The organism is Anoxybacillus sp. TBDG-1 (assembly GCF_054815885.1).
The window spans coordinates 1-45142 of the sequence record NZ_JBTZSY010000019.1 but is presented as its reverse complement, the minus strand read 5'-3'; the positions used below and the strand labels follow the sequence as shown (position 1 = coordinate 45142).

Annotated in this window: 45 protein-coding genes and 2 tRNA genes; 36 read left to right on the top strand and 11 right to left on the bottom strand. The window is 39.2% G+C overall.

What is annotated here, in order from left to right:
* Positions 1-199: 199 nt before the first annotated feature.
* From ACYQY7_RS07610 to dnaA, 7 genes are all read right to left on the bottom strand, one after another.
* Positions 200-1285 carry an HD-GYP domain-containing protein gene (locus ACYQY7_RS07610; RefSeq protein ID WP_461201469.1) on the bottom strand — a complete coding sequence of 362 codons (1086 nt, stop codon included), beginning with the start codon at positions 1283-1285 and terminating at the stop codon, positions 200-202.
* A 46-nt stretch (positions 1286-1331) separates the two neighbouring features.
* A complete protein-coding gene (gene gyrA, locus ACYQY7_RS07605; RefSeq protein ID WP_461201468.1) occupies positions 1332-3782 on the bottom strand; it encodes a DNA gyrase subunit A in 2451 nt (816 codons plus the stop codon).
* Positions 3783-3854: 72 nt separating this feature from the next.
* Positions 3855-5771, bottom strand: coding sequence for a DNA topoisomerase (ATP-hydrolyzing) subunit B (gene gyrB / locus ACYQY7_RS07600; RefSeq protein WP_461201471.1), 1917 nt, complete (start codon positions 5769-5771; stop codon positions 3855-3857).
* Positions 5772-5831: 60 nt separating this feature from the next.
* The gene (gene recF, locus ACYQY7_RS07595; RefSeq protein ID WP_461201467.1) at positions 5832-6947 is read right to left on the bottom strand and encodes a DNA replication/repair protein RecF; all 1116 of its coding nucleotides are present in this window, start codon (positions 6945-6947) and stop codon (positions 5832-5834) included.
* 15 nt (positions 6948-6962) lie between these two features.
* On the bottom strand, positions 6963-7175 hold the full coding sequence (gene yaaA, locus ACYQY7_RS07590) for a S4 domain-containing protein YaaA (RefSeq protein ID WP_035048191.1): 213 nt from the start codon (positions 7173-7175) through the stop codon (positions 6963-6965).
* 98 nt (positions 7176-7273) lie between these two features.
* Positions 7274-8410 carry a DNA polymerase III subunit beta gene (gene dnaN, locus ACYQY7_RS07585; protein WP_461201466.1) on the bottom strand — a complete coding sequence of 379 codons (1137 nt, stop codon included), beginning with the start codon at positions 8408-8410 and terminating at the stop codon, positions 7274-7276.
* A 157-nt stretch (positions 8411-8567) separates the two neighbouring features.
* Positions 8568-9911, bottom strand: a complete 1344-nt coding sequence (dnaA, locus tag ACYQY7_RS07580) for a chromosomal replication initiator protein DnaA (RefSeq protein ID WP_461201465.1) — start codon at positions 9909-9911, stop codon at positions 8568-8570.
* Between the two features lie 471 nt (positions 9912-10382).
* Between dnaA and rpmH the strand changes: the two genes are divergently transcribed.
* The 11 genes from rpmH to ACYQY7_RS07525 all read left to right on the top strand — a co-directional run bounded on the left by rpmH (position 10383) and on the right by ACYQY7_RS07525 (position 19879).
* The gene (rpmH, locus tag ACYQY7_RS07575) at positions 10383-10517 is read left to right on the top strand and encodes a 50S ribosomal protein L34 (RefSeq protein ID WP_003397591.1); all 135 of its coding nucleotides are present in this window, start codon (positions 10383-10385) and stop codon (positions 10515-10517) included.
* Between the two features lie 63 nt (positions 10518-10580).
* Positions 10581-10919: a ribonuclease P protein component gene (gene rnpA / locus ACYQY7_RS07570; protein ID WP_461201464.1), complete on the top strand. Its 339-nt coding sequence runs from the start codon at positions 10581-10583 to the stop codon at positions 10917-10919.
* A 63-nt stretch (positions 10920-10982) separates the two neighbouring features.
* Positions 10983-11750, top strand: a complete 768-nt coding sequence (gene spoIIIJ, locus ACYQY7_RS07565; protein WP_461201463.1) for a YidC family membrane integrase SpoIIIJ — start codon at positions 10983-10985, stop codon at positions 11748-11750.
* A complete protein-coding gene (gene jag, locus ACYQY7_RS07560) occupies positions 11747-12364 on the top strand; it encodes an RNA-binding cell elongation regulator Jag/EloR (protein ID WP_461201462.1) in 618 nt (205 codons plus the stop codon). Before spoIIIJ ends, jag begins: the two co-directional genes overlap by 4 nt.
* 169 nt (positions 12365-12533) lie before the next feature.
* Positions 12534-13919: a tRNA uridine-5-carboxymethylaminomethyl(34) synthesis GTPase MnmE gene (gene mnmE / locus ACYQY7_RS07555; RefSeq protein WP_461201461.1), complete on the top strand. Its 1386-nt coding sequence runs from the start codon at positions 12534-12536 to the stop codon at positions 13917-13919.
* Positions 13920-13930: 11 nt separating this feature from the next.
* The gene (gene mnmG, locus ACYQY7_RS07550) at positions 13931-15820 is read left to right on the top strand and encodes a tRNA uridine-5-carboxymethylaminomethyl(34) synthesis enzyme MnmG (RefSeq protein WP_461201460.1); all 1890 of its coding nucleotides are present in this window, start codon (positions 13931-13933) and stop codon (positions 15818-15820) included.
* 13 nt (positions 15821-15833) lie between these two features.
* Complete coding sequence (rsmG, locus tag ACYQY7_RS07545) at positions 15834-16547, top strand: 16S rRNA (guanine(527)-N(7))-methyltransferase RsmG (RefSeq protein WP_461201459.1); 714 nt, start codon at positions 15834-15836, stop codon at positions 16545-16547.
* A 35-nt stretch (positions 16548-16582) separates the two neighbouring features.
* Positions 16583-17434, top strand: a complete 852-nt coding sequence (gene noc / locus ACYQY7_RS07540) for a nucleoid occlusion protein (RefSeq protein ID WP_461201458.1) — start codon at positions 16583-16585, stop codon at positions 17432-17434.
* 102 nt (positions 17435-17536) lie between these two features.
* A complete protein-coding gene (locus ACYQY7_RS07535; protein WP_055440870.1) occupies positions 17537-18298 on the top strand; it encodes a ParA family protein in 762 nt (253 codons plus the stop codon).
* Positions 18291-19154: a ParB/RepB/Spo0J family partition protein gene (locus tag ACYQY7_RS07530; protein ID WP_461201457.1), complete on the top strand. Its 864-nt coding sequence runs from the start codon at positions 18291-18293 to the stop codon at positions 19152-19154. The genes ACYQY7_RS07535 and ACYQY7_RS07530 overlap by 8 nt, the downstream gene beginning before the upstream one ends.
* A 17-nt stretch (positions 19155-19171) precedes the next feature.
* Positions 19172-19879, top strand: a complete 708-nt coding sequence (locus ACYQY7_RS07525; RefSeq protein WP_461201456.1) for a DUF554 domain-containing protein — start codon at positions 19172-19174, stop codon at positions 19877-19879.
* Here ACYQY7_RS07525 and yyaC read toward each other — a convergent pair.
* Entirely contained in the window at positions 19868-20458 is a 591-nt protein-coding gene (yyaC, locus tag ACYQY7_RS07520) for a spore protease YyaC (protein ID WP_461201455.1), read from the bottom strand. The two genes, ACYQY7_RS07525 and yyaC, sit on opposite strands and share 12 nt — an antisense overlap.
* A gap of 181 nt (positions 20459-20639) precedes the next feature.
* Between yyaC and ACYQY7_RS07515 the strand changes: the two genes are divergently transcribed.
* The 21 genes from ACYQY7_RS07515 (at position 20640) to rlmH (ending at position 38353) form a co-directional block, all read left to right on the top strand.
* Positions 20640-21515 (top strand): mechanosensitive ion channel family protein, encoded by an 876-nt coding sequence (locus ACYQY7_RS07515; RefSeq protein ID WP_461201454.1) that lies wholly within the window; start codon positions 20640-20642, stop codon positions 21513-21515.
* Between the two features lie 41 nt (positions 21516-21556).
* Positions 21557-21733, top strand: coding sequence for a DUF951 domain-containing protein (locus ACYQY7_RS07510; protein ID WP_461201470.1), 177 nt, complete (start codon positions 21557-21559; stop codon positions 21731-21733).
* Between the two features lie 20 nt (positions 21734-21753).
* A complete protein-coding gene (gene ychF, locus ACYQY7_RS07505; RefSeq protein ID WP_461201453.1) occupies positions 21754-22854 on the top strand; it encodes a redox-regulated ATPase YchF in 1101 nt (366 codons plus the stop codon).
* 104 nt (positions 22855-22958) lie between these two features.
* Positions 22959-23246, top strand: a complete 288-nt coding sequence (gene rpsF / locus ACYQY7_RS07500; protein ID WP_009361077.1) for a 30S ribosomal protein S6 — start codon at positions 22959-22961, stop codon at positions 23244-23246.
* 26 nt (positions 23247-23272) lie between these two features.
* A complete protein-coding gene (gene ssb, locus ACYQY7_RS07495; protein ID WP_429632735.1) occupies positions 23273-23764 on the top strand; it encodes a single-stranded DNA-binding protein in 492 nt (163 codons plus the stop codon).
* Between the two features lie 32 nt (positions 23765-23796).
* Positions 23797-24033, top strand: a complete 237-nt coding sequence (gene rpsR / locus ACYQY7_RS07490; RefSeq protein ID WP_003397568.1) for a 30S ribosomal protein S18 — start codon at positions 23797-23799, stop codon at positions 24031-24033.
* Positions 24034-24094: 61 nt separating this feature from the next.
* Complete coding sequence (locus ACYQY7_RS07485) at positions 24095-25024, top strand: YybS family protein (protein ID WP_461201452.1); 930 nt, start codon at positions 24095-24097, stop codon at positions 25022-25024.
* Positions 25025-25045: 21 nt separating this feature from the next.
* Entirely contained in the window at positions 25046-27019 is a 1974-nt protein-coding gene (locus ACYQY7_RS07480) for a DHH family phosphoesterase (protein WP_461201451.1), read from the top strand.
* Positions 27016-27465, top strand: coding sequence for a 50S ribosomal protein L9 (rplI, locus tag ACYQY7_RS07475; protein WP_055440862.1), 450 nt, complete (start codon positions 27016-27018; stop codon positions 27463-27465). The genes ACYQY7_RS07480 and rplI overlap by 4 nt, the downstream gene beginning before the upstream one ends.
* 76 nt (positions 27466-27541) lie before the next feature.
* Entirely contained in the window at positions 27542-28906 is a 1365-nt protein-coding gene (gene dnaB, locus ACYQY7_RS07470) for a replicative DNA helicase (RefSeq protein ID WP_461201450.1), read from the top strand.
* Between the two features lie 115 nt (positions 28907-29021).
* Positions 29022-30308, top strand: coding sequence for an adenylosuccinate synthase (locus ACYQY7_RS07465; RefSeq protein WP_461201449.1), 1287 nt, complete (start codon positions 29022-29024; stop codon positions 30306-30308).
* A 96-nt stretch (positions 30309-30404) separates the two neighbouring features.
* Positions 30405-30480 (top strand) — tRNA-Asp (locus ACYQY7_RS07460).
* 182 nt (positions 30481-30662) lie between these two features.
* Positions 30663-30735: transfer RNA gene (locus tag ACYQY7_RS07455), tRNA-Phe, on the top strand.
* A gap of 100 nt (positions 30736-30835) precedes the next feature.
* Positions 30836-31540 carry a response regulator YycF gene (gene yycF, locus ACYQY7_RS07450; protein ID WP_461201448.1) on the top strand — a complete coding sequence of 235 codons (705 nt, stop codon included), beginning with the start codon at positions 30836-30838 and terminating at the stop codon, positions 31538-31540.
* A 4-nt stretch (positions 31541-31544) separates the two neighbouring features.
* A complete protein-coding gene (walK, locus tag ACYQY7_RS07445; protein ID WP_461201447.1) occupies positions 31545-33359 on the top strand; it encodes a cell wall metabolism sensor histidine kinase WalK in 1815 nt (604 codons plus the stop codon).
* A gap of 5 nt (positions 33360-33364) precedes the next feature.
* A complete protein-coding gene (locus tag ACYQY7_RS07440; RefSeq protein WP_461201446.1) occupies positions 33365-34693 on the top strand; it encodes a YycH family regulatory protein in 1329 nt (442 codons plus the stop codon).
* Complete coding sequence (locus ACYQY7_RS07435; RefSeq protein ID WP_461201445.1) at positions 34680-35465, top strand: two-component system regulatory protein YycI; 786 nt, start codon at positions 34680-34682, stop codon at positions 35463-35465. The genes ACYQY7_RS07440 and ACYQY7_RS07435 overlap by 14 nt, the downstream gene beginning before the upstream one ends.
* A gap of 5 nt (positions 35466-35470) precedes the next feature.
* A complete protein-coding gene (locus ACYQY7_RS07430) occupies positions 35471-36259 on the top strand; it encodes an MBL fold metallo-hydrolase (protein WP_461201444.1) in 789 nt (262 codons plus the stop codon).
* Positions 36260-36371: 112 nt separating this feature from the next.
* On the top strand, positions 36372-37580 hold the full coding sequence (locus ACYQY7_RS07425; RefSeq protein WP_461201443.1) for a S1C family serine protease: 1209 nt from the start codon (positions 36372-36374) through the stop codon (positions 37578-37580).
* Between the two features lie 54 nt (positions 37581-37634).
* Positions 37635-37790, top strand: a complete 156-nt coding sequence (locus ACYQY7_RS07420) for a CxxH/CxxC protein (protein WP_461201442.1) — start codon at positions 37635-37637, stop codon at positions 37788-37790.
* An 83-nt stretch (positions 37791-37873) separates the two neighbouring features.
* Positions 37874-38353, top strand: a complete 480-nt coding sequence (gene rlmH, locus ACYQY7_RS07415) for a 23S rRNA (pseudouridine(1915)-N(3))-methyltransferase RlmH (protein ID WP_461201441.1) — start codon at positions 37874-37876, stop codon at positions 38351-38353.
* 409 nt (positions 38354-38762) lie between these two features.
* On the opposite strand, the gene ACYQY7_RS07410 is transcribed toward rlmH, so the two are convergent.
* Together ACYQY7_RS07410 and ACYQY7_RS07405 are read right to left on the bottom strand one after the other, a co-directional pair.
* Entirely contained in the window at positions 38763-39275 is a 513-nt protein-coding gene (locus ACYQY7_RS07410) for an IS630 family transposase (RefSeq protein ID WP_461201440.1), read from the bottom strand.
* Positions 39276-39292: 17 nt separating this feature from the next.
* On the bottom strand, positions 39293-39823 hold the full coding sequence (locus tag ACYQY7_RS07405) for a helix-turn-helix domain-containing protein (protein ID WP_461201439.1): 531 nt from the start codon (positions 39821-39823) through the stop codon (positions 39293-39295).
* 620 nt (positions 39824-40443) lie between these two features.
* Here ACYQY7_RS07405 and ACYQY7_RS07400 point away from each other — a divergent pair.
* The 4 genes from ACYQY7_RS07400 to ACYQY7_RS07385 all read left to right on the top strand — a co-directional run bounded on the left by ACYQY7_RS07400 (position 40444) and on the right by ACYQY7_RS07385 (position 43869).
* The gene (locus ACYQY7_RS07400) at positions 40444-40827 is read left to right on the top strand and encodes a hypothetical protein (RefSeq protein ID WP_461201438.1); all 384 of its coding nucleotides are present in this window, start codon (positions 40444-40446) and stop codon (positions 40825-40827) included.
* A 354-nt stretch (positions 40828-41181) separates the two neighbouring features.
* Positions 41182-42030 (top strand): hypothetical protein, encoded by an 849-nt coding sequence (locus ACYQY7_RS07395; RefSeq protein WP_461201437.1) that lies wholly within the window; start codon positions 41182-41184, stop codon positions 42028-42030.
* A gap of 17 nt (positions 42031-42047) precedes the next feature.
* Positions 42048-42653: an ATP-binding cassette domain-containing protein gene (locus ACYQY7_RS07390; protein ID WP_461201436.1), complete on the top strand. Its 606-nt coding sequence runs from the start codon at positions 42048-42050 to the stop codon at positions 42651-42653.
* A complete protein-coding gene (locus ACYQY7_RS07385; RefSeq protein WP_461201435.1) occupies positions 42646-43869 on the top strand; it encodes an ABC transporter permease family protein in 1224 nt (407 codons plus the stop codon). Before ACYQY7_RS07390 ends, ACYQY7_RS07385 begins: the two co-directional genes overlap by 8 nt.
* Before the next feature lie 119 nt (positions 43870-43988).
* Here ACYQY7_RS07385 and ACYQY7_RS07380 read toward each other — a convergent pair whose 3' ends face one another.
* Entirely contained in the window at positions 43989-45062 is a 1074-nt protein-coding gene (locus ACYQY7_RS07380) for an ABC transporter substrate-binding protein (protein ID WP_461201434.1), read from the bottom strand.
* Between the last annotated feature and the right edge of the window lie 80 nt (positions 45063-45142).

The following is a 45142-nucleotide window of genomic DNA, read 5'->3' as shown; positions in this document are numbered from 1 at the left end:
TATTAGGCACGCCGCCAGCGTTCGTCCTGAGCCAGGATCAAACTCTCCATAGAAAGTTTATATCTCTAGCTTTTACGCTGCTGTTTTGTTCAGTTTTCAAGGAACATCAAGCACAAGATATATCATACAAGAGCACTTTGTTATTGTCAACACTTTTTTATTATAAAATGAAATGACATGGACAATCGCCATTGTCATTTCATTTTATAATCTCTTCAATACACAAATCTTTTTCGTTCTTTAATGAAATGATTTGGTTTGTATCAATTACTTTAATCATTGGACAAGACGGTGAATCTTGTTCGAAAAAGATAATTTCCCCAACTTGTTCATTTGATAATTTTACTTTTGCTCCTAAAGAAAGGTTCATCAAAAGAGAGGCCAGCGCTTGAACAACGGAAAGATCGAATTTTCCAAAACAATCCTTATGAATTTGTTCAAACACTTTAAAAGGTGATTGCTTATTGCGATAAGGACGCTCAGAAATCATCGCATGATAAACGTCTGCGACAGCAACAATTTTACTATAAGGGTGTATTTTTTCTTCTTGAACACTAAGTAAGTATCCGCTACCATCATTTCGCTCATGATGTTGCAAAACAGCGAGCTTTACTCCTTCTTGTACCGCAGTAATTTTTTGAACCATTTTATACCCGTAGACGGTATGTTGACGCATATCTTTATATTCCATTGGAGTAAGAGCCGTACTTTTATTAAGTATTTTCGGGTCAACTTTTGACATACCGCAATCGCTTAATAGCCCAGCGATGGCGACTTGCGTGTAATCTCCTTTTGCATATTGTAATTTTTTCGCTAATACACCTGAAAGAAGGCCGACTGTTACTGCATGATGAAATAAGTACTCCGATTTTGTCGAGTAGTGATGAAAGAAGAGCAGCTCCTTTTCTGATTCCAATACTTTTTCAAACAAAGGCATAAACATTTTACGCACTTTGCCAATATCGACAGGTAACCCAGCCTGCCACCCTTGAAACATTTGTTTATATTGTTGAACAACTTCTAAATATAAGGTCAATATATCTTTGTTTTCCGCTATTTTTGGCTTCAGTACGTCTTCTTGAATGACTTCACTCGGTCGAAACGTGCTACCGTCAACAAGAACTGACTGTACACGTACTTGATCAACAAGAAACTTTTGCAATACAGTTAATAGTTTCGTATTTAACACCGTATTTTTTGGAACAATAACACGATGCGATTTTCCAATAATATCTTCGGCTAAAATGCACCCTTCTTGCAATTGAGCTGTTTTTACTAACAACATGTCTTTCTCCCCCCTTTTGTAAAGCATAGAGGGGAAAACTCCCCCTCTATGCTTCTTGCAGTTGTTCTTTTTCTTCTTTTGGCACCTTAGCTACGGTTGCGACATACTCCTGCTCGTTTTCTTCATCTAGTCGGATAAGCTTAACACCTTGTGTGTTTCGTCCCATGACGGAAATATCGCTCACGGCCATACGAATCATTACACCGCTTGCGGTCATTAACATTAAGTCTTCTTCACCTGTAACTGTTTTGACAGCAACAACATCGCCGTTCTTTTCAGTAATATTACATGTCTTAATTCCTTTTCCACCACGGCTTTGAATCCGATACTCTGAAGCTGGTGTTCGTTTTCCATAGCCATTTCGCGTTACAATTAAAATTTCCTCATCACCATTCAAACTTTCCATACCAACCACTTCGTCGCCTGGACATAACGTAATTGCTTTTACACCCGCAGCCGTCCGTCCCATTGAGCGAACATCTGTCTCAGGAAAACGAATTAACATTCCTTTTTTCGTCCCTACAATCATATGTTTATGACCATCTGTCAGTTTTACAGATATTAATTCATCACTTTCATGTAAATGAATAGCAATTAAACCATGGTTACGGATGTTAGCAAACGACGATAATGGGGATCTTTTAGCAATTCCTTTCTTTGTTGTAAAAAATAAAAATGCATCTTCATGGAATTGTTCGATTGCAATAACAGTGTTAATTACTTCATCTTTTTCAACGTTTAATAAGTTAACTATTGGAATACCTTTTGCTGTGCGACTGAACTCTGGAATTTCGTATCCTTTTGCTTTGTAGACTTTTCCTTTGTTTGTAAAAAACAAAACAATATCATGTGTCGATGTAACGACTAAATGCTCGACAAAATCGTCCTCATTTGTATTCATCCCTTGAATACCACGCCCCCCACGTCGTTGGCTTCGGTACGTTGAAACAGGGAGACGTTTTATATATCCTCTATGTGTTAATGTAACAACGATATTTTCACGAGTAATTAAATCTTCATCATCGATCGTCTCTAAACCGCCATTTACAATTTCTGTACGACGATAGTCATTGAACTTCTCTTTAATTTCAATCAATTCGTCACGAATGATTTGTAAAACTTTTTGTTCATCAGCTAAAATGGCTTTTAAATGCGCGATGAGCTTTACTAGCTCCTCATACTCTTGTTCAATTTTTTCACGCTCTAGTCCCGTTAAACGTTGTAGACGCATATCTAAAATAGCTTGCGCTTGCTTTTCACTCAACTGAAACTTTGTCATTAATCCTTCTTTCGCTATGTCTACGGTCGCAGACTGACGAATAAGCTCAATTACCTCGTCTAAGTGATCAAGGGCAATGCGCAAACCTTCTAAAATATGGGCACGTGCTTCTGCTTTGTTTAGTTCAAACTGAGTGCGACGGCGAATAACAATTTTTTGATGTTCTAAATAATGTTGTAAACATTGTTTTAAATTTAATACTTTCGGTTGTCCATTAACAAGCGCGAGCATATTGATCCCAAAACTCGTTTGTAAAGCCGTTTGTTTGTATAAATTGTTTAACAAAACATGAGCGCTTACATCTCTCCTCACTTCAATAACGATACGCATTCCGCTCCGATCAGATTCATCACGTAAGTCTGTAATGCCATCGATTTTCTTTTCACGTACAAGTTCAGCAATTTTTTCAATTAACTTCGCTTTATTGACTTGGTAAGGTAATTCACGGACGATAATCATTTCTTTTCCGTTCTCTTTTTGCTCAATTTCTGCTTTCGCACGTAATGTGATCGAACCGCGTCCTGTTTCATATGCTTTTCTTATGCCGCCTCTTCCAATAATTTGCGCACCTGTCGGAAAATCAGGACCTGGCAAATATTCCATCAATTCAGCAACCGTCATGTCGGGATCTTTCATCAGTTCCAATAAAGCGTCAATGACTTCCCCAAGTTGATGCGGTGGAATATTCGTTGCCATACCAACCGCGATCCCTGACGATCCGTTCACAAGTAAATTAGGAAAACGAGCGGGCAAAACGATAGGTTCACGTTCTGAACCGTCATAGTTATCTTGATAATCAATTGTATCTTTGTTAATATCGCGCAACAGCTCCATCGAAATTTTCGACATTCTCGCTTCTGTATAACGCATAGCCGCTGCGGCATCTCCGTCAATTGATCCAAAGTTTCCGTGTCCATCCACGAGCATATAGCGATAGTTAAAATCCTGCGCCATCCGTACCATCGTATCGTATACCGCTGCATCACCATGCGGATGGTACTTACCGATTACCTCACCGACAATACGTGCCGACTTTTTATAAGGCTTGTCTGCTGTCATCCCTAAATCGTGCATCGCATATAAAATACGGCGATGTACCGGCTTTAGTCCGTCACGCACATCAGGAAGTGCACGCGATACAATAACACTCATGGCATAATCGAGAAAAGACTCGCGCATTTCTTGACTAATACTTACTTCTTTTACCCGTTCAGACATACAGCAACGAACCTCCCTTACTTAACAAAATAATAAAACAAGGGGAGGGTGAACAAACACTCTCCGACATACTTAAATATCAAGATTTTTTACATACTTCGCGTTTTCTTCGATAAACTGTCTACGTGGTTCTACTTTATCTCCCATTAAAATCTCAAATGTTTCGTCTGCTTCCATCGCATCTTGCAAACTCACTTTTAGCAACGTTCTCGTCTCTGGATTCATCGTCGTTTCCCAAAGTTGCTCTGGATTCATCTCTCCAAGACCTTTATAACGTTGAATAATCGGTTTTGGTTGTTCAGGTAACCGTGCTAACATTTCTTCAAGTTGTCGATCACTATATGCATACTCAATTCGTTTCCCTTGCTGAATTTTATATAAAGGTGGCTGAGCGATGTAAACATAACCTTGTTCAATGACCTCGCGCATATAGCGGTAGAAAAATGTCAACAACAATGTACGAATATGTGCGCCATCGACATCCGCGTCTGTCATAATAATGATTTTATGGTAGCGAGCTTTTGTAATATCAAAATCTTCCCCAATTCCCGTACCAAGAGCCGTAATAATTGCACGAACTTCATTGTTTGATAAAATTTTATCTAATCTTGATTTTTCAACGTTAATAATTTTTCCACGCAACGGTAAAATCGCTTGGAAATGGCGGTCACGCCCTTGTTTTGCAGAACCACCAGCTGAATCTCCCTCCACGACATATAGTTCACATATTGCTGGATCTTTCGAGGAACAATCCGCTAATTTCCCAGGCAAACTTGATATTTCAAGAGCATTTTTTCTTCTCGTTAATTCCCTTGCTCGCTTCGCTGCGAGGCGCGCGCGAGAAGCTAAAACCCCTTTTTCAACAATTTTTTTAGCAACTGCTGGGTTTTCGAGCAAAAACTTCTCAAATTGTTCAGCAAAAAGAGACTCTGTCGCGGTGCGGGCATCGCTATTTCCAAGTTTTGTTTTCGTTTGTCCCTCAAACTGTGGAGACGGATGTTTTACGGAAATGATTGCTGTTAATCCTTCCCTCACATCTTCCCCTGTTAAATTGGCATCTTGTTCTTTAAACATATTGTTTTTTCGACCATAATCATTAATGATTCTCGTTAACGCCGTTTTAAAACCTAGTTCATGCGTACCGCCTTCATGCGTATGAATGTTATTAGCGAATGAGTATATATTACTTGTATAGCCATCGTTATATTGCAAGGCGATTTCGACTTGAATTCCGTCTTTTTCCCCTTCGATGTAAATTGGTTCCTCGTGGAGCGTTTCCTTTGTCCGATTTAAATGTTTGACATATGAAGAAATTCCGCCTTCATAGTAATATTCGTTACGTCGCTTCTCACCGCGTCGATCTTCTAGCGTAATACGAATGCCTTTGTTTAAAAAAGCAAGTTCCCGCAAGCGATGCGCAAGTGTATCGTAATCATACTCCGTCGTTTCTGTGAAAATTTCTGGATCTGGTTTAAAATGAATCGTTGTGCCTGTCTGATCTGTCTCACCTACAACTTGCAAATCCGCGCAAGGTACACCACGCTTATATTTTTGATAGTGAATCTTCCTGTCGCGATGTACATATACTTCCAGCTCTTCTGACAACGCATTAACAACGGATGCACCGACTCCGTGCAATCCCCCAGACACTTTATATCCGCCACCGCCAAATTTTCCACCGGCGTGCAATACAGTCATAATTACTTCAACAGCTGGTCTCCCCATTTTTTCATGGATGCCAACAGGAATCCCACGGCCGTTATCGATTACTGTAATGCTGTTATCTTCTTCAACAATGACGTTAATTTCCGTACAAAATCCAGCTAACGCTTCATCAATGCTGTTATCAACGATTTCCCAAACGAGATGATGCAATCCTTTCGGCCCGGTTGATCCGATATACATCCCTGGTCTTTTTCGTACCGCTTCTAACCCTTCGAGAACTTGGATTTGACTTTCATCATAAACAATTTGATCTCTTTGTTCCATCGCCACTATTGATCACCTACGCTTTCCTTTTCGAACAATATGTTCGAGGTTTATGAACAACTATCGTCTCATCATTTGTCCCGAGACAACTTCATACACATCTGCGTCTCGAACGACGCGATGTTCAATCCCATCTATACTTGTTGTTGTTACAAATGTTTGTACTTTGCCTTGTATAGCATTTAACAAATGTGTTTGACGAAAATCATCCAGCTCTGATAGAACATCATCGAGTAAAAGGATAGGATACTCGCCGATTTCCGAAAAAATTAAATCAATTTCAGCTAGTTTCAGTGAAAGAGCCGTCGTTCGTTGTTGACCTTGAGAACCGAACGTCTGTACATCTTTTCCGTTAATCGTAAACGATAAATCATCCCGATGTGGACCGATGAGCGTTGTACCTCGTTCGATTTCTTTTGTTTTTATTTGTGTAAACTTATCGTTATACACTTCTACTATTCTCGACCATTGTTGCTTGTCTAATACATCAACTGAAGGACAATAATGAATCCCTAATTGTTCATTGCCTCGGCTAATTTCAGCATGGATTGGTTTTGCCCACATTTGTAACAATTCAATAAATTCATATCTTTTTAGAGTGATTTTTACAGCGAGCTCCACAAGCTGTTCTGTGAGCACATCAAGAAACGTTTCGTCCGTCTGTTTTTTTGACTGAAGTAGTTTCAAATATTGATTTCTTTGTTGCAACACCTTTTGATATTGACCAAGCTCATACATATAAACAGGAGATACTTGACCGATTTCCATATCGATAAAACGTCTTCGAATTTGTGGGCTCCCTTTTACAAGGCTTAAATCTTCTGGGGCAAACATGACAACGTTCATATGCCCGACATAACTGCTTAATTTTGCCTGCTCGATATAATTTAGTTTTGCTTTTTTCCCTTTTTTCGACACGGTTAACTGTAAAAAAATTGAGCCATTTTTCTTTCCTACTTTACCTTCTATTTTAGCATAATCTTTGTCCCAACGAATTAAATCTTTATCATTCGTCGTTCGATGTGATTTTGCCATCGACAAGACATAGATCGATTCCATGATGTTCGTCTTGCCTTGGGCGTTTTCCCCTAAGATGACATTTACCTTGTTTTGAAATTGCCAACAACCTTGTTCATAATTGCGGTAATTTTTTAAAGTTAACTGTTCTAAAAACAAAGGTGCCTCCCACCTTTACGAACAAATCGTAAATGTACCGATTGTTTGAATGTCGACAACGTCTCCTGCTCTTAGTTTGCGACCACGACGTTGTTCCCGCTCACCGTTAACAAATACATCGTTTGTTTGTAAAAACCATTTCGCCATTCCTCCTGTTGAAATGACGTTCGCTAGTTTTAAAAATTGTCCAAGTGTAATGGTTTCTGTTGAAATTTTTATTTCTTTCATCTCTTATCCGCTCACTTTCTATAAAAAGTGTCCATTCTTTCATTGTACTAAAAAAGAAGAGTGAAGAAAAGGAAAGCTGCTAGGTAACCTAGCAGCTTTTAGTATGTGCGTACAGGTAAAATTAATTGGAGCATGGAATCGTCATGAAGTGGTCGAATTAAAAATGGGCGCATTGCACCAGTAAAACTAATTTTAATTTCTGCTCCTTCTAACGCCTTTAATGCATCCATCATATATTTTGCACTGAAAGAAATTTTTAATTCTTCTCCGTCTACTTGTTCACACTGCACTTCTTCTACCACTTTTCCGATCTCTGGTGAGTTTGAAGAAATCTCAACGACTTTGTCGGACAGCGTTGATAAACGAACAACGTTATTTCTTCCTTCACGTGCTAGTAATGACGCACGGTCGATTGCTTGTAAAAACTCCTTCGTTTTTACGATCATATCTGTTTGGCTATCTGTTGGAATAAGTCGAGATGTATCTGGATAGTTCCCATCTAACAAACGTGAGAAAAACAACAAATGTTTTGTCTTAAATAATACTTGGTTTTCTGTTACAACGATGTGAACAGGCTCATTGGACTCTTCGAGAATTTTATTTAGTTCGTTTAAGCTTTTTCCTGGAATGACGATATTGTAGTATGCTTCTGATTCTGTTTCTACTTTTGCTTTTCTCATAGCCAGTCGATGGCTATCTGTTGCAATGCACGTAAGTTCATTATTTTCAATTCGCCAGTTTACACCTGTCAAGATCGGACGTGTTTCTGAGGTGGACACTGCGAATACTGTTTGGCGAATCACATGTTTTAACAAATCCGCTGGTATTTGAAACATATTTTCCTCTTGAATTTGTGGTAAGCGTGGATATTCTTCCGCATCCAATCCGTTTAAATGAAATTCCGTTTTTCCAGAACGAATCGTTGCGACAAATTGATCCTTTACTTCGATTTCTACTGTTTCTTTCGGTAACTTACGAACAATTTCACTAAAAAATCGCGCTTGTAGAACTACACTCCCTTGTTTAATGACATCAACAATAATCCTGTCATTTTCTTCTGCTGGAATAAACGATTCAATCGAAATATCTGAATCACTTCCTGTCAATGTAACACCTTGCTCAGAAGCAACGATTTTAATTCCAGTCAAAATAGGAATTGTCGTTCGAGATGATACGGCCTTCATTACATCTTGTACACTTCTCACTAGGTGATCTCGATCAATGATAACTTTCACAAAGAAAACCTCCCTAATTTATTTATTATATTTTTTTAAAAAACTATTAATCATAGTACTAGGTGCTGTGATTATGTGGATAAGTGAATAAAACAAAGGAAGCACAGACTATCCACATGTGGACAGTCTGTGCACAAATACGAAACAGTTATTCACATTATTTCAGTTTCTCCATAATTTCTTTCAATTGCTTCTGTAATTGAACGTCAGTTTGAATGAGGGCTGAAATTTTTTCGTGAGCATGGATGACCGTCGTATGGTCACGTCCCCCAAATTCTTCACCAATTTTAGGGAGCGAACAGTCGGTCAACTCCCGTGAAAGATACATAGCAATTTGGCGCGGAAAAGCAACGGATTTCGTTCGTTTCTTTGCCTTAAAATCTTCAAGTTTCACGTTAAAATGCTCTCCGACAACACGTTGAATATCTTGAATCGTAATTACTTTTGGTTTGGAACTTGGAATAATATCTTTTAGTGCCTCTGCTGCCAAATCTGCGTTAATTTCTTTGTTAATTAAAGAAGAGTAAGCAACGACACGAATGAGCGCTCCTTCTAATTCTCGAATATTCGAGTCAATTTGATTAGCAATATACAACATCACTTCGTTTGGTATGTCGAACCCTTCGGCTTTTGCTTTTTTACGCAAAATGGCAATTCTCGTTTCTAAGTCAGGAGGAGTGATGTCTGTAATTAAGCCCCATTCAAAACGAGAACGCAGGCGGTCTTCTAACGTCGGGATTTCCTTTGGAGGTCGGTCACTCGATATGACGATTTGCTTACTTTCTTCATGTAGCGTATTAAACGTATGGAAAAACTCTTCTTGTGTTTGTTCTTTTCCAGCTAAAAATTGAATATCATCTATTAAAAGCACGTCCACATTACGATATTTGTTACGAAAATCATCTGGACGGTTATCGCGAATGGCATTAATAAACTCATTTGTAAACTTTTCTGAAGATAAATAGACGACTTTCGCTGATGGGTTATGTTCAAGAACGTAATGACCGATTGCGTGCATGAGGTGCGTCTTGCCTAGGCCTACACCACCGTAAATGAAAAGCGGGTTGTATGCTTTGGCCGGTGCTTCTGCCACCGCTAAAGATGCGGCATGAGCAAAACGATTTCCAGATCCGATGACAAAAGTGTCAAACGTATATTTTGGATTCAGCATACTTTGTGGAAATTCTGCTTGTTCGTCATCATGCTTTCGCGGCTTACTCGTTGGCTTTAGATCGAATTCCTCCGATGTTTGATGATTAGGAATTGAGCATTTAATTTTCAACTCTTCTCCGGTAATGTCATAAAGTGTTTGTTCAATCAGCCGGGTGTAACGTGATTCGAGCCAGTCTTTTGTAAATTCATTTGGGACGGTAATAATGAGTATGTCGCCTTTTAATGAATGTGCAGTCGTTGATTTTAACCATGTTTCAAAGCTCGGTTTGCTGATTTTTTTCTCAATTTCGGCTAATGCTTTATTCCATAAGTCCGAAATATTTTCCACGCCGCTCTCCCTCCTTCTCCGCGCGGGTGTTTAACTTTTGTATAACTGTGTTTGTCTATAAAATTTTTTTTTCGACAGTTTTCACCGATTGTGGACAAATATTTACACAGTATGTGGACGAAACTGTCCACACGTTATCCACATTTTGTGGATAATACAAAAAACTTATATAATTATCCAGAGTAAAAACAACAATATAATAGCAGATAAATACTTATGTTGCAATGGTTTTAAAATATTATCCACAAAACAAAAAAGCCGTGAAAAAATATTATCCACAAGGTTATAAGATGTGAAAAACTTGTCGATAAATGTTGTGGATACAGAAAAAGCGACAAAAAATTTATCCACATTCATAATCACAGTATAGTCAAAAAAAGATACTCCTGGAGTAGTTGACATTTCTCTAAATTTCTCACTATAATTAGAAAGACTGTCTTTTAACAGTTATTCCTCAGGGAGGTGTCATATATGAAAAGAACGTATCAACCAAACAAACGGAAGCGCAGCAAAGTACACGGTTTCCGTGCGCGTATGAGCACAAAAAACGGAAGAAAAGTTCTTGCTCGTCGCCGTCGTAAAGGAAGAAAAGTATTATCTGCATAGGCCACTGAACGATCAGTGGTCTTTTTTCTAACGGGAGTTACGATCGAGGTGTGATGAGAGCACATGAAAAAAAAATATCGCATAAAAAAAAATGACGAATTTCAAGAAGTATTCAAGCGGGGAACATCGGTGGCGAATCGGCAGTTTGTGTTATATGTTCTCGATAAACCAGAGCAATCGTATTTTCGCATCGGGTTATCCGTTAGTAAGAAAATAGGGAAAGCAGTCGTCCGCAATCGTGTGAAACGATATATTCGCCAAGTGTTTCACAAAGAGCTGGGTCGGATTGACGCAGGGAAAGATTATGTTATTATTGCACGAGTGTCGGTAGCTACGATGGGGTATGAAGAGGTGAAAAAAAGTTTATTGCACGTGTTAAGACGAGCAAACGTTTTTCATTAAATGTTCGATCGACCGATATGTTAAAATATTTCATGGAATGTATAAAGTAAGGGGGAAAAACGAGTGAAAAAAAGGCAGATCGCATGGCTGTTTTTACTTCTTGCTGTTTTGTTAGCAGGATGTTCGGAAATTAACCAACCAATTACTGCAGAAAGTAAAGGTTTTTGGAACGAGTATATTGTGTACCCACTATCTTGGTTAATTACATACACGTCTGAGTTATTTGGTTCCAATTATGGTTTAGGGATTATCGTCGTAACCATTTTGATTCGTTTTGCTATTTTGCCGCTTATGATTCAACAAACGAGAAATTCTAAAGCGATGCAGGCGTTACAACCAGAATTGCAAAAACTTCGTGAAAAATATAGCTCAAAGGATGCACAAACGCAGCAAAAACTTCAACAAGAAACGATGTTGCTTTTCCAAAAGCATGGCGTCAATCCGTTAGCTGGGTGTTTGCCACTACTTATTCAAATGCCGATTTTAATTGGGTTTTACCATGCTATTATGCGTACAGAAGAAATTGCACGCCATAATTTTTTATGGTTTGACTTAGGTGAAAAAGATCCGTTTTTTATCTTGCCGCTTGTGGCAGGGGTCACGACATTTATTCAACAAAAGATGATGATGGCTGGCACGGAGCAACAAAATCCACAAATGGCGATGTTACTTTGGTTAATGCCAATTATGGTCGTCGTCTTTGCGATCAACTTCCCAGCAGCGCTTTCGCTTTATTGGGTTGTTGGAAACTTGTTTATGATTGTACAAACGTATTTCATTAAAGGACCAGACTTAAAAGCAACGAAACAAGCTGGGGGAACAGGAAAGTGAAACGAATCACGATGAGGGGTCAAACGGTAGAAGAGGCAGTGGAAAAAGCGTTAGCGCAATTACATGTGCCGAAAGAAGCGGTCGATATTGTTGTTGTTCAACAAGAAAAAAGACCGTTTCTTGGCTTGTTCGGCGGAAAAGAAGCGGTCGTTGAAGTAACGATTAGCAACCCGTTTTTTTGTGTCGAATCGTTTTTAAAACATGTTATCGAACAAATGAATGTCCGTGTTCAGCTCGCGTTTCAATCGGAAGAGGAGCGTTTAGTTGTTTTCATTTCAGGTCGCGATGTTGCGCGAGTAATTGGAAAGCACGGTCAAACGTTGAATGCGTTACAATTATTGGCGCAAGGAGTTTTAAATCGTTATACGGATCGTCCGCTTCGAGTTGTTATTGATGCGGAAGGATATCGAAAACGAAGAGAAGAAACACTTGTTCGTTTAGCGAAAAATATGGCGAAAAAAGCGATACAAATAGGAAAAGATATTTCGTTAGAACCGATGAGTGCATGGGAGCGGAAAATCATCCATACGGCGTTAAGCGATGACGACAGAATACAAACGTTTTCAGCTGGAACGGAACCGCATCGCCATGTCGTCATTTCACTAAAAAGGTAAACATTCTCTAGGGGAAGTCGTTCCTAGAGAATTTTTTTTGTAAATTCAAACGTAGTGTGTATGTTGTTATTCACATGTGGATAAGTTAAAATTTATTTGATTAGCGTTGTGAATAAAATACGCATGATATAGATGTGGATAATTTCGTTTATGAAAGAAGGTGAACAAGATGGAATTTGATACAATTGCAGCGATCTCAACTCCGATGGGGGAAGGAGCGATTGCGATCGTCCGTTTAAGCGGGGATGAAGCGATAAATATTGTCGATCAACTATTTGTTGGTGTTGGAGGGAAACGGCTAAAAGACGTACCTTCTCACACCATTCATTATGGACACATCGTGCATCCGGAGACGAAAGAAACGTTTGAAGAAGTGATGGTTACGGTGATGAAGGCTCCAAAGACGTTTACGCGTGAAGATGTTGTTGAAATTAATTGTCATGGAGGGCTCGTTTCCGTCAACCGTGTTCTTCAGCTTGTGCTTGCATTCGGAGCTCGTCTAGCAGAGCCTGGGGAATTTACAAAGAGAGCTTTTTTAAACGGTCGTATTGATTTATCTCAAGCGGAAGCAGTAATGGATCTCATTCGCGCCAAAACAGATCGTGCGATGGCTATCGCGTTAAACCAAATGGAAGGTCGTTTATCTAAAATGATTCGTCGCTTGCGCCAAACAATTTTAGAAACATTGGCACATGTTGAAGTAAATATTGACTATCCGGAATATGATGACGTCGAAGAAATGACGCATCGGTTGTTGCTTGAGAAGGCAACGGAAGTAAAAAATGAAATTGACCGGCTGTTACAAACCGCACAACAAGGAAAAGTGCTACGGGACGGGTTAGCGACAGTCATTGTCGGTCGTCCGAACGTTGGAAAATCATCGCTATTAAACAGTTTAGCCCATGAAAATCGAGCGATTGTCACCGATATTCCGGGTACAACACGCGATGTCATTGAGGAATATGTAAATGTTCGCGGTATACCGCTCCGTTTGTTAGATACAGCGGGCATTCGTGAAACAGAAGACATTGTTGAACGTATTGGAGTCGAGCGATCACGGAAAGTGTTAAAAGAGGCCGATTTAATTTTACTCGTACTTAATTACAATGAACCGTTAGCGACAGAAGATGAACAACTGTTTGAAGCTGTCAAAGGAATGGATGTCATTGTTATTGTTAATAAAACAGACTTACCTGGGCGAATCGATATGGATCGGGTGAAACAATTGTCGCAAGGATCACCAGTGATTACGACATCGCTTTTAGAAGAAAGAGGAATCGACCAGCTCGAAGAGGCGATTGCCTCATTGTTTTTCAGTGGAGATGTGGAGGCGCGCGATTTAACCTATGTATCAAACTCACGCCATATCGCATTGTTAACGCAAGCAAAAAAAGCAATAGAAGAAGCGATTCACGGCATCGAAGCAGATATGCCAATCGACATCGTGCAAATTGATTTAACGAGAGCGTGGGAATTGTTAGGGGAAATCATTGGAGATACGGTGCACGAAAGCTTAATTGATCAATTGTTTGCACAATTTTGTTTAGGGAAATAAGGAGGGTATTTATGCATTACGAGGCAGGATCTTATGATGTCATCGTCGTGGGCGCCGGTCATGCGGGATGTGAAGCAGCGCTTGCTGCTGCGCGCATGGGGGCAAGTACGCTAGTGATTACACTCAATCTCGATATGGTTGCTTTTATGCCATGTAATCCATCTATCGGCGGACCTGCAAAAGGCATTGTCGTTCGGGAAATTGACGCGTTAGGCGGAGAAATGGGGAAAAACATCGACAAAACGCATATTCAAATGCGTATGTTGAATACAGGAAAAGGACCTGCGGTGCGAGCGTTGCGTGCACAAGCAGATAAATTTTTATATCAGCAAGAAATGAAAAAAACGTTAGAAAACCAAGAGAATTTAACATTATTGCAAGGAAAAGTAGAAAAGTTGATCGTAGAAGATGGTGTATGTAAAGGGGTTGTTACGCATACGGGTGCTCACTATTATGCGAAGGCTGTCGTTATTACGACGGGAACATTTTTACGCGGTGAAATCATTATCGGGGACATCAAGTATTCGAGTGGTCCAAACAATCAGCAACCATCAATTAAGCTTTCAGAACATTTAGAGGAACTCGGTTTTGAATTGGTTCGTTTTAAAACGGGGACGCCACCGCGTGTCAATAGCCATACGATCGACTACAGCAAAACAGAAATTCAGCCAGGCGATGAAGTGCCGCGCGCATTTTCATATGAGACGACACAATATATTACCGACCAACTTCCTTGTTGGCTTACTTATACGACAGAGGAAACACACCGAATGATCGATGAAAATTTACATTTGTCACCGATGTATTCAGGGATGATTAAAGGGACAGGTCCGCGTTACTGCCCATCGATTGAAGATAAAATTGTTCGTTTCCATGACAAACCACGTCACCAAATTTTCCTTGAACCAGAAGGAAGACATACGCAAGAAGTGTATGTACAAGGTTTATCGACAAGCTTGCCGGAGCATATTCAACGTAAAATGTTAGCCACAATACCTGGACTAGAAAGAGCACAGCTCATGCGTGCTGGTTATGCGATTGAATATGATGCGATCGTTCCAACACAACTATGGCCAACGTTAGAAACAAAAGTCGTTCAACGATTATACACAGCAGGACAAATTAACGGAACATCTGGATATGAAGAGGCAGCTGGCCAAGGACTCATTGCTGGCATTAATGCGGCATGTAAAGCGCTCGGAAAAGAGGAGTTAATTTTAAGTCGTTCCGAAGCATATATTGGCGTTTTAATTGACGACCTTGTGACAAAAGGGACGAATGAGCCATACCGCTTGTTAACATCGCGTGCAGAATATCGCCTTTTATTACGTCATGACAATGCCGATCTAAGATTAACAGAAATTGGATATAACATCGGTTTAATTTCACAAGAGCGATATGAGAAGTTTGTAGCCAAAAAGGAAGCGATCGAAGCGGAAAAGAAACGCCTCAAGTCTTACATCATTAAGCCGACACCGCAAGTACAACAACTGATTCGAAATGTTGGAGGAAGTGAATTAAAAGATGGCATTCGAGCAGCTGACTTGTTAAAGCGTCCGGAAATGACATATGAACATATTCAAATGATTGCACCGGCGGAACAACCGGTTGACTCTGAAGTAGCAGAACAAGTAGAAATTCAAATTAAATACGAAGGATATATTGAAAAATCGCTACAACAAGTTGAAAAATTAAAGAAAATGGAGAATAAAAAAATTCCAGAGGACATTGATTACGATGCGATTACAGGATTGGCGACAGAGGCGCGACAAAAACTAAAACAAGTTCGTCCGCTTTCCATTGCACAAGCGTCACGCATTTCGGGGGTCAATCCGGCGGATATTTCGATTTTATTAGTTTATTTAGAGCAGGGAAAAATCGCACGTGTGTCAAATGAATAAAGAGGGATGAACGATGGATGTAAACGTATTTCAACAAATGTTAGAGGAGAAAGGAATTTCACTTTCTCCTCAACAACTCACTCAATTTGAAACATATTATCAATTGCTTGTTGAATGGAACGAGAAAATGAATCTAACGGCGATTACAGACAAAGAAGGCGTATACTTGAAGCATTTTTTTGATTCCATTACACCTGCTTTTTATTACGATTTCTCGCAGCCATTATCTATTTGCGATGTTGGGGCAGGAGCTGGATTTCCGAGCATACCGTTAAAAATTTGCTTTCCTCACCTACATGTATCAATTGTTGATTCATTACAAAAACGAATTACGTTTCTAAATTATTTAGCGGCACAACTCGGGCTTGAAGGAGTAGCCTTTTATCATGATCGAGCTGAGACGTTTGGGCAAAAAAGCGTCCGTGAGACGTTTGATGTCGTGATGGCTCGTGCGGTTGCTCGTTTGTCTGTGCTAAGTGAGCTTTGTTTACCGCTTGTAAAAATAGGTGGGACGTTTATCGCGATGAAAGGAGCATCAGCACACGAAGAGCTTGAGCAAGGGAGCACAGCGATCCGCGTGCTAGGCGGCGAAGTGACAAAAGTAGAAAAATTTTTATTGCCGATTGAGGAAAGTGAACGAGCAATCGTTTTTGTTGAAAAGAGACGAAAAACACCGAAGAAATATCCACGCAAACCAGGGGTACCAAGCAAACTTCCAATTGAATGAATGTTTTGAGTTCTCAAAGGTGGTGTCAGGGGGAAATGAAGCATCCTTTTTCGCGCTTTTTTAGCTTTGGTGAGAAAGAGCAAGAAGAAATCGTTGTACCAAATGAAGAAATAAAGCGAATCGCTATCTCACAAATTATCCCAAACCGTTTTCAGCCGCGGACCATTTTTGTTGAAGATAAAATCGACGAACTAGCACAAACAATTCGAACACATGGAATGATTCAACCGATTGTCGTTCGAGAATGTGAAGGTGGGAAGTTCGAAATTATTGCCGGGGAACGAAGATGGCGAGCAGCACAAAAACTCGGCTGGACGGATATACCTGCTATCATTAAAAATTTGAATGATACGGAAACAGCTTCTGTTGCTTTAATTGAAAACTTACAGCGGGAAGAGCTAACTCCGATTGAAGAAGCAATCGCTTATGCTCGTTTGCTAGAATTGCATCATTTAACGCAAGAGGCGTTAGCGCAACGGCTTGGAAAAGGACAATCAACGATTGCCAACAAACTTCGCTTATTAAAACTGCCCCAAGAAGTGCAAGACGCATTGTTACAACGTCAAATTACAGAACGTCATGCACGCGCTTTAATTGTGCTGAAAGATTACGATAAACAGTTGAAATTGCTTGAAGAAATTATCCAAAAGCAACTAAACGTGAAACAGACAGAAGATCGGGTCGCAAAAATGCTAGAAGAAAACGACGGAGGAAAGCGCCCGAAGCCGAAACGAAAATCGTTAAGTAAAGACATGCGCATCGCTGTCAATACGATTCGTCAGTCGTTAACGATGGTCGCTGATAGTGGTGTCGCGATTGATTCAGAAGAAGAAGAATTTGAAGACTATTACCAAATTACAATCCGCATCCCGAAGAAACAAAAATAAACCTCATCAAGAAAACGACGATGAGGTTTTCTTTTTGTATATGAAAATATTGAAAAATTCGTGATACAATAAAAGTATTATAGGTAAAGGATGGGGAGCATTGTGGGGAAAATTATTGCGATTGCCAACCAAAAAGGCGGTGTTGGCAAAACGACAACAGCCGTAAACTTATCGGCATGTTTAGCCCATATGGGAAAGAAAACGTTACTGGTCGATATCGACCCGCAAGGAAATGCGACAAGTGGCATTGGTGTAGAAAAACATGAAATTGAACAATGCGCATATGACTTATTAGTTGAGGAAGTAGACGTACGTCAAGTGATTCGCCCGACAAATATTGAGCGATTGCATATTATTCCTGCTACTATTCAGTTAGCGGGTGCCGAAATTGAACTTGTTCCGATCGTTTCAAGGGAAGTGCGCTTACAAAAAGCGTTAAGCCCGATCAAAGATGTGTATGATTTTATTATTATCGACTGTCCACCTTCCCTCGGATTGTTAACGATTAATGCTTTAACTTCAGCAGATACAGTATTAATTCCTGTGCAATGTGAATATTACGCATTGGAAGGATTGAGTCAACTATTAAATACAATTCGTCTCGTGCAAAAACATTTAAATTCGAATTTACGCATCGAGGGTGTATTGCTCACGATGTTTGATGCGCGTACAAATCTGGGAATTCAAGTTATTCAAGAAGTGAAAAAGTATTTTCGTGAAAAAGTATATGAAACGATTATACCACGCAACGTTCGATTAAGTGAGGCACCAAGTCACGGAAAGCCGATTATTTTGTACGATGCGAAATCGCGGGGAGCGGAAGTATACGCAGACTTTGCGAAAGAGGTGATCGCGAATGGCTAAAGGGCTCGGGAAAGGCATTCACGCCCTTTTTACGAATTTGGAAGCAGAAAAAGGGGAAACGGTTCAAGAAATCGATATTCAACAACTTCGTCCTAATCCATATCAACCTCGCAAAACGTTTCATGAACAAGCGTTAGAAGAATTAAAGCAATCCATTATAGAACACGGAATCGTTCAACCGCTCATTGTTCGTCAGACGATCAAAGGTTATGAAATTGTCGTAGGTGAACGTCGCTTTCGAGCAGCACAATTAGCGGGATTGAAAACTGTCCCAGCCGTTGTGCGTGAACTTTCGGATGAAAAAATGATGGAGATTGCATTGCTTGAAAATTTACAGCGTGAAGATTTAAATCCCATTGAGGAAGCGACAGCATATCAATTATTGCTTACACGATGCAAATTAACACAAGAAGAACTAGCGAAAAGATTAGGAAAGAGTCGTCCCCATATTGCTAACCATCTTCGCCTTCTTTCACTTCCAAGTGATGTGCAACAAATGATTGAAGAAGGTATGTTATCAATGGGGCATGGTCGGGCGTTATTAGCATTAAAAAACAAACAAAAGCTTTCAGTTGTCATTCAACGCGTGATTCGTGAATCGCTTAATGTTCGCCAACTTGAGGCGCTTATTCAACAACTGAACGAACATGTTCCACGTGAAACATCGAAAAAGAAAGAAGAGAAAAATATATTTTTAACGCAAAGTGAGGCGTTATTACGTGAACGGTTAGGAACGTCCGTCTCCATAAAAAAACATCGAAAAAAAGGAAAAATTGAAATTGAATTTTTCTCAGAAGAAGATTTGACACGTATTTTGCAATTGCTAAATGCATACGATGAATCTATTGAAGGATGAATAGGATGTGACACACGTTGGCTTTACTCGGTACGATTGTTAACGGAATATGTATTATTGTTGGCGCTTTGTTAGGTGCCGTATTTCGACATATTCCGGAGCGCATAAAATCGACGGTGATGAACGGGATTGGGCTTTCCGTTGTCGTTCTCGGTGTAAAGATGGGGTTAGAAAGCGATCAGTTTCTAGTTGTTATCATTAGTTTAGTTGTTGGTGGAGCATTAGGGGAAATATGGGGTATTGAAGAAAAGCTTGAAAGGCTAGGAAAATGGGTAGAAAGAAGAGTAGGATATGGCGCAGAAGGGGCGATTTCTAAAGGATTTGTGAGTGCCACGCTTCTGTTTGTCGTCGGTTCAATGGCCATTGTCGGTGCGCTACATAGCGGGTTAAGAGGCGATCATCTCGTACTATATACAAAATCGATTTTAGACGGTTTTGCGAGCATCATCTTAACCGCTACGTTTGGCATCGGCGTTATTTTTTCGGCTATTCCTGTTGTTGTTTATCAAGGATCCATCGCCTTAATGGCTACGCAAATCGATCGGTTCATTCCACCAAGCGCCCTTGAGGCATTTATTGCTGAATCGACCGCGACAGGCGGAATTTTAATTGTTGCGATTGGATTGAACATGTTAAGTCTTACATCTGTTCGTGTAGCGAACTTATTACCAAGCATTTTAGTAAATGCGTTGATCGTTGCTTTTATGCATACGTTATTCGGATAGTTTATACTTCAGTTCATTTACTTTCAACGATGCAAACCGTTGTTGTTTTTTCAACTGCATTCCGGCTTCATAAATGCCTGTTGCAATCGTTTCAGCCATATTCATTACTAAATGAAGCCGAGTGTTTTGTAGCACGAAAAATTCCATAAATCCGCTCACATTGACAATGCCAGTAATGTGGGCATTACCAACAGAAGGGAGATTTTTATTGACAGCGGCTCCCGGTTTTAATGGACCTTTTTCAACTGTAACCATCCCGATGTTTTTCGCGCGACCAAGACAAGCATCGACAGCAATGATAAATGCATGTTTATGTTGTTGGTGAATGTCTTGGAGTTTATCTTCTAAATTAACAGCATGAATCGGGTCTTTTAACGTTCCATATACATAAAACGGCAATAATCCTCTTTGTTCAAGTATTGTACCGACAAGTGGACCGAGCGAATCACCAGTTGAACGATCCGTGCCGATACAAACGATGACGATTGGGATATGGTTGGAAGTTGGAAGTAAATATAAAAGTGATGATGCAAGTTGGGATGTTGCATTTGGTTCGTCGTAAAAAAATTTGTTTTGCATATATCCGTTCCCTCCTCCGATTATATAGCGTGGTAACAGTATACGGAAAAATGTGAATATATATACATTTATCTATACAGAAAGTTCGCGTGCTACAAATGTAAACAAAATACTGTTACAATAACTTATGCGTAAAAGGAGAGGCTTGTATAGGTAATTTGCTATGATAGAGGTGGCTTGAATGGAGAAAATAAAAAAAATATATAACCGCATGGTTGAACAAATGGTAGAAGGTGACTGGCTCGTTACAATAGGTGCTAGTTTGTTTAAAATCGTAACGATTATTTTATTGGCATCGATTTTATTAAAAGTTGTCAAGTTGGCGATTACGAAGTTTTTTGCTGTTCGACAAAAAGCGCCGATTCGGTTATCAGAACGAAGAGAAGCAACGTTAATGCGATTGCTGAACAATATGGCGACGTATACCATTTACTTTATTACGTTTATGATGATTTTAGACGCTGTAGGCGTCGATATTCGCGCCATTTTGGCAGGAGCTGGGATCGTCGGATTAGCAGTTGGATTTGGGGCGCAAAATCTTGTTCGCGATATTATTACAGGATTTTTTATTATCCTCGAAGATCAGTTTGCGGTTGGGGATTATGTACGTATCGGGACATTCGAAGGACATGTAGAAGAAATCGGTTTGCGTACAACGAAACTGAAAAGCTTTACGGGTGAAGTGCACATTTTACCGAATGGAACGATTACACAAGTGACGAACTTTTCTTTGAATAATAGTGTAGCGGTCGTTGATGTAAGTATTGCCTATGAAGGCGATTTAGAGAAGGCGGAAGCTGCCATTCGTGAAGTTTTAGAAGAAATGCCAAGTAAATATGAAGACATTGTCAGTCCGCCGGAATTGTTAGGGGTACAAAATTTAGGGCCGTCTGAAGTCGTCATGCGTATTACGTGTGAGACGAAGCCGATGCGCCATTGGCATATTGCTCGCGCCTTGCGAAAAGAAATTAAGCTTCGTTTGGACGAGCGTGGAATTGAAATTCCATTCCCTCGTTTAGTTCTTTATAATCGTGAACAACAAGCAGAACGTGCTTAAACAAAGAAAGGGAGTGTGCTATATTGAATAAAGAGTATGGCATGTATGATATCGTTGAAATGAAGAAAGAACATCCTTGTGGTACAAATCGTTGGAAAATCATCCGAATGGGTATGGATATTCGGATCAAATGTGAAGGATGTGGTCATAGCGTTTTGTTGCCACGAAAAGAATTTGAGAAAAAAATGAAAAAAGTGCTCGTAAAGCACGAGGAATAGACGAAGAGAGGAGTTTCATTATGGGTTTAACAGCAGGAATTGTTGGTCTTCCAAACGTCGGAAAATCAACGTTGTTTAATGCGATTACAAAAGCGGGCGCTGAGTCTGCAAACTATCCGTTTTGTACAATTGAACCAAACGTTGGGATTGTGGAAGTGCCGGATGATCGACTAAAAACGTTGACAAAATTATTTAATCCGAAACGTACGGTTCCTACAGTATTTGAGTTTACAGATATCGCAGGGATTGTGAAAGGTGCAAGTAAAGGTGAAGGGTTAGGAAATAAGTTTTTATCTCACATCCGCCAGGTTGATGCCATTTGTCAAGTTGTGCGTTGTTTTGCTGACGAAAATATTACGCATGTGGCGGGGAAAGTAGATCCGATTGCAGACATTGAAACAATAAACTTAGAGCTTATTTTTGCTGATTTAGAAACGGTAGATAAGCGGATAGATCGCGTTGGAAAAATGGCTAAACAAAAAGATAAAGAAGCGGTATTCGAATACGACATTTTAAGTCGCTTAAAAGAAACATTCGAAGCAGGAAAACCGGCTAGAACGCTTTTATTTACGGAAGAGGAAATGAAAGTAGTAAAGCAATTACATTTATTAACGATCAAGCCGATGCTATATGTTGCTAACGTTGGCGAAGAAGATTTAGCTGATCCAAACAACAACGAGTACGTCCAAAAAGTAAAAGCATTTGCCAAAGAAGATAATGCAGAAGTCATCGTCGTTTGTGCCAAAGTGGAGGCGGAGATGGCAGAGTTAGACGATGAAGAAAAAGAAATGTTTTTACAAGAGCTTGGCATCGAACAATCGGGTTTAGACCAACTTATTCGTGCATCATATAGCTTGCTTGGACTAGCAACATATTTTACAGCGGGTGAGCAAGAAGTGCGGGCATGGACGTTCCGTAAAGGAATGAAGGCACCGCAATGCGCAGGCATTATTCACTCTGATTTTGAACGAGGATTTATTCGTGCAGAAACCGTATCATATGACGATTTAGTTGGGGCAGGATCGATGGCAGCTGCCCGTGAAGCAGGAAAAGTGCGATTAGAAGGAAAAGATTATGAAGTGCAAGATGGCGATATTATTCATTTCCGTTTTAACGTCTAATATTGCATATGAACGATGTTCGTGATATAATCATCAAATGTGAGTAATGATATATTGCTCCTTGCTCTGTAAAGAGCCGTGTAGACCAAAAGGAGGTGACTGTGATGAGAAAGTACGAAATTATGTACATTATCCGTCCAAACATGGAAGAAGAAGCGAGAAAAGCAGTTGTTGAGCGTTTTAACAACGTGTTAACTGAAAATGGCGCGGAAATTACGAACGTGAAGGAATGGGGTAAGCGTCGTCTCGCTTATGAAATTGAAAAATTCCGTGACGGTTACTACATGATTTTAAACGTTGTTGCGAAGCCAGCGGCAGTGCAAGAATTTGACCGTTTAGCACGCATCAGCGAAGACATTATTCGTCATATCGTCGTGAAGGAAGAAGAATAATTTCCTCATGAATAGGAGTGGTTCTGATGATTAATCGCGTAATTCTCGTCGGAAGACTGACGAAAGATCCGGAATTACGCTATACTCCAAATGGAGTTGCTGTTGCCACGTTTACGTTAGCGGTGAATCGAACGTATACGAATCAACAAGGTGAACGTGAAGCAGATTTTATTAACTGTATCGTTTGGCGCCGACAAGCTGAAAATGTGGCAAACTACTTAAAAAAGGGTAGTTTAGCTGGAGTAGAAGGTCGAATTCAAACGAGATCATACGAAAACCAAGAAGGAAAACGAGTGTACGTAACAGAGGTTGTCGCCGATAGTGTGCAGTTTTTAGAGCCGCGAGGTGGCGGTGAGCAACGTGGCATGGCATCAGGCAGCTATGGCGAGCCGTTTCCATTTGGATCAAATCAGAACCCGAACCAAGGACGTAGTAGTGGATTTAGTCGAATTGATGATGATCCATTTGCGAACGATGGACAACCAATCGACATATCGGACGATGATTTGCCGTTTTAATATATATTCATTTGGAGAAAGGAGGATATACAATGGCAGGGCGCAAAGGTGGACGTACAAAACGTCGTAAAGTTTGCTACTTTACAGCAAACGGAATTACACATATTGACTACAAAGATGTGGACACATTAAAGAAATTTATTTCTGAGCGTGGTAAAATTTTACCTCGTCGCGTAACAGGTACGAGTGCAAAATATCAACGCAAATTAACAATTGCGATTAAACGTGCTCGTCAAATGGCTTTATTACCATACGTTGCGGGCGAATAAAAAGAAAAAGCAGTAAGGGGGACGAAGCCTTACTGCTTTTTGTTTTCAAGGAGGGAAAAAAGTGAGAAACGCGCGTGTATTAACGGAAGGAGCGGTACAACTCGCTATTTTTACTGTGCTTCTGTTATTGAGTTTATATATGCCAGTGTTTGGAATGGTTACAACATTTTTTTTAGCAATTCCGTTTCTTTTATTTACGATGCGCCATACGTATAAAAGCGGCTTATTTTTGCTTGCTACATCATTTATTCCATCCATTTGGTTCGGCTCACTTTTCTCTGTTCCGATGACATTTATGTTTGCAAGTAGCGGAGTTGTGATGGGACATGTGTGGCGAAAGCAAGGTGGAAAATATACTGTTTTGCTTGTTGGTACTCTTTCTTTTTTAGTGAGCATGATCATCATTTATGCGAGTTCTGTCTTATTTTTCGACATTCATATTGGCAAACAAATTGAAGAAATGATGCAACAATCGTTTCAAGCTGCACAAAACATATTAGAGAAACTCGGGCAAACAAATGAACAATTTGAACAAGCGATGAAACAAACGATGGATATTGTCATCGATTTATTACCGACTGCATTCGTCTTCGCGGCCGCATGTTTTGCTTGGATTACCCAACAGGCTGCCTTGCCTATTTTAAAACGATTAAATATGCCGATTGGGGACTGGCAACCATTTCGTGAACTTGTTTTACCGAAAAGTTTGTTATGGTACTATTTAGCGGTTATGATTTTGTTATTTTTCCCAATCGAGCACGGTTCATTTTTTTACATTGCGTTGATCAATGTATTTCAAATTTTACAGCTACTTATGACCATTCAAGGATTTTCGTTCATTTTTTATTGGATGCACCATAAAAAAATGGGGCGTAAAGGCGCTATTGCCATTGTCGTTCTATCGCTATTTTTCCCTTTTTTACTTCACCTCGTGCGAATATTAGGTATAATTGATTTAGGATTTGATTTGCGAAAGAGGTTAAAAGATTAATGACACAAGGAGCTGACGTTCATGTCCAGTTTGTATGAAAAGCAGAGGCATCGCTATCCCTTGTACGTTTTGATCGGTATTACATTTGCATTGCTTGTCATCGTTACGTACTTTCAATGGATGATTGGGGTAGTTGCTGCTGTGCTCCTTGGCCCTACGTTGTTTCACGTCTTTCGATCGTATAAAGTTGCAAAAGAAGAAATTGAAGACTATATTTCCACTCTCTCTTACCGAATTAAAAAAGTTGGAGAAGAAGCGTTAATGGGGATGCCAATTGGTATTATGCTCATTAATGAGGAGTTAGAAATTGAGTGGACAAACTCTTTTTTATCTTCTTGTTTTGGGGTGGATACGTTAGTTGGGCAATCGTTATATGATGTTGCTGAACAACTCGTTCCGTTAATGAAAACAGAAGCGCCAGAAGAAGTCATGACATTACATGATCGAACGTTTAAAGTAATCATTCGCCGAGAAGAGCGGTTGCTTTACTTTTTTGATATTACCGAACAAGCAGAGCTAAAGAAAAAATACGAGCAAGAAAAAATTGTATTAGGTGTTATTTTTCTCGACAACTACGACGATGTGACGCAAGGAATGGATGACCAAACGAAAAGCCAACTCAACAGTCAAGTGACATCGATTTTAAATCGATGGGCGAGTGAATACGGTTTATTTTTAAAGCGTACGTCGTCAGATCGTTTTATCGCTGTGTTAAACGAATATATTTTACAGCAACTAGAAAAAAATAAATTTTCTATACTAGATGAAGTACGTGAACAGACGGCGAAAAATCACGTGCCACTAACGTTAAGTATCGGAATAGGAACAAACTCTCCATCTTTACCAGAACTTGGGGTATTAGCGCAGTCTAGTCTAGATTTAGCACTTGGACGCGGTGGTGACCAAGTAGCGATTAAACAACCGAACGGGAAAGTAAAATTTTATGGCGGAAAAACAAATCCGATGGAAAAGCGGACAAGGGTTCGTGCTCGCGTCATCTCGCATGCGTTAAAAGAGCTCATTTTAGAAAGTGAGCAAGTGTTTATTATGGGTCATAAATATCCAGATATGGATGCTATTGGTTCTGCTATCGGTATTTTAAAAGTGGCTCAAATAAATCAAAAAGAAGCGTTTATTGTAATTGATACAAATCGTATTGACTCTGGTGTACAGCGATTGATTGAGGAAGTGAAAAAACAGACGGAATTGTGGTCACGATTTATTTCCCCTGAGCAAGCATTAGAGTTGGCGACAGAAGATACGTTACTTGTTATCGTAGATACGCATAAACCTTCGCTCGTTATTGAAGAACGGTTATTGTTGCGATTAGATCGGGTGGTAGTGATCGATCATCATCGTCGCGGAGAAGAGTTTATTCAAGACCCGATTCTCGTTTATATGGAGCCATATGCATCATCTACGTCAGAGTTAGTGACGGAATTGTTAGAATATCAACCAAAGCGTTTGAAATTGTCTATGCTCGAGGCAACAGCTTTATTAGCTGGTATTGTTGTTGATACGAAAAGTTTCACATTACGCACAGGGTCAAGAACGTTTGATGCCGCTTCATATTTACGTGCCCAAGGAGCAGATACGACGCTTGTCCAAAAACTGTTAAAAGAAAATATTGAGCATTACGTTAAACGTGCTAAAATAATTGAGAACGCTGTCATTGATGAGCATGGTTTCGCCATTGCGAAAGGAAGTGCCAATGAAACATATGATCCTGTATTAATTGCTCAAGCAGCGGATACGCTACTATCTTTACACGGTGTTGTTGCTTCGTTTGTCATTTCAAAACGAAACGATCAAACGATTGGAATTAGCGCGCGGTCATTAGGAGATGTAAACGTGCAGTTAATTATGGAAAAGCTTGATGGTGGCGGTCATTTAACGAATGCGGCCACTCAGCTTGCTAATGTAACAATTGACCAAGCAGAGAAGCGGTTGAAAGCAGCGATTCGAGAATATGTTGAGGGAGGTACAAAAACATGAAAGTCATTTTCTTAAAAGATGTGAAAGGAAAAGGGAAAAAGGGAGAAGTGAAAAACGTTGCGGATGGTTATGCACAAAACTTTTTATTTAAACAAGGGCTTGCTATTGAAGCAACGCCAGCCAACTTAAAAGCATTAGAAGCGCAAAAAAATAAACAAAAGAAAGAAGCTGAAGAAGAATTAGCTCGTGCAAAGCAATTAAAAGAAAAAATTGATACGTTGACAGTCGAATTATTTGCAAAAGCTGGTGAAGGAGGTCGTTTATTCGGCTCGATTACAAGCAAGCAAATTGCAGAGGCGCTTCAGCAACAACATGACATTAAGATTGATAAACGTAAAATTGAACTAGATGATGCGATTCGAGCGCTTGGCTATACAAATGTACCAATTAAGCTTCATCCAGAAGTGACTGCGACATTAAAAGTACATGTACAGGAGCAAAAGTAATGAAATGTGATTTTATGCCGGATATTTTCCGTGCATATAATCACATTTTTCTTATGAGAAAGGATGGTGATCGTACATGAACGACGTATTTGCTGATCGACTCCCCCCGCAAAATATTGAAGCTGAACAAGCTGTGCTCGGAGCGATTTTATTAGAGCCATCCGCGCTTACAACTGCTTCAGAAATATTAATTCCCGAAGATTTTTACCGAGCTGCCCATCAAAAAATTTTTCGGACGATGTTGCAACTATCCGATCGTGGTGAGCCCGTTGATCTCGTGACGGTTACATCGGAATTGGCAGATGCAAACGCACTCGAAGAAATAGGAGGCGTTTCATATTTAACGGAGCTCGCAAATGCCGTTCCAACAGCGGCCAATGTGCATTATTATGCAAAAATTGTAGAAGAAAAATCCATTTTGCGCCGTTTAATTCGTACCGCTACATCTATTGCTCAAGACGGCTATACGCGTGAAGATGAAGTAGAAGATGTGTTAAATGAAGCAGAGAGGAAAATTTTAGAAGTATCTCAACGGAAAAATACGAGCGGATTTCAAAATATAAAAGATGTGCTTGTTCAAGCATATGACAACATCGAAATGCTCCATAATCGGAAAGGTGAAATTACTGGAATTCCAACAGGGTTTATTGAACTTGATCGGATGACAGCAGGATTTCAACGAAGTGATTTTATTATTGTTGCCGCTCGTCCGTCTGTTGGAAAAACGGCGTTTGCATTAAATATTGCTCAAAATGTGGCGACGCGCACGGGTGAGAACGTGGCGATTTTTAGCCTAGAAATGGGAGCGCAACAACTCGTCATGCGTATGCTTTGCGCAGAAGGAAACATTAACGCCCAAAACTTACGAACCGGTAAACTGACGCCAGAAGATTGGGGAAAGTTAACGATGGCGATGGGAAGTCTGTCAAATGCCGGTATTTTTATTGACGATACACCGAACATTCGTGTTAGTGAAATTCGTGCCAAATGTCGTCGCCTAAAACAAGAACAAGGACTTGGCATGATATTGATCGATTACTTGCAGCTCATTCAAGGAAGTGGGCGCAATCGTGAAAATCGTCAACAAGAAGTATCAGAAATTTCCCGCTCGCTAAAAGCGTTAGCTCGTGAATTAGATGTTCCGGTCATTGCTTTATCTCAGCTTTCTCGTAGTGTCGAGCAACGTCAAGATAAACGTCCGATGATGTCTGACTTACGCGAATCGGGGAGTATTGAACAAGACGCGGATATTGTTGCTTTTTTATATCGTGATGATTATTACGATAAAGAATCAGAAAACAAAAATATCATTGAAATTATTATTGCAAAACAACGGAACGGTCCTGTTGGCACAGTACAACTTGCTTTTGTAAAAGAGTATAACAAGTTTGTCAACTTAGAGCGCCGCTTCGATGATGCAAACGTTCCGTCGGGAGCGTAATTTATACGAATAAAAATGAATGATAAACACATAAACGTTCGGTTTTTTATTGATTTTTCATAGTTGATTTGGTACACTTACTATGTTTGGAATTGATGAAGCGGAGGTGCTCGCTATGTCTTCAGTTGTTGTTGTTGGAACACAATGGGGCGATGAGGGAAAAGGAAAAATTACAGATTTTTTATCACAACATGCAGAAGTCATTGCACGATATCAAGGTGGAAATAACGCCGGACATACGATTGTATTTAACGGCGAAAAGTATAAATTACATTTAATCCCTTCTGGCATTTTTTATAAAGATAAAATTTGTGTCATTGGAAATGGAATGGTTGTTGATCCGAAAGCGCTCGTGCAAGAATTAGCTTACTTACACGAGCGTGGCGTAAGTACGGAAAATTTACGCATTAGCAACCGTGCGCACGTCATTTTGCCTTATCATTTAAAGCTAGATGAAGTAGAAGAAGAAAGAAAAGGGGCTAATAAAATTGGAACGACAAAAAAAGGAATTGGCCCTGCTTATATGGACAAAGCAGCACGTGTCGGTATCCGAATCGCGGATTTGCTTGATCGAGAAGTATTTGAAGAAAAATTAGCTCGCAACCTCGCAGAGAAAAATGTACTTCTCGAAAAAGTGTACGGTGTGGAAGGGTTTAAGTTAGAACACATTCTTGATGAATATTACGAGTATGGACAGCAAATTGCACAATATGTTTGTGATACATCTGTCGTATTAAACGATGCACTTGATGAAGGACGCCGTGTTTTATTTGAAGGTGCCCAAGGTGTCATGTTAGATATCGACCAAGGCACGTATCCGTTTGTTACGTCGTCAAATCCTGTGGCTGGTGGGGTTACGATTGGGGCTGGTGTTGGTCCGACAAAAATTAAACATGTCGTTGGTGTAGCGAAAGCATATACAACACGTGTTGGCGACGGTCCGTTTCCAACGGAGTTAAACAATGAAATTGGTGATCGTATTCGCGAAGTAGGTCGTGAATACGGAACGACAACCGGACGTCCACGCCGTGTCGGTTGGTTTGATAGCGTTGTTGTTCGTCATGCGCGTCGCGTCAGTGGTATTACAGATTTATCATTAAACTCGATTGACGTGTTAACAGGTATTGAAACGTTAAAAATTTGTGTTGCTTACCGTTACAAAGGACAAATCATCGAGGAGTTCCCTGCGAGCTTAAAAGTGTTGGCGGAATGTGAACCTGTATATGAAGAATTGCCAGGGTGGACAGAAAATATTACGGGCGTAAAAAGCTTAGATGAGCTCCCAACGAACGCACGCCGTTACGCTGAACGCATTTCGCAATTAACAGGTATTCCGCTTTCCATTTTCTCGGTTGGACCAGACCGTTCTCAAACGAATGTTGTCCGCAATGTGTATGCATAAAAAATACGTCGATGAGCAAATCATCGACGTATTTTTTAAAAAACTATTGTTTTATTGTTACTTATATAGTAGAATAATAAGTGTCTTTTGAAATGCGGTTCCGTGGTGTAGGGGTTAACATGCCTGCCTGTCACGCAGGAGATCGCGGGTTCGAATCCCGTCGGAACCGCCATTTTTATTGGAATAGTTACTTATATGGCTCGGTAGCTCAGTCGGTAGAGCACGAGTGAATAAGCTTCTTTGAGAAGCAACAGCGTACCGCTCGAGTTACATCTTGAGCAAACAAGCTGAGAGCGGGACGAAGGACGTTTATGTTTCAAACAAATGAACGGTAGTAAATGGGTTATTTTATATGGCTCGGTAGCTCAGTCGGTAGAGCAAAGGACTGAAAATCCTTGTGTCGGCGGTTCGATTCCGTCCCGAGCCACTTGTAAGCATAGATACGTATATGTGTCTATGCTTTTTTGTTTTATAATGGTGACATGGTACACTATATGTAAATATGCCTGTTGGGGGAGTGAATATACATGGAGAAAAAAATTTTAGTTGTTGATGATGAAAAACCGATTGCTGATATTTTACAGTTTAATTTAAGAAAAGAGGGATACGACGTACATTGTGCATATGATGGTGCGGAAGCGCTGCAAAAAGTAGAAGATATTCAACCCGATTTAATTTTATTAGATATTATGCTACCTCAAAAAGATGGAATGGAAGTATGTCGCGAAATTCGTAAAAAATATGATATGCCTATTATTATGCTAACAGCAAAAGACTCTGAAATTGATAAAGTTCTCGGGTTAGAACTTGGCGCAGACGATTACGTTACGAAACCATTTAGCACACGCGAACTGCTAGCGCGTGTCAAAGCTAATTTACGGCGTCACCAACAAAGACAAGAACAAGATGTAAAAGAAATGAGTGAAATAAAAATAGGCTCGCTCACCATTCATCCAGATGCTTATACTGTATCGAAACGAGGGGAGCAGATTGAGCTAACACATCGGGAATTTGAACTTCTTCACTATTTAGCAAAACATATTGGACAAGTGATGACGCGTGAACATTTACTGCAAACGGTATGGGGATACGACTATTTTGGTGATGTACGTACTGTTGATGTAACTGTTCGACGTTTGCGTGAAAAAATCGAAGATAATCCTTCGCACCCGACATGGATTGTGACAAGACGTGGGGTAGGATATTATTTACGAAATCCGGAACAGGAGTAATTGCATGAAAAAAGTAAGTATGTTCCAATCAATTCATGTAAAATTTGCCTTGATTTACATTTTGCTTATTTTAATTGCGATGCAAATTATCGGGGCTTATTTCGTGCGCCAATTGGAAGCGCAACTTGTTGAAACCTTTAAAAACTCATTAAATGAGCGCGTCATTTTACTTGCTTATAATATTGAACAAGAAATGAATAAAGAACGTGATAAAAAAAGCCCTACGCTAGAAGAAGAAATTCGTACGATTTTACAAGATTTCGTTTCACAAGATATTTCGGAAGTGCGCGTCATTGATCATAAAAGTAAAGTGTTAGGAACATCAAATCCATACAATCAAAATATTGTAGGAAAACGAACGACAGATTTATTAATTAAACGAACGTTAGTAGCTGGTGAAATGGCGGAAAAAATGCTCGTTGATCCGAAAACAGGTCATCGTATGTATATTTCTTCTACACCTATTAAAGTAAAGAGTGAGATTAAAGGAGCTATTTATGTCATTGCGTCAATGGAAAATGTTTTTGCACAAATGAGACAAATCAATAACATTTTAGCAACAGGAACAGGTATTGCTTTAGTCATTACTGCGTTGTTAGGCATTTTGTTGGCACAGACCATTACACGTCCGATTTCAGATATGCGTAAACAAGCATTAGCGATGGCCAAAGGGAATTTTTCTCGAAAAGTAAAAGTATATGGATACGATGAAATTGGACAACTTGCGCTGAGCTTTAATAACTTAACGAAAAAGTTGCAAGAAGCGCAAGCGACGACAGAAGGAGAGCGTCGTAAATTAGAATCGGTATTGACGCACATGACAGACGGTGTCATTGCGACCGATCGAAAAGGGAGAATTATTTTAATTAACGATGCGGCGCTAAATATTTTAAATGTTTCACGTGAAACAGTGTTATCCGCCCCTATTGTGACGGTATTAGGATTAGATGAACAATATACGTTTGACACGCTCATTGAAGAGCGTGAAACGTTAATTTTAGATTTTAGTACCGACGAAGACATGTACATTTTACGTGCCTCTTTATCTGTGATTCAAAAAGAAAAAGGGTTTGTGAACGGCTTAATCGTTGTATTGCACGATATTACAGAACACGAAAAAATTGATCGCGATCGGCGGGAATTTGTTGCGAATGTTTCACATGAATTGCGAACGCCGCTAACAACGATGCGCAGTTATTTAGAGGCGCTCGCAGATGGAGCATGGCGGGATGAGGAGATTGCCCCGAGATTTATTGAGGTGACGCAAAATGAAACAGAACGAATGATTCGTCTTGTCAATGACTTGTTGCAGCTTTCTAAGCTCGACAGTAAAGACTATAAATTGAAAAAAACACGCGTACATTTTATCCCGTATTTCCATAAAGTCATTGATCGATTTGAATTAACAAGAAAAGAAAATGTTTCGTTTGTTCGAGACTTTCCAGATGAGAAAATGGTTGTGTATATGGATGAAGATAAAATTACCCAAGTGCTCGATAACATTATTTCTAACGCCCTAAAATATTCTCCACAGGGAGGAACGATTACGTTTCGTGTAAAGAAAAAAGAGAGCTATATTGAAGTAAGCGTGAAAGATGAAGGGGTCGGCATTCCAAAATCGGATTTATCTAAAATTTTTGAGCGCTTTTACCGCGTAGACAAGGCTCGCTCACGGAAATTGGGTGGAACAGGACTAGGTCTTGCCATTGCAAAAGAAGTTGTCGTCGCACATGGTGGACGTATTTGGGCGGAAAGTCAAGAACGGAAAGGAACAACGATTTACTTTACTTTGCCGATTGAACAACAGAAAAAAGGATGAAAACGATGAAATATGAAACGATCAAGTCGATTGTATTGGCGATTCTAGTATGTACGAGCGTTTTTTTAACGTGGAGTTTATGGACGTATCAGCCGAAATATGACTTTATTGAAAACGCAAAATATATTCAAAACGTCCCTGTCAGCAATGTTGCCGTTGATTATAGCACAGTCATTCAGCCGCGTTATATTTTTATTCATAAAAATGAACAACATTATGGTATGACCCATCACTCGGACATTTATAAATTTATGAAGGAAATGAAAAATTGGACGTTCGATCATTTTGAAAATATATCAAACACAATGAAAAAAGAACAATTTCTCTCGTTTATCCATGGGAAAGGAAAAATTGAAATTATTTATCCAGATGACATACCGATTGAAATGTATCGAGCGATGTTTCAGTTTGAAGACAAAGACATCGAAAAAGTTCATTTTGATCGCATCATTATCCCGATGAATGAAAATAAAGAAGAAATAAATGTCTACTTCGTATCTGCTAGTGAAAAGCGTATATATAAAGCGGTTGTTCAAAATGTGGTGATTGAACGTTTAAAACAAACATATTATGCAGAGGCAGAGCAATATACACCGTTTTTATCATATGACATTAGCGAAACAAAGTCGTTATTTTTGCCAGCTCGTCCGCTCGTATTAAACCGATTGCAATACTATATGGACGAATTAAGTGCGGATCGTTTTAAAGATGCGTTATTTACAGACCCGAGTTTTGTGAAAAAAGATGTGCTCAATTTTGGTGAGGAATATACAGATGGTTCGCGTTTAATGGATGTGGATTTATCGAAGAAATTGCTTCTATATGTCAATCCAGCAGCTCGTGGAGAGACACGAACGTTCGATCCAACGATTTTACAAAAAAGTATCGATTTTGTAAACGATCATGGTGGCTGGACGGATACGTATTATTTTGATCGTTTAGACGAAAACGGTAGAAAAGTGACATTTCGTTTGTTTGCCAATGGTTATCCTGTATTTAATCGTTACGGAATGGCAGAAATTATACAAATATGGGGGGAAAATGAGATTATCAATTATCAACGTCCGTTGTTTACATTAGCTATCCCCGACCGTGTGAGCTTACCAATTACACTTTCGTCTGGATATGAAGTCATTGATCAATTGAAAAAACAAAAAAATATTCAACACGAGTTCATTGATGACATCACGATCGGTTATGAACTCATTCGTGATTTGGAGCGAGAAAATATCGTTATGTTAGAGCCGAGCTGGTACTGTTTGTATAATGGAACGTGGCGAAAAATTGTAATGACGACAGATGAACGAAGAGGGGATATCATTGGATTGGAGTAAAACGAAAACGATTTTTATTATTACATTCCTCATTCTTGATATATTTTTAGGTTATCAATTTATTCAGAAAAAAAATAGCAGTCAGCTTGATGTGATTTTAGAAGCGACCATCGAAGAACAGCTCGAAGCGGATGGCATTACATATGTCGATTTACCAAAAGAAATAACAAAAGCGACGTATGTGAGCGGAAAAAGTAAAACATTTACGGAAGAAGAAGTGAACAAATTGCCAAACCAACAAGTTGAAGCGGCAAACGAAACCGTTTTGCAAGCTCATTTTGTTAAACCTGTTCCGCTACAAGACCCAAAAGACGGTTACCGTTTAACAGAGTTTTTAAGACAAAATATAATTGCAGGTGATCAATATACATTTTGGAAGTATGATGAAGACTTACAAGCGCTCATTTATTTTCAACAATATGAAGGGAAAACTATTTATAAAAATGTGAGTAGTATGTTGCTTATTTATGTGAATGATCGAAATGAAATGGTTGGCTATGAACAAACGTTGCTTATTGATTTAGAGAAAAACGAGAAAAAACAAGAAATTTTGCCGGCGATTAAAGCGTTAGAGACGTTGTATAAGCGAAATTACTTAAAGCCAGGCGATCGAGTAACAAAAATCGATCTAGGATATTATGCGCTCGTTCAGTTTACGACTTCGCAAGTATTAACACCGACATGGCACGTTGTTGTGAATGGAAAAACAGATTATTATGTAAATGCATTTGAAGGACAAGTGATTAGCGATGAAAATAAAGTGTTGGAGTGAATAACATGAGGTTTAGCGTTTTAGCAAGCGGCAGTACAGGCAACGCCTTTTATGTAGAAACGAAACGGGAACGATTGCTTGTTGACGCTGGGTTAAGCGGCAAACAATTAGAACGATTATTTGCACATATTGATCGCCACATTCAAGATGTCACAGGTGTTTTAGTGACACATGAACATAGCGACCATATTAAAGGTCTAGGCGTCATTGCTCGAAAGTATCGCCTTCCGATTTATGCGAATGAAAAAACATGGAAAGCGATGGACGGGCTCATTGGTGACATACCATCTGAACAAAAATTTATTTTTCCAACTGGTACCGTTCGGACGTTTGGAGATATAGATGTTGAGTCATTTGGTGTATCGCACGATGCTGCCGAGCCGATGTTTTATGTGTTTCATCATGAGGGAAAAAAGCTAGCGCTCATTACAGATACAGGGTATGTGAGTGAACGTATGAAAGGTATCATTCGTCAGGCAGATGTGTTCGTATTTGAAAGCAACCATGATGTTGAGATGTTGCGTATGGGGAAATATCCGTGGAACATTAAAAGACGGATTTTGAGCGACATCGGACATGTATCCAATGAGGACGCAGGCCTTGCGTTGGCAGACGTCATTGGTGATCAAACAAAGCGCATTTATTTAGCTCATTTAAGCCAAGATAACAATATGAAAGAATTAGCGCGAATGACAGTCACTCAAGTACTTGAAAGAAAAGGGATGATTATCGGTGAATTTTTTCAATTGTACGATACGGATCCCGCTCGTCCGACAGCACTTGTCTCCGTATAAATTTCACCGTTTTTTCACCAGCATATTGTATGTATATTGTTAGATGCTTTGGGGAAAAGAAGGTTATAATGGAAAAGGGGTCAATATTTTATAAAGAAAGGACGGGTGAAAGATGGGCTATTATGATGATCATTATGAACATATTCGTCAAAAACAAAAAGGCAATCGTGGGGGAACGTTTTTGGCAGGATTAGTCGGAGCCGTTTTAGGTGGAATGCTTGTCATCGTTGCCATTCCTTCGCTAGTAAAATGGGATGTTTTTCCTTATCAACTTGAACAAACAGAAGAAAAACAGACGACTGTAACGGAACAGCCAAAAATAGAAAAACGCATAGCAGTCGATGTGGTGACTCAGGTTACGAAAGCGGTCAATAAAGTATCGAATGCAGTTGTTGGCATTGTAAATATTCAAGAAGCAAGTTTTTGGTCAGAAGGCGGAGAAGCTGGAACCGGTTCAGGAGTCATTTATAAAAAAGAAGGAAATAAGGCATATATCGTCACGAACCATCATGTCGTTGAAGGTGCTAGCCGTGTGGAAGTCAGCCTAAGCGATGGGACAAAGGTACCAGCTCGTTTGCTTGGCAGCGATGTGTGGACGGACTTAGCTGTATTAGAAATTGACGCAAAACATGTAGTAAGCATAGCCGAATTTGGTAACTCCGATGTCGTAAAAGTAGGAGAACCTGTTATTGCAGTTGGAAACCCACTTGGCTTACAATTTGCAGGCTCTGTAACACAAGGAATCATCTCAGGAGTAAACCGGACCATTCCAATTGATATTGATCGAGATGGCATTCCTGATTGGCATGCGGAGGTACTACAAACAGACGCTGCCATTAACCCAGGAAACAGCGGTGGAGCGCTTGTAAATATCGAAGGTCAAGTCATTGGAATTAACTCGATGAAAATTGCTCAAGAAGCTGTTGAAGGAATTGGATTATCGATTCCGATTAACTATGCGAAGCCAATTATTGCGGATTTAGAGAAATTTGGTCAAGTTCGGCGCCCGTATATGGGAGTGGAGTTACGTTCGTTAAGTGATATTCCAGCGTATCATTGGCAACAGACGCTTCATTTGCCAGCAAACGTCAAAGAAGGCGTAGCTATTTTACAAGTTGTACCGGGCTCGCCAGCTGCGCAAGCCGGATTGCGTGAGTTTGATGTCATTGTAGCGTTAGATGACGAAAAAATCGCTGATGTGATCGAATTAAGAAAACATTTATATAATCGCAAACAAATTGGCGATACGATGAAAGTAACATTTTACCGTGATGGAAAAAAACAAACGGTGACGTTAAAATTAGCAAAACAGTCATTATAATGAAGCGGCAGGGAATCCCCTGTCGTTTCATTCATAAATAAGGGGTGATGCGTTTTGTGGAAATGTTGTGAACAACATATTGAACTCGCTATTGATATGTATGTGGATGAAAAACAACAAGCACCTGAAATATCAACAATTTCTGTGGATAAAGAAGAAGAAATATGCGATTTTTGTGAACAACGTGCTGTATATATAGTAGGGAACTAATGTTTTTACACAATATGTGGGTTTATATTGTGGATATGTGGATAAGTACTGTGGATATTATGTTTGTAAAGTGGGGATCAGTTGTGAATATATGTATTATTGCTGTGGGTAAGTTAAAAGAGAAATATTTAAAGCAAGGAATAGAAGAATATACGAAACGATTGTCTGCCTATGCGAGAATGGAGATCATTGAAGTAGCGGATGAAAAAGCGCCAGAGCAATTCAGTAAACAACAAATGGAGCTCGTAAAAAAGAAAGAAGGCGAGCGTATTTTAGCAAAAGTTACGGATGACATGCATGTTATCGCCTTAGCGATTGAAGGAAAAATGATGTCGTCTGAAGAGTTTGCTCAAACACTTGATCGGTTAGCGACATATGGAAAAAGCAAAATTGCTTTTGTCATCGGTGGTTCGCTCGGCTTAAGCGATGACGTCATGAAACGAGCAAATGCATCACTTTCATTTTCAAAAATGACATTTCCACATCAACTCATGCGTCTCATTTTAACCGAGCAAATTTACCGCGCGTTCCGTATCAATCGGGGAGAACCGTATCATAAGTAGGAAAAAAACTTGGGGATATGGAGGAAGATAGCTCTCATTCACATTACCGGTGGATAAATCATGTTCTGTTTCTTGATTGTTATACAGAAGATAGACCAGTATAAATGATTTTGATTTGTGGTAACTATATATGCACTTTGTAGCATTAACATAGGCAATCCTTATTTTTCGACAGTCGAAAAACATGAGGTTAAACTTCTAAGCTAAATTTATACTGTCCAATTTTCGGATTGCAGTTCGGCATGACAGGTCATTTAGCAGATTTTAGTCGAAAAATGTCGAAAAAATGTATATTTTCTTTCTTTTTTTGGTAAATTTGAGATAAAAGAAGCAGGCTTGAAGAAATTTACTTATCGCGAATTTGATCCACATGACTATATACATCCAAATTGACATTTTAACCTCTGATTTACGCAGTACACCCGATGCGGCGCAACACCTCATCCGGGTGTTGTAGAACGTACTGTTCAAAGCGAGTAATGGATTGGGCAATGTCGTTTTGATCCTTGTGAAAAACGTTGGCAATCACTTCATCTTTCAACCACTTCCACAGCCGTTCAATCGGGTTCAACTGTGGAGAATACGGTGGCAAAAAGATGAAATGAAATGCATCGCCTTCCTCGCCATCAAGAAAGGCTTGCACCATCTTGGCATGATGAATGCGTGCGTTGTCCAACACAAGTACGAGGAATCGGTCCGTATATTTCTCTTTCAATCGGCGCAAAAAGTCAAGGAACGTTTCGGCATTGGCGGATGAAGCACGATGGAAAACCACATCGCCTTGTTGCACGTCGACTGCACCAAAAATGGAAACGTGATCATGATGACCGTAGCTTGGCACTTGTTTTTGATTTCCTACTTCTGCCCATGTCGTACGAAGCGCTTGATACGCGCGAACATGCGTTTCGTCCACATAAAACATGGTGACGTTCTCGGTGATTAGTTTTTTTTTATAAATTCGAGTTCCTTTTGAAAAGCCGCTTGATGTTCTGGATTCCCTTTCACAAGCTTATAAGTCGGACGTGTCCATGACAAACGAAGACGATGCAATAACTTACGAATGCCTTCACGTGACATCGAAACGCCATAGGTATGTTGGATGTAAGATTGTAAAATACGCGTGTTCCATGATGAAGCAATGCCCCAGCCAGCATCCACAGGTGTAGTAGTTAACACGAGTTGTCTGATTTCTTGTTGTTGTTCTTCCGTAAGAAATGGCACACGACCAGGCGGCAACCGACGATCGAGTAGATGATCGAGCCCACCCTCATTAAAACGTGCAACGTAGAGGGCAACCGATTGACGGCATACATTGACCATTTTGGCGACATCTTTACCGAGGTGACCTTCCATGACAAGACGAACAGCGGTCACCCGAACACGAAGAGAAGCATCTTTGATTTTCCGTTCTTGTTTCCGAAGTGTTCGAGGCGTCCAGCCGTGATCATTTGTAATTTTAAGACGTTTCATGTCCTTTCCGCTCCTTTTACACATGAGTATTTAGGAGCAGTATAGCCATGAAAAAAGGGGTTCATACAGAAGTCATGGTTTTAAGGTGCATGTATATACTTAAATTTTGAATGGAGGTGTACTATTCTATCTGTGCTATAAAAAGGTATTAAATTAATAAAATTACTGAAACTACTTAGTAGTATCAAAAGATCTATGAAAGTTTAAAAGTCAGCATAGATTTTTGAAGCATGAACAGATTTCTCAGAATAAACAGTAATTATCAAGGTATTTAAGCTATTTCACTAAGATGTTTTTTGACACTATGATGAAAAAGAAGTGTAAAATGAAAATATTGTAATGAAAAATCACACAAGCCATTTTATTTTACAAAATCGCCATTTGGAATTTTGAACGGATCAATTTTTAATAAAGTGGTTAAAAAGCAATCATTTAGAAGAAAATTTTCAACAAATTATAAGAGGAGTGGATAGTGAAATGAATGTCAAACAGATAAAAAGAATTGCATCCATTTCCATAGTCATTCCAATTTTTTCTTCTCTTCGACTTTAGAGACATTCGCTATTAGTCAGTCAAAAGATTACAGTATTCCCGGGGGACAAGGGACTCTGACTTCAAATGTGTGGCGTTCTACTTCACCGACTTATTCTGGAAATACTATACAATGGGATTGGCAAGTTTCAGCAGTGTACAGTGGTGATAAAACAGTAGAAATGATTAAAACCGAGTGGTATAGTTCTGCTTCTTTGAGAAATTCCGCTTCTATTACGATGGGTGTTTCTGGGGATGGAGCTACTGCAGGGGTATCATCATCTTGGCAGACTATCCAAACAAAATCTAAATATTGGGAAAATAGTAATGGAGCAAAAAGCTCTTTTTGGCGCTCCAACATTGTTATTTCGCCTTACAAAGATTATCGCTCTGACACAATCTCTACCATTAACACAGCTTATGTAAAATTACAGGGAGATCCGAGAACTTTTTATATTTCGGCAGGGGTTTAATCGTCGACTTTTGTTAACTGTTATATGCATATAAGTTCATATATTAATCTTCCATTCATGTAGCACACCCAACGCGGTGTAACACCTCATCAGGGTGTTGTAAGATATACTGTTCAAAGCGAGTAACAGACTGAGCAATGTTATTTAGTTTTTTATTAAAAAACACCAAAAAATAAAAAATACAAAGTATAGTTTCACGTAAATGTTTAGTGAGCATATACGTTCATGGGCAGGGTATCTCGTCACTTTCGGGATACCCCAAAATAAATTTTAAATTATGGGATGAGAGTGATGAAAAGGGTCTTTCTTCTCTTTATTGTTATGATTCTTTCTTTTCTTTTTGGATGCGATACAGTGAGTACCAAACAAAAGGAATACGTTACAATTCCTGTCTGCTCTGAGAATAAAGAATGCAAAATTTTGTATCATCAATTTACGCAGAAGCTGATCGCTTATAATTTAGTAACGCATACAATCGAGCAGCAAACAAATCAACCAAATTATTTCGTTTATGCATTTCCGACAAAAAGTTCATATTATACAGCTGGAGATAGTATAAGTGGAAATTTTAGTATTTTCACGGTTAAAGGGAATGAGATTGAGATATTATATAGTGGAGGAAAAGGAGAAGCTATTTTCCCGCTAGCCAATGATGAAAGTTATTATGTCTTTATTAAAATGTCTTTGGACGACGAAGGGAGAGAAATAAGCCGAACGATTGCTCGTTGGGATGAGAGAAAGAAGAGTTTGATCGAGTATTCGCATGTAAAAGGGCTTATATCTTATGGTGCGATCATAGGTAAGGAACTTTACTACACGGTTTACAACCTTGATAACGACGACTATACAATGTACGCTTTAGATTTGTCTAATGAAAACAACCAACCACGGTTAGTTGAAACCGACCTAAAGGCAGGACAGCTTTATGTCATCGATGGGACGTTATATCGTTCGGATAGGGAGAAAATATATGCAGATAATGGTAGGATATTTAAAAAGAAGTCGATAAATTATATTGATAAAGAAAATCGATTACTTATACAAATATATCCGGATAAAGATGCAGATTTAGTATTAGACATTATAGGGGTTGAAACGAATGAGAAAATCGCGTCTGTGAAGAATGTTATTGATTTTTCCACGGAGCAAGGGAAGGTCATTGTTTACAGTCTAGAGGGAAAGAAAGAGATTATTGTCCGATAGAAAAAGGAGAATAAAAGGTGATTACGTTAAAACATGTAACTAAATGTTTTAATAAAAAGAAAGTACTTGATGATGTAACATTTGAATTTAAAAATGAGCAAATATATGTGATTAGAGGGGAAAGTGGTTGCGGCAAAACGACGTTGTTGAATATTATGGCAGGTTACATAGATGTGGATGAGGGAAAAGTAGAAAAAAAAGAGGGTGTAAAAGTGGAATACCTTTTTCAAGACGATCTATTATTTTCTAACTTAACTGTAAGAGAGAACATGTATATAAAATATGCTGCTATTTGCAAAGATGCTCGATATTTTGAGCAAAAATCATCAGAAGCGCTAGCCCGATTTTGTATTGACAATTTGGCTAATCAGAAAATCGCTGTGTTATCCGGCGGTGAAAGGCGTCGTGTACAGCTGGCTCTTTTATCTATGAGTGACCCGAATGTCGTTTTACTTGATGAACCTTTATCAAGGTTAGATCAATTAAATCAATACCGTATTGCAGGCATGATCTCAACGATTTTTGCTCATAAATTATGTATTATCGTAACCCATGAGGGTGTAGAGCTTTTTTCAGATGCCACTCGATTAACAATGACAGGAGGAAAATTACATCATGGATAAAAAAATAAAAAAGCAAGTGGCGAAGCTCATATTAAAGAAGTCAAATGCGTATTTAAAGATATCTATTGCAATATTTCTACTATCTCTTTTCCTAGTCTCGACATCGTTTCTTTTTCTATTTAAACAATATATACAAGTAGATAAAGATTTTATAAGCAATGAAAATGTACGGATGATAGAAATTACAGGAAAAACTGAACAGAACAATCATGCACGTTCACTAAAGTTTAATGACGAAAATGAACTGGAATACATTCTTTCTGCATATAAAGGTATACATATTTATAAAATGTATCAACTAAACTTTGGTGTTGAGGATGAAGAAGGAAGCACGTATTTTATTTATGGAGTAGATGAAGAGGCTGCACATTTTTTGGGTGACTGTCAGTTGGATGTTGGTTTCGCTTGTTCAAAACTAAAGACGTCAGAAATAACGTTACAAATTCCTGTCGTTCAGATAGAGGATGGGGGAATGAGTAGCTACTCTCGTGCTAATTTCCTTGTGAAGAATAAGCAAGGAATTCTTCAGAAAAATCCTTTTACTTTATATACTGAAGATCAAGGTATGTTTAGAAGCCATACATTATATGTTGGGAACCAAACATTTCAAAAAATAATCGAAACGTCCTTCAATACAGATTGGATGAAGTTTAAGAGAGAATACGATCGAGATAATCCTTTTGGTGTCCAAATATTAAAAAGTATGTACATTTATGTAGATAACATATCGCATATTGAACGCATCGCCGGAAGGCTTGAAGAATATGGGTATCAAGTTCGTTATGCATTTAAAGCGTTTGATAATTTTACGTTGTCAATCCGAAATACAGCTATCACTGCTTCATCACTATCAGCAGTAATAGTTCTTATTGCAGCCGCGCACCTCATTTTTTCTTTTCGAGCCTATTTACAAGTACAGCAAAAAGATATGGGGATATTAAAACAATATGGATACAGTTCGGAGAACGTTAAATCCATATATGCACATAATATTTTCAGTGTTTTTAAGAAAGTAGTAGCTATTATACTTGTATACTCAATTGCTATCGGTATATACTTTATCCCTTTTTACCGATTTATGTATATTGTATATGTATTGATTATCCTATTAGTCGTTATATTGCTGGTTTATCGAATAATTGTGAAAAACTTTTTGCAGTCCTATTGTTCTAAAAATATGATTGACTTATTAAAGCTAAGCAAGGAGTTTGAGTAAACGACAAGTTGAACTTTGTGTTTTGTAGGAACAGGAAGAACCACCTCTGAATAAAACCTTATATACAATACGGTGAACCGTATCATAAGTAAAATAAGAGGATGGCAAAAGCTATCCTCTTATTTGCGATGCATTTTAAACTGTAAAAACAATTCATTGTAATACGCAAGCATGCTTTTACCGAGATTTTCATATACTTCAAGCTTATCAGCAAGCTGTTCGCTTGGATAAAAACGTTCGTCTTCAACAATCTCTTTCGGCAAGTATTCAAGCGCTTTTTTATTTGGTGTCGAGTAGCCGACGTATTCGGCATTTTGGGCAGCGTTTTTCGGATCAAGCATAAAGTTAATAAATTGATGAGCACCTTCAATGTTTTTCGCTGTCTTTGGAATGACCATATTATCAAACCATAAATTTGTTCCTTCTTTTGGGATTACATAATCGAGCCGTTCGTTTTCCCACATGATTTCCGCCGCATCTCCCGACCAAACAATGCCGATGGCTGCTTCTTCGTTTGCAAGAAGCATTTTAATTTCGTCGCCGACGATCGCTTTGACGTTTGGCATGAGGGCATCTAGTTTTTGTTTTGCTTGTTGTAAATGCGTTTTATTTGTATCGTTAAGTGAATAATGTAAACTATTTAGTGCCATGCCCATAATTTCACGTGCACCATCAACAAGTAAAATTTGATTTTTAAATGATGGATCCCATAAATCGTTCCAGCTTGTAATTTCTTTTCCGCCAAGTAGTGCGCGATTGTAGACGATGCCGACCGTTCCCCAAAAGTAAGGAATGGAATATTCATTACCAGGATCAAACGATAAGTTTAAAAAACGCTCATCAATATAGCGCAAGTTTGGGATTTTTGAATGATCGATCGGCAACAATAACCCTTCCTCTTTCATTTTGCTGATGGCGTATTCTGACGGCACAGCGACATCAAATGTCGCACCACCTTGGGAAATTTTTGTCATCATCGCTTCGTTTGAATCAAACGTTTGGTAAATGACTTTGAAACCTGTTTCTTTTTCAAATTTTTTAATGAGCGCAGGATCAATATAGTCGCCCCAGTTATAAATCGTTAACGTATTAGCTCCCCCATACCCTTTGGACGATTCAATCGTTTTTGTGACATAAAGCAAACTAAAAGCAATGAGCCAAACAAGTAAAAAAAGCGACACTACTTTTTTCATTTTTGTCCCGTTACAGAAAACTTATAAAACTTTATAAAGCATCTACAATTCTTTACAAAGTTTTTGTTTCCTTCCTTGTT

Bases quoted from the DNA above. Each gene is read 5' to 3' on its own strand.
- ACYQY7_RS07610 (WP_461201469.1), bottom strand. From the start codon at position 1,285: ATGTTGTTAGTAAAAACAGCTCAATTGCAAGAAGGGTGCATTTTAGCC.
- gyrA (WP_461201468.1), bottom strand. From the start codon at position 3,782: ATGTCTGAACGGGTAAAAGAAGTAAGTATTAGTCAAGAAATGCGCGAG.
- gyrB (WP_461201471.1), bottom strand. From the start codon at position 5,771: ATGGAACAAAGAGATCAAATTGTTTATGATGAAAGTCAAATCCAAGTT.
- yaaA (WP_035048191.1), bottom strand. From the start codon at position 7,175: ATGAAAGAAATAAAAATTTCAACAGAAACCATTACACTTGGACAATTT.
- rpmH (WP_003397591.1), top strand. From the start codon at position 10,383: ATGAAAAGAACGTATCAACCAAACAAACGGAAGCGCAGCAAAGTACAC.
- rnpA (WP_461201464.1), top strand. From the start codon at position 10,581: ATGAAAAAAAAATATCGCATAAAAAAAAATGACGAATTTCAAGAAGTA.
- mnmE (WP_461201461.1), top strand. From the start codon at position 12,534: ATGGAATTTGATACAATTGCAGCGATCTCAACTCCGATGGGGGAAGGA.
- mnmG (WP_461201460.1), top strand. From the start codon at position 13,931: ATGCATTACGAGGCAGGATCTTATGATGTCATCGTCGTGGGCGCCGGT.
- rsmG (WP_461201459.1), top strand. From the start codon at position 15,834: ATGGATGTAAACGTATTTCAACAAATGTTAGAGGAGAAAGGAATTTCA.
- noc (WP_461201458.1), top strand. From the start codon at position 16,583: ATGAAGCATCCTTTTTCGCGCTTTTTTAGCTTTGGTGAGAAAGAGCAA.
- ACYQY7_RS07530 (WP_461201457.1), top strand. From the start codon at position 18,291: ATGGCTAAAGGGCTCGGGAAAGGCATTCACGCCCTTTTTACGAATTTG.
- yyaC (WP_461201455.1), bottom strand. From the start codon at position 20,458: ATGCAAAACAAATTTTTTTACGACGAACCAAATGCAACATCCCAACTT.
- ACYQY7_RS07515 (WP_461201454.1), top strand. From the start codon at position 20,640: ATGGAGAAAATAAAAAAAATATATAACCGCATGGTTGAACAAATGGTA.
- ACYQY7_RS07510 (WP_461201470.1), top strand. From the start codon at position 21,557: ATGTATGATATCGTTGAAATGAAGAAAGAACATCCTTGTGGTACAAAT.
- ychF (WP_461201453.1), top strand. From the start codon at position 21,754: ATGGGTTTAACAGCAGGAATTGTTGGTCTTCCAAACGTCGGAAAATCA.
- rpsF (WP_009361077.1), top strand. From the start codon at position 22,959: ATGAGAAAGTACGAAATTATGTACATTATCCGTCCAAACATGGAAGAA.
- ssb (WP_429632735.1), top strand. From the start codon at position 23,273: ATGATTAATCGCGTAATTCTCGTCGGAAGACTGACGAAAGATCCGGAA.
- rpsR (WP_003397568.1), top strand. From the start codon at position 23,797: ATGGCAGGGCGCAAAGGTGGACGTACAAAACGTCGTAAAGTTTGCTAC.
- ACYQY7_RS07480 (WP_461201451.1), top strand. From the start codon at position 25,046: ATGTCCAGTTTGTATGAAAAGCAGAGGCATCGCTATCCCTTGTACGTT.
- rplI (WP_055440862.1), top strand. From the start codon at position 27,016: ATGAAAGTCATTTTCTTAAAAGATGTGAAAGGAAAAGGGAAAAAGGGA.
- dnaB (WP_461201450.1), top strand. From the start codon at position 27,542: ATGAACGACGTATTTGCTGATCGACTCCCCCCGCAAAATATTGAAGCT.
- ACYQY7_RS07465 (WP_461201449.1), top strand. From the start codon at position 29,022: ATGTCTTCAGTTGTTGTTGTTGGAACACAATGGGGCGATGAGGGAAAA.
- yycF (WP_461201448.1), top strand. From the start codon at position 30,836: ATGGAGAAAAAAATTTTAGTTGTTGATGATGAAAAACCGATTGCTGAT.
- walK (WP_461201447.1), top strand. From the start codon at position 31,545: ATGAAAAAAGTAAGTATGTTCCAATCAATTCATGTAAAATTTGCCTTG.
- ACYQY7_RS07440 (WP_461201446.1), top strand. From the start codon at position 33,365: ATGAAATATGAAACGATCAAGTCGATTGTATTGGCGATTCTAGTATGT.
- ACYQY7_RS07430 (WP_461201444.1), top strand. From the start codon at position 35,471: ATGAGGTTTAGCGTTTTAGCAAGCGGCAGTACAGGCAACGCCTTTTAT.
- ACYQY7_RS07425 (WP_461201443.1), top strand. From the start codon at position 36,372: ATGGGCTATTATGATGATCATTATGAACATATTCGTCAAAAACAAAAA.
- ACYQY7_RS07410 (WP_461201440.1), bottom strand. From the start codon at position 39,275: ATGTTTTATGTGGACGAAACGCATGTTCGCGCGTATCAAGCGCTTCGT.
- ACYQY7_RS07405 (WP_461201439.1), bottom strand. From the start codon at position 39,823: ATGAAACGTCTTAAAATTACAAATGATCACGGCTGGACGCCTCGAACA.
- ACYQY7_RS07385 (WP_461201435.1), top strand. From the start codon at position 42,646: ATGGATAAAAAAATAAAAAAGCAAGTGGCGAAGCTCATATTAAAGAAG.
- ACYQY7_RS07380 (WP_461201434.1), bottom strand. From the start codon at position 45,062: ATGAAAAAAGTAGTGTCGCTTTTTTTACTTGTTTGGCTCATTGCTTTT.